This window comes from Streptomyces sp. RK62 (assembly GCF_018070255.1).
Lineage (GTDB): Bacteria > Actinomycetota > Actinomycetes > Streptomycetales > Streptomycetaceae > Streptomyces > Streptomyces nigra.
Map to the genome: position 1 here is coordinate 54,525 of NZ_JAGPYD010000003.1, position 57,671 is coordinate 112,195.

Genomic DNA, 57,671 nt, shown 5'->3' on the forward strand with positions numbered 1-57,671 from the left:
AGGGCCGCCGCATGGCTCGGGCCGAGGTGGAGATCCTCTCCCCCGCCCATCTCACGGCGGACGCGCGGTTCACGTACGACTGCGGCTGAACTCCCCCACGCCGGCGGGCGCAAAGCCGCTGATGGCGTGGGGTGCGGTGCGCCGGGTGCGCACCATGTCGGCGGCGGGCGTGCCGTGGTGACGGAGCGACAGAGTGCTGCGCGAGGTCTGGACAGCCATCCGAAAGGCGTGTTGTCATTCCGCTGTCGCAAGATTTTCCAACGTTGAAAGAGCCGCCCCGACCGCGTCCGTGCCGGTCCTGCGACCCACCCGTGCACGTGCCGACCGGCACCGGTCCGCGGCCTCTGTGCGAGGAAAGGTTCGATGACAAGACAACACAACCGCCCACGAGCCGCAGTGTGGGCGCTGCTGGCCGCGGCCGCCCTCGTCGTCCCCCCGAGCGGCCTGGCCGCCACCGCTTCGGCGGCGGAGCCGGCCGGCAGCGCGCAGGCCCCCTCCGCGCCGGCGTCCGACGTCGTGGTGCACGGTCTGAAGGGCGAGTACTTCGCCATGTCGGCGCCGGGCGCCCGGGACTTCGCACAGCTCGGCGGCACGCTGCTCGAGCCGCAGATCAACTTCTCCGGTCTGACCAGCACGTTCCAGGAGCTGAACGGCAGGACGGAGCACACCACCGCCCGCTGGACCGGCCAGATCGAGGCGCCGGCCACCGGCGACTACACCTTCTACGCCATCGGTGACAACGGCTTCCGGCTCTTCATCGACGGCGAGCCGGTCATCGACCACTGGGAGCCCGACTGGGACAAGGAGCAGACCAGCGCCAAGATCCATCTCGAAGCCGGGGAGAAGCACGACTTCCGGCTGGAGATGTTCCAGGACTTCGGCGGCGCCAACATGTTCCTGCGCTGGTCCGGCCCCGGCATCGCGAAGCAGCTCGTGCCCATGTCGGCGTTCACCCCGCCGGAGGGCTTCGAGGTCTACCCGGTGGAGCTGACGGTTGGGGCGGACGGCCGGAAGCTGCGCGCCCGCTTCGAGGGCAGGGTCGGTGATCTGAACGCGGTCAAGGAGCATCTGAAGGTCGAGGCCGACACCACGGCCATGCCCCTGAAGTCGGTGGCCGTGGCCCCCGGCGACCGCAACTCCCTGATCGTGACGCTCGCCGAGCCCATCCAGAAGGCCCAGCAGGTGCGGGTGAGTTACGACGGCGAGGGTGGTCTCACGTCCGGCGGCGAAACCGTGCCGAAGGTGATCCGGTACGCCGAGAACGCCTCCACCCACCGTCTCACCACCAAGTGGGGCGACAAGGTCGACAAGAAGAACCCGCTGCCGGAGTACCCGCGCCCACAGCAGGTGCGCTCCCAGTGGAAGAACCTCAACGGCACCTGGCAGTTCAGCGGCGCCAAGGCCGGCGAGCAGCCCGTGTTCGGCAAGGACCTCCGCGAGAAGATCGTCGTGCCGTACCCGGTGGAGTCCCAGCTCTCCGGGCTGGAGCGGCACGAGGACCACATGTTCTACCGCCGCACGATCACCGTCCCCAAGGACTGGAAGGTCGGCAAGAGCGGCCGGGACAACCGGCTGAAGCTGAACTTCGGCGCGGTCGACTACCAGGCGCGGGTCTACGTCAACGGCACGAAGGTCGCCGAACACACCGGCGGCTACGACGCGTTCAGCGCCGACATCACCGACGCGCTGAAGGGCTCGGGACCGCAGGAGGTCGTGGTCGCGGTCACCGACACCGGTGGCGCCGACCAGCCGATGGGCAAGCAGTCCACGAACCCGGGCGGCATCTTCTACACCCAGTCGTCGGGCATCTGGCAGACGGTGTGGATGGAGCCGGTTGCGAAGGCGTCGATCGATAACGTTGTCTCCACCCCGGACATCGACTCCGGCACCCTCGCGGTGACGGTGGAGTCGGCCAAGGCGTCGGCGGGCGCCCGGGTCGAGGCCGTGGCGCGGGACAAGCGCGGCAAGGTCGTCGGCAAGGTCAGCGGCCCGGCCAACAAGCAGCTCCGGCTGCCGGTGGCGAACCAGCACCTGTGGAGCCCGGACGACCCGTACCTCTACGACCTCGACGTCAAGCTCACCGACGGCCGGTCGACGGACAAGGTCGGCAGCTATTTCGGTATGCGCGAGATCGGCGTCGCGAAGGTCGGCGGCTTCCAGAAGCTGGTGCTCAACGGCAAGCCGGTCTTCTCCCTCGCCACCCTCGACCAGGGCTTCTGGCCCGACGGCCTCTACACGGCCCCCAGCGACGAGGCGCTCGCCTTCGACCTGAAGGCGCACAAGGAGCTCGGCTTCAACGCGGTGCGCAAGCACATCAAGGTGGAGCCGGCGCGCTGGTTCTACCACGCGGACCGGCTGGGTCTGCTGGTCTGGCAGGACTTCGTCTCCGGCAACCTCACCAACGAGACCGGGCGCACCGCCTTCGTCGACCAGGGCCGCGAGATCATGCGCGAGCACCACAACGCGCCGTCCGTGATCGGCTGGATCGTCTTCAACGAGGGCTGGGGCGAGTGGGACCGCACCGAGACCGGCAAGATCACCGAGGCGGTCAAGGAGGCCGACCCGTCCCGTGTCGTCAACGCCCACAGCGGTGTGAACTGCTGCAACTCCAAGGGTGACTCGGGCAAGGGCGACATCATCGACCACCACGACTACAACAACGAGGACCCGCCCTTCCCGGACGCCAAGCGGGCGGCGATGGACGGTGAGCACGGCGGCTTCACCCTGCGCGCCCCCGGACACATGTGGCCTGGTGCCCCGACCGTGATCTACAGCGGCGTCGACAGCAAGGAGGCGCTGACCCGCAAGTACGTGGAGAACACGGAGAAGTTCTACCTGGACCAGGCCGCGGCCGAGCTGTCCGGCTCGGTGTACACGCAGATCACGGACCTGGAGAACGAGCTCAACGGCCTCTACACGTACGACCGTCGGGAGATCAAGGTCGATCCGGCGCCGGTCCGGGAGATCAACCGGAAGGTCATCGCCGCCGGCGCCTCGGCGGGCGACCGGCTTCCGCTGAAGGGCGGCGGCTCCTGGTCCCTGGACGAGGGCTCCGGGACCACGGCGAAGGACGACGGCCCGAACAAGAAGCCCCTCACGCTCAGCGAGGGCACCAGCTGGACTCCGGGCGTCAGCGGCAGCGCGCTGAAGTTCGACGGCAAGGGGCAGTACGCCGAGACGGCCGGGCCGGTGCTCGACACCACGGGCAGCTACACCGTGTCCGCGTGGGTACGGCTGGACGAGCTGCCGGGCAACTACGCCACCGCGGTCAGCCAGGACACCCGGCGCCAGGCCAGCCCGTTCTACCTGCAGTACGGGCAGGGGGCGTTCGCCTTCAGCACCCCGGGTGAGGCCCGCGCCCGCCTGGTGACGACCCCGGAGACGGGCCGCTGGTACCACCTGGTCGGCGTCCGCGACGGCGCCGACAACACGATCACGCTGTACGTGGACGGCAAGCGGGCGGGGTTCGCCACCGGCGGCGCGGCCTACCCCAGCACCGGTTCCCTCGCGGTCGGCCGGGCCCAGTGGGGCGGCAACGACACCGACTTCTGGAACGGTGCCGTCGACGAGGTCCACGCGTTCGACAAGGCGCTCACGGCCGAGGAGGTGAGCGCGCTCTACACGGACGAGAAGCCGTGACGGTCCGGTAGGCGGACGGCCCCGGTGGGAGGTGGCTCCCGCCGGGGCCGTCCGCCGTCTGCCGTCCGCCGTCTCAGGGCAGCGGGGTGCGGTGCAGGGAGATGAGCAGCCGCCAGACGCGGTGGGCGATGTCGTCCGGGCCGCCCGGGACCAGGCCGTGCACCCAGTCGGCGAGCACCCCGGTGAAGGCCGAGGCGACCGCGGAGGCGACGAGGTCCGGTTCGGGTGCGCCGACGAGGGCGCGTTCGGCGCGGCTGCGGGCGCGCAGGTCCTGGTGGAGCCGGCGGCCCAGCGGACCGCCGCCGCCGGGGCTGAGCAGCGCCCGGTAGAGCCCGGCGTGCCCGCCGATGCCGGTGAAGAAGTCCAGGAGCGCGGGCGGCGGCTTCGCGGGGTCGGGGGTGCCGCGCCAGGCGTGCAGAGCGTCCACCGCGTCACGCACCACGTCCGCGCAGGCGTCGACCGCCAGTGCCTCGAGGTCGGTGTAGTGGACGTAGAAGGTGGCCCGGCCGACTCCGGCCCGGCGCACCAGCGCGGCCACGCTCACCTCGGCCAGCGACTGTTCGGCACAGGCGTCGAGCAGGGCGCGGCGGAGCTTGGCGCGGGTACGGACGGCGCGGGCGTCCCCTTCGGGGCCGGTCATCGGGCGAGGAGCACCGCGGCCAGGGCGAGGGCGCCGGGCAGTGCCTGGGCGAGCAGGATGCGGCGGTTGGCGGTGACGCCTCCGTACACACCGGCGACGACGACGCAGACGAGGAAGAAGACCCGGGCCTGGAAGCCGGCCGGGTCGTCGGCGATCAGGCCCCAGACGAGGCCGGCGGCGAGGAACCCGTTGTAGAGGCCCTGGTTCGCGGCCAACGGGGCGGTGGCGCGGGCGAGTTCGGCGTCGAAGCCGGACAGGCTGCGGCCGGGCGGCTTCTGCCAGAGGAACATCTCCAGCACGAGGATGTACGCGTGCAGCGCCGCCACCAGCGCGGTCAGGACGCTCGCCGTCGTCTCCATCGGTGATCCCACCTCTTCACAGCATTCCTGGACAGGTGTCCAGCATACATGGACACCTGTCCAGGAGTGGGGAGAGGAGGTCACCCGGTGGTCATGGCGCCCAGGGCGCCTCCACGGCCCAGGTCGTGTCCTGGGTGAAGAGGGCCGGGTTGTCCCAGGTGTGGGTGCCTCCCGGAGTGGCCAGCCACAGTTCGGCGTTGTAGTGGCGCAGATACTGCTCGGGGAAGTTGTAGGCGGACAGCCGTACGCCGCCGTCGGCGCCCCGGACCGGGCAGAAGGTCGCGTCGGCCCGGTACAGGTCGCCGCTGCCGGCCTCCTTGTAGACGCGGTACTCCCGGTGGCGCAGGTACTGGCCGGGGTAGTTGCGCGACTCGAAGCTGTAGCAGGTGCCGTTCGCCAGTCCGGGGACGATCCGCCAGGTGGCGTCGTTCTTCAGCAGGGAGTCGCTGCCGGCGTTCACGACCTCGGTGAAGGCCGCCCCGTCCTTGTGGCGCATGAAGCGGTCGGTGTAGCCGGGGGTGGTCACCCGCAGGGACCGGTACTGGTCCACGGGCAGGGTGAGCGGGGCAGTCGTCCCGCGTGAGGCGTCGATCAGGGCGCGGTTGGCGGCGCGCACCCGGGCCTCGTCGACCTTGACCACCTGACGGTCGTAGGTCAGCAGGCCGTTGACCTCGTTCTCGACGTCCGTGATCTCGGTGTAGACCGAGGCGGACAGGCCGCGGGGCATACGGACCTCGCGGATCGCGTCGATCAGCCCCACGAACCGGTTGTTCAGATGGGCGAGGTCGGGCTGGTCCTCGTAGCTGAAGCCGCCGCCCGGGTACCACTCGTGCCCGGAAACCTTGAAGCCCAGGCCGCCGAACTCGCCGAGGACGGCGGCGCGGGTGGCGCTGGGCACGGTGGTGCCGGGGCCGACGTAGACATGGTGGTCCACGACGTCCCCGTTGCCGCCGTCGACGGCACCGCAGCAGTTGACGCCGCTCATGTTGTCGACGAGCCGGGTGGGGTCGTACGCCTTGACCTTGTCGGCGAGGCGGGCCTGGTCGTACTGGCCCCAGCCCTCGTTCTGGTTGACCCACAGGACGAGCGACGGGGAGCTGCGGTGCTGGTCGATGATCCGGTCGTACTCGGCCTCCCACTGGGTGCGGGCGGCGGCGTCGGGGGTGCGCTCCATGTTCGGCATGTCCTGCCAGACCAGCAGTCCCAGCCGGTCGGCCCAGTAGAACCAGCGCTGCGGTTCGACCTTGATGTGCTTGCGGACCATGTTGAAGCCGAGGTCCTTGTGCTTCTGCAGGTCGTGGCGCAGGGCCGCGTCGGTCGGCGCGGTGTAGATGCCGTCGGGCCAGTAGCCCTGGTCGAGCGTGCCGGTCTGGAAGACGAACTTCCCGTTGAGCACCGGGCGTTGGTGGCCACCGACGCTGGCGAGGGCGATGGTGCGCATGCCGGTGTAGCTGCCGACGGAGTCGACGGTGGTACCACCCGAAAGCAGGTCGGCCTTCACGTCGTAGAGGAAGGGGTCCTCAGGGGTCCACAGGTGCGGGTTCGGGACCGGCACGGTGAACTCGGTGCCGACCGGGCCGGTGGCCGTGCCGACGGTCGTGCCGCCGGTGGACACGGTGACGCGGGCCTGGTGGCCGCTGATGCCGGCGCCGCGCACGGTGACCTTCAGGCGGCTGTTCGCCGGGTCCGGCACCAGGTCGAGGCGGGTGACATGGGCGGCGGCGGTCGGTTCGAGCCACACCGTCTGCCAGATGCCGGACGCCGCGGTGTAGAGGATGCCGCCGCCGGGGTGCGGGGCGACGTCACGGATGCGCTGCTTGCCCACGGCCTGGGTGCCGGTCTCGGTGGGGTCCCAGACGGAGACGACCAGGGTGTTGGTGCCGGCGGTGAGCAGGTCGGTGACGTCGTAGGAGAAGGCGTCGTAGCCGCCGCTGTGGACGGCGCCGGCCTGCCGGCCGTTGACCCAGACGGTCGTACGCCAGTCGCTGGCGCCGAAGTTGAGCTGGACGCGACGGCCGTTCCAGTTCGACGGGACGGTGAACGTGCGCTTGTACCAGAGCTTGTCGTTCTGGGTGATCTTGCGCTGGATGCCGGACAGCGCGGACTCTGCGACGAACGGCACCCGGATCTGCTCGGGGAACGTGGCGGGCTGGCCGGCGTTCGCCGAGGTGACGGCGAAGTCCCAGACGCCGTTGAGGTTGGCCCAGTCGGGACGGGTCAGCTGCGGGCGGGGGTACTCCGGCAGCGGGTTGTCGACGGGGACCTGGTCGGTCCACGGGGTGGTCATGGGGGACGGTTTGGGGGTCCACGCCCGGGGTGCGGCGGTCGCGGATCCGGTGGCCGTCAGGGCCGTGCCGGCGGCCAGCGCGAACACGGCGAGCGCGGTGGTCGCCCACCGCGCCCGTCGTCTCAGCCAGGCGAACCTCTGCCGGCCTGCGGGTACTCGACGCATCGTGCCTCCTTGCTTCGTGGGGTTGCGGAGACGTGCGCGTGCCAGGGGGTGTTCGGCCCCCGGAACCCGAGCCCTGCGGAGGCCCGGATCCGTCACATGAGTTGTCGTCGGCGGCCCAGCCAGGTCTGGGCGATGACGACGACGGCCAGGAAGGCGCCGCTGACCACCTGCTGGTAGGAGGAGTCCAGGGAGCCGATCTGGTTGATGACGTTCTGGATGACCTTCAGCAGCAGGACGCCGACCAGGGAGCCGCTGACATAGCCGAGGCCGCCGGTCAGGAGCGTGCCGCCGATGACCACGGCGGAGATGGCCTCCAGTTCCATGCCGTTGCCGAGGATGGTGACGCCGGACGCGAGCCAGGCGGCGTTGAGCGCGCCCGCCAGACCGGCGAGCAGCCCGGACAGCGTGTAGACGAGGATCTTCGTACGGGCCACGGGGGCGCCCATGAGGGCGGCCGCGTCCTCGTTGCCGCCGACCGCGTACACGTGCTGTCCGAACCGGGTGCGGCGCAGCACGACGGCACCGGCGGCGAACAGGGCCAGGGTGATCCAGACCGGGTTGCCGAGGCCGAGGGTGGTGCCCTGCCCGAGTTCGGCGAGGACGGAGCCCTTGCCGATGAGGAAGGTGTCCGCGCCCTCGTCGGTGATGGCCAGCAGCAGTCCGCGCGCGCCGAGCATGGCGGCGAGGGTGACGATGAACGGGGCGAGCCGGGACTTCGCGACCAGCAGGCCGTTGACGACCCCGATCAGCCCGCACACCAGCAGGGGCAGCAGGAGTGCCACCAGGGTGCCGTGCCGCGACCCCCAGGCGGCGAGGACGCCGCCGAGAGCGAACAGCGAGCCCACGGACAGGTCGATGCCGCCGGTGATGATGACGAAGGTCATGCCGAGCGCGACGATCGCCAGGAAGGCCGAACTGGTCGCCATGTTGCTGACGTTGTCGCCGGTGGCGAAGGAGTCGAAGGAGAACGACGCCACCAGGGACACGATCACCAGGACGGCCAGAGCGCCGTGCTGCTGGACGAGGGCGCTCAGCCGTTCGGAGCGGGCGGAGCCGACCGGCTCGGTCTGTCCCGCCGGTTCGTTGCTCGCGGTGGTCACGGGTACGTCCGCTTTCGTGACGGTCATCGCTTCCCCCGTCCCCGTGCCGCGTACACCGCGGCGACGATCACTATGGCCTGGGCGATCTGGGTCCAGGAGGGCGGCAGATCGTGCTTGATGAGGGTGGCGGTGAGCAGCTGGATGAGGACGGCTCCCGCCACGGTGCCGCCGATGTTGACGCGGCCGCCGGTGAGCGGGGTGCCGCCGACGACGACCGCCGTGATCGCCGACAGCTCCATGAGGTTGCCGAGCGAGGTCGGGTCGCTGGCCTGGAGGCGGGCGGTGGCCAGCACTCCGGCCACGGCGGCCAGCAGCGCCGAGGCGATGTAGACGAGGATCAGTACCCGGCGCACCGGAAGACCGGCGAGCTGGGCGGCCGGCCGGCTGTCGCCGATGGCGAGGAGCTGACGGCCGAAGGTGGTGCGCCGCACCACGAAGGCGACCAGCAGCGCCAGGACGGCGGCGATCAGGATGAGGTACGGGATGCCGGCGATGTCACCCGAACCCAGGGAGGCCAGCGACGGGTTGCGCAGGTCCTTCAGCTGGGGCAGCAGGACGAGGGCGAGGCCGCGGCCGCCGACCATGAGGGCCAGGGTGGCGACGATCGGCTGGACGCCGACGAGGGCGACGAGCGCGCCGTTGGCCAGTCCGACCGCGGCGGCGAACAGCGCGACCACGAGCAGTGCGGGCAGCAGCCCGTAGCCGAGGTAGAGCGCGGTGACCGACGCGGCCAGCGCCATCACGGCGCCGACGGACAGGTCGACGCCCTCCGTGCCGATGACCAGGGCCATGCCGAGGGCGACGATGATGACGGGAGCGACCTGGACGGCCTGGGTGCGGAAGTTCTCCGCGGACAGGAAGTGCGGGGTGATGACGATGTTCACCACGAGCAGGGCGGCGACGCCGGCGTAGACGCCGTAGGTCTGCAGCCACTGGAGCACCCGGGCGCGGTCCAGGGGGGCGGTGCCCAGGGTGGCCTCAGCCATCGCTCGCCACCTCCTTCGCCACCGGTTCCGGCCGGGTGTCCCCGGCGATGGTGCGCATGAGCTTGTCCTCGGTGACGTCGTCGCCGGTGAGTTCGCCGACGACGGCGCCGTCCTTCAGTACGACCACGCGGTCGGACCCTTCGATCAGTTCCTCCAGGTCGGAGGAGATGAGCAGGACGCCCAGGCCGTCGGCGGCGAGTTCGTCCACCAGTTTCTGCACCTCGGCCTTGGCGCCGACGTCGATGCCGCGGGTGGGCTCGTCCAGCAGCAGCACCTTGGGGTTCATGGCGAGCCAGCGGGCGAGCAGCACCTTCTGCTGGTTGCCGCCGGACAGTTCGCCGACCTTCTGGTGCGGGGAGGACGCCTTGATCCGCAGCCGCTTCATGAAGGTGTCGACGACGCTGTCGACCTTGGCCTCGGAGACGAGGCCGAAGCGGGACAGCCGGGGCAGGACGGCGAGCGCGATGTTCTCCCGGACCGACAGGCCGGGGACGATGCCCTCGCTCTTGCGGTCCTCGGGCAGCAGGCTGATGCCCGCGCGGATCGCGGCCGGCGCGGAGCCGCCGCGCAGCGGTGTCCCGGCGACCGTGACCCGGCCCGAACGGACCGGCAGCGCGCCGGAGATGGCCTTGGCGGTCTCGGTGCGGCCGGAGCCGAGCAGTCCGCCGAGTCCGACGACCTCACCGGGCCGGATGCTCAGGGACACGTCGTGCAGCTTGTGCGGCACGGTCAGTCCGGTGGCTTCCAGCACCGGTTCACTGTCGGCGGCGTGGTGCTCGCCGGTGAACTTGGTGAGGCCCTCCTCGCGGACCTCGCCGAGGTCGCGGCCCAGCATGGTGGAGACGAGGGAGAGCCGGTCGAGGTCGGCCAGTTCGCCGTGGTGGACGCGTTTGCCGTCGCGGAGCACGGTGACGGTGCTGCACACGGCGTACAGCTCGTCGAGGCGGTGGCTGACGTAGACGACGGCGATGCCCGCGTCGCGCAGCCGGCGGATCACCGTGAACAGGGTCTCCACCTCGCGGGGTTCGAGCGAGGAGGTCGGCTCGTCCATGATGACGATACGGGCGTCGGTGGCCACGGCACGCGCCAGGGCCACCATCTGCTGGGCGCCGACGCCGAGGGTGCGCAGCGGCCGGCGGACGTCGACGTGGACGCCGTGGCCGAGCAGGATCTCCTCGGCCTCCCGGTTCATCCGGGCGACGTCCAGGACGCCGAAGCGGTTGCGGGGTTCGCGGCCCAGGAAGAGGTTGCGGGCGACGCTGAGCAGCGGGATGAGGTTGACCTCTTGGTAGATGGTCGAGATGCCCGCCTTCTGCGCCTCCAGAGGCGTCGCGAAGGACACCTTCTCGCCCTGGAAGGTGATCTCGCCGGCGTCCGGGCGGTACACGCCGGTGAGGAGCTTGATGAGGGTCGATTTGCCGGCGCCGTTCTCGCCGATCAGGGCGTGGACCTCGCCTGCGTGCAGGGTGAGGTCCACGTCGTCCAGGGCCCGGACGCCGGGGAAGGTCTTGCTCAGACCGCGGACGGCGAGGACTTCGGCGGGGGGTGCCACCTGTGCCTCCAGGAAGTGAAGGGTGCGGAACGTGGTGAAGGGGAGGCGGGGGGCACGGTCGCCCGTGCCCCCGGGGTGGATCAGTACGCCTTGGCGATGTCCGTCTTGGCGTTGTCCGCGGTGTAGGCGCTGTCCTGGATGATGATGTCCTGCGGGACGTCCTTGCCCTGGGTGAAGGTGTCCAGGGTCTGGAAGGCCAGGGGGCCGAAGCGCGGGTTGGACTCGATGACGCCGCTGATCCAGCCGTCGACGATGCCCTGGACGGCGTTGCGGGTGCCGTCGACGGTCACGATCTTGACGTCGCCGGCCTTCTTGCCGGCGCCCTTGAGCGCGGCGACCGCGCCGAGGCCCATCTCGTCGTTCTCGGCGTAGATGCCCTTGATGCCGGGCTTGGACTGGATGAGCTGCTCGGTGACCTGCTGGCCCTTCTCGCGGGCGAAGTCACCGGTCTGCTCGAACACGACCTTCAGACCGGGGGCCTTGGCGGCGATCTGGTCCTTGAAGCCCTTGGTGCGCTCGGTGGTGACGTTGTTCCCGGCGGAGCCGAGGAGGATGGCGACCTCGCCCTTGCCGCCGGTCGCCTCGATCATCTGGTCGGCGGCGCGCTTGCCCTGCTCGACGAAGTCGGAGGCGATGAAGGAGACGTAGTCCTTGCAGGCGGTGGCGTTGATCTTGCGGTCGATCGTGACGATCGGGACCTTCTTGGCGGCGGCGGCCTGGAGCACCGGGTCCCAGCCGTCGGAGTTCAGCGGGGCGATGACGAGCAGGTCGGCGCCCTTGGCGAGGAGGTCCTGGACGTCGCTGATCTGCTTGGAGAACTGGGACTGGGCGTTGGCCGTCAGCAGCTTGACGCCCCGCTTCTTCGCCTCGTCCTTGATGGACTGGGTCTCGGCGATGCGGAACGGGTTGGCCTCCTTCTCCGACTGGGAGAAGCCGACGGTCGCGTTCTTCAGGTCGATCTTCTTCGCGCCGTAGGCGTCGATGGTGCAGGACTTGCTGCCCGGCTTCGGCGTGACGACCTTCTGTTCGGCGCCCGCGGCGGCCGGGGACTTCGTGTCCTTCGACGCGTCGTCCTCCGACTTCGCGCAGGCGCCGGCGGTCAAGACCACCGCGGCGGCCAGGGCCACGACCCCGGGGCGGGCGAAGAGGCGAGGACGGTGAGTGGTGCGCTGCATGGTGACCCCGATCCGGGCGACGCTGAAAGGGAACTGGGGAGTCGCCGCAGGTGAAGAAACGGTGCCTCTCCCCCGGCGGGCAACGTTGTCCAGCCCGCCGCAAGAGGTTTTTACATCGTTGGAAGGACGCTGTAAACCCCCTGTGCACAGAGCCGTTCACCCGACGTGGGGAAAGCGCGGGGCGTGTCACGGCACGCCGAAGGGCCGACGCGCGCGTGGAGCGGCGGGCACCGCCACGACGCGTCGGCCGGGAAGGGGGACACGGGCACACCCGCCCGTCAGCCCTCGGTACCGTCCTCCCGGGCCGCGCGGCCGAGCGTGCTCTCCCGGGCGGCCAGGCGGTAGTCCGCCCAGACCCGCCGGGGTTCGGGGGCCTCGCCGCCCAGCCGGGCGAGGACGGACTCGACGGCCAGCCGGCCGATGGCCTCCTTGTCCGGGGACACGGAGGTGAGCGTCACCGCACCGAACCGCCCCTCGACGACGTCGTCGAAGCCGACGACCGCGATGTCCTCGGGGACGCGCAGCCCGCGTTCGTGCAGGACGCGCATCGCGCCGATCGCCATCGGGTCGTTGTAGGCGAAGATCGCGTCGGGACGCCGCCCGGCGTCCAGGATCCGGGTCATCGCTGCCGCGCCGTCCGCGTGCCCCCAGCCCTCGGTGGCGGCCACCAGCCCGTCGTCAGCCGGCAGCCCGGCGGCGCTGAGCTCCTCCCGCCACCCCCGGACCCGGAGCTGGGCCGGTTCGCTGCGGCCCTGCCGGGCGCCGATGAAGGCGATCTCCCGGCGCCCGAGGTCGAGCAGATGCCGGACGGCGGCACGGGCGGCGGCCACGTTGTCGATGGCGATGTGGTCGTACGGCAGGTCGTAGTCGCGCTCCCCGAGGAGCACCAGCGGGACGTTCTCGTCGCGGTCGCGCAGGTCCTCGCTCTCCAGCTCGATGGGGCTGAGGATGAGGCCGTCGATGACCCGGGCCCGGAAGCCCTGACTGACCAGCAGTTCCTGCTCGCGGTGCCCGCCGGTGTGGTCGAGCAGCACGATGTAGTCGTGGGTGGCGGCCGCGTCGATGACGGCGGCGGCCAGCTCAGCGAAGTACGGGTTGCCGAGTTCGGGCAGTGCGAGCGCGATGATGCCCGTGCGCCCCTTGCGCAGATGACGGGCGGCCAGATTGGGCCGGTAGCCCAGCGCGTCGATGGACCGCTGTACGCGCTCGCGCATCGCGGGGGTGACGTGCTGGTAGTTGTTCACCACGTTGGAGACGGTCTTGATGGACACTCCGGCGTGGGCGGCGACGTCCTTGAGGCTGACCCGCACGGCATTCCTTTCAGAGCGGCCCGACTCGGGTGTGTCGGTGCGGGTACGGTGTCGTCACCGTGAGCCTGGCGCCGAGTCCCTGCTTGACATTTACAACGTTATACAGGCGACGTCCGCGCGCTGACAAGGAGTTGTACCGGCGTACCGGCGCGATGAGGCCGGCCCCGGCGCACAGGGGGGCGAGGGGTGGGACCGGGGCGTGCAAGCGCTTGCCGCCGGCGTCCGCGTTCACCCCCCGTCGGGTTCACCGGGTGGGGCGACGCCCGCTCCGCCGGATGCGCACACCGACGTAGAGGAAGGCGACGAGCGCCACGAGCACGCCGATCAGCAGCAGATAGAACAGGCCCTTGGCGAGCACCCCGATGAAGCCGAGCACGACGGCCACGAGGAGCAGGAAGAGGAACAGTGCCATGGCGGCCTCCGCAGGGTGGTGCCGTCAGCGGCGGGCCAGCCGCCGTTCCCCGGCGACCCCCGGCTGGTAGTTCAGGTCGTAGTGGGCGAAGACCGCCTTCTCGTCCTCGGCGGGCAGCACGCCGTCCATGTCGATCGACGGCGCGTCCTTCACCAGGCTCTTCGGATACGCGACCTTCAGATAGCCCGGCCCGACCGTCGCCCCCACCAGGGGGACGAACACCAGGCGGTGCCGGGTCGGCATGCCGACCGTGACGGTGGCGAAATGGGGGGCGTCGGTCGCCGTGTCCACATAGACCGACTCCAGCTTGCCGATCCTGCGTGCCTCACTGTCGACCACGTCGTGGCCGCGCCACTCCCGGATGTCACCGGCCTCGAACATCGGGACCCTCCGCTCGTCGTTCCTTCGGTTCGCGTACCCCGTCCGGGGCTCTCTTCACGGTGACACCGGGACGACGACGGGGCACCTCCACCGCCGGGCGGCGGAGGTGCCCCGTCCGTCGCTCACCCGCCGCTCAGCCGCGGGCCCAAAAGCCCCAGGTGCCGTGCGTGACCCGGTAGACCGCGAACCCCCGGTCCATCCGCAGATGCCGGGCCCCGGACGGAGCCGTCACCTCGCCCGGTCCGGCCGCCGGGACGTGCACCTCGGCGACCGCGCCGACCGGCACCTCCACCTCCATCCGGAAACCGGACCCCGCCCGCTCCCAGGAGACGCCCGCGGTGCCCCGGACGGTACGGATCGACGTACGCGCCCAGTCCACACCCGTACGGGCGTCCGGCCGGACGGAGAAGGTGGCGTACCCGGCGTCACCCGGCCGCAGACCGGCCACGTTCTCGTACAGCCACTGCGCCACCGTGCCCTGGAAGTAGTGGTCCCGGGAGCGGGAGTCCTGCGGCCACATCTCCCACATGGTGTCCGCGCCGCTCTCCTGCCAGTACCCCCAGCTGGGGTACGTCCGCTGGGTGGCGACGGCGTGGGCGACGTCCGGCCGCCCGCCCTCGCACAGCACCCGCAGCAGCACGCTGGTGCCGAGCGCGCCCGTGTCGAGGTGGTTGCCGCGTGCCTCGACGTCCCGCACCAGGCTGTCGAACACCGAGGCACGAGCGTCCTCCGGGACGAGTCCGAAGGCGAGCGGGATGGCGTTGGAGGTCTGCCGGTAGCCGGGGTCCTTGGCCGTCCGGTAGTGGCCGTCCGGCCCCAGGAACGCCGCGTTCAGCGCGTCCTTGAGGCGTCCCGCCGCCTCCCGGTAGCGCGTGGCCACGCCGTCGTCGTCGAGCACCTCGGCCATCTCGGCGGTGGCGAGCAGCGCCCGGTGGAGGTACGCCGTCGCGGTGAGGCGGGTGTCCTCCGGCGGGTTGCCGCCGTAACCCGGGGCCAGGTAGTCGCCCAGTGCGGTGACGGCGAGTCCGTCCTGGAGCCGGGCCAGCTCCCACTCCAGATAGCGGGTCAGGGCCGTCCAGTGCTCGCGCGCGGCCCGCTCGTCGCCGTACACCCGGTAGAGCTCGCGGACGACGAAGGGGTACACGGTCGTCCACTCGGGGGACGGGCCGAGGTCGCCGTACCCCCAGCCGCCGCTGGGCACGATCACGGGGAGTTGCCCCGCGGAGGTCTGGCTGTCGGCGAGGTCGCCGAGCCACTTCGCGAGCATGCGGTGCATGGCGAAGGCGTACGTCATCACCGGGGTGCCGAGCTGGGCGTCGCCGGTCCAGCCGTTCTTCTCGTACACGGGGGTGTCGGTCGGGATGCCGTGCATGTTGTTGAGGATCGTCCGGCGCATGGCCCGGTCCAGCCACTCGTAGAAGGGCTCGGAGCAGGCGAAGGAGCTGACCTCGTCCAGCGGGGTGTGCACGAGCCGCCCCAGGATCTGGTCCGTGCGGGGAGTGTCGGGCAGGCCGCCGATCTGCACGTACCGGAAGCCCTTGTACGAGAACCTGGGCTCCCAGGTCTCCTCGCCCCGGCCGGCGCAGACGTACTCGTCCTGTTGGAACCGCCCGGGGACCAGCGGGTTCTCGGCGAACACCGTGCCGTCGGCCTTCAGTTTCTCGCCGTAGGTCAGGGTGACGCGGGTGGCGGCCGGGAGGTCGCGCACGGTGATCCGGGCCCAGCCGGCCATCGTGCGGCCCATGTCCACGAGGTGGTCGCCGGAGCCGAGCCGGGTGATCCGCTCCGGCCGGAACGACTCGATGACCTCGATGCCGTCGTGCGGCTGGGCCTTCAGCCGTCCCTTCGGCGCCTCCCGCACCTCGGCGGGGCGCCAGGCGGAGTCGTCGAAACCGGGGCGCGTCCAGGCGCCGGGCTCACGCCGGGCGTCGTACGTCTCCCCCGCGTACAGGGAGTTGGAGAGCGTGGGCCCCTCCGTGATGCGCCAGCGGTCGTCGGTGACGACGGTCGTGGTCGTGCCGTCGGTGTGGTCGATCTCCAGCCGGGCGATGAGGCGGGGCTCCGCGTGCCAGGGCGTGCGGTGCCAGTTCCAGACGTTGGGTGTGGTCATGCCGTAGAACCCGCGGCCCAGGGTCACACCGATCGCGTTGGCGCCCCGGCGGACGAGGTCGGTGACGTCGTGGACGGCGTACAGGACGGTCTCGTCGTAGTCGGTGAAGCCGGGGTCGAGCACCTGGCGTCCCACACGACGGCCGTTGATCTCGGCCTCGTGGTACGCCAGACCGCTGATCCGCAGCCGGGCCCGGCGTACGGCGCCGCGCACCTGGAACTCCCGGCGCAGCAGGGGCGCGGGCAGCTCGGGCGTGGTGACGCCGACGTCGTCGCCCCAGGGGCCCTGGCCGTACGGGGCGAGCACGACGGCGGCCGGCCAGCCGGAGTCGTCGAACTCCGGGCTCTGCCAGCCCTCTTGCTCGCTGTCCACGGCACGCCAGTCGGCGTCGGTGCGCAGTTCGTGCGTCTGTCCCGTGGCCGTCTCCACGATCAGCCGGACGACGAGTCCGGCCGGATTGACGGACGGACCCGGGCGGTTGGTGGCCACGGCGGCGAGCACGAGGTCCCGGCCCGCGCGGACCGCGTCCCACGCTTCCCGGGTGACGTCGGCGGTCCGGCCGGTCCGCCAGGCGTCCTGCTGCTGGGGGACGTGCAGCACGCGGTGGCCGTCGAGGTGGAGGGAGAAGTCGTCGTCGGCGGTGGCGACGACGGTGGCGCTCACCACCTCGGTGCCGCCGGGCAGTTCGAGGCGCGCCCGGAACCACCGGGAGCCGACGGGGGCGTTCTGGGAGGTGGCGCCGGTGGCCCAGATCCACGAGGCACCGGTGAGGTCGGGCGGCCGGGGCGTCTGCACGCCGATCCAATGGGCGCCCCACTCATCGGGTGACATCGTTGTCTCCCACCAGCGCGGGGCGCTCCACGCGGACGCCCTGCCCTCACCGTCCCAGACCTTGACCCGCCACTCGTACCGGGTGCGGGGCGCGAGGGCCGGGCCGCCGTAGGGCACGCCGACGCTGTTCGCGGAGGTCACCTTGCCGGAGTCCCAGACGAGCGAGCGTCGCCCCCAGTCCTGGCCGCCCGCCCGCACCTGGACGCGGTAGGCGGTCTGGCGTGCGCCGCGCCCGGCGGCCTCGGACTCCCAGGCGAGCAGGGGGCGCGGGACGTCGGTCCCGAGGACGTTCTCCTTGCGCTCCACGGTCGTACGGACGACCCGCAGACCGGTGCCGACCGCCTGACCGGCGGGACCGGCCGGGGCTGGGGCTGCGGACGCGGTGCCCGCGGCGGACAGGAGGGGCACGCCCGCCCCTACGGTGCCCGCGGTGGCGCGGAGGAAGGTTCTGCGGTCCCAACTTCCCGGCATGCTCGCTCCTTTGGTCGCGTGGTCCGGTGCGGGTCGGCGGCTCTCGTCAACTCCGGTTTGCTGGAAGGGAGTTGACCAGTCGGCGTTTCACTGAAACGATTCAATCCGTTGCCTACGGATCCTATGGGCGGCCTGTGCGCCGCGACAAGAGGTGTGCATGGGGCAAGCCGTGCGCGGGGGTAGCGGGGATCAGCCGAGGCCGCGATGGGCGGTCCACAACTCCCCCGCGCGGCCGGCCGCCTGGGAGACGAGGGCCGCCAACTCCGGCTTGTCGGGCACGGAGAACGAGACGTAGGCGCCGCGGCCGCCCGCGACCGGTCTGCCGTAGGCCTTCACGGCGAGGTGCCCGTCGGGGAGGAGCCTCACATTGAGTGTCGTCAGCCTGAACGTCTCACCGCGCCGGGTGTCCGTCCAGCGGAGGTCCTCGGGGATCACGACGTTGATCGCCAGAGCGCTCACTTCCAGATCGCTGCTCATGGACGGATGATGTCACGCGGCCCGATCATGACTCGATCGGCGATGAAGAACCGGCCACGGTCTGGTGTCGCCTGCGCCAGGCAGCCGCCAGCACGACGGCCGCGAGCAGCGCGCCCGGTACGGCGAGCGACTTCCACGGCGGTGCGGAAGGGCTGATCCCGAGGGCGTCGCGGGTGCGGTCGTAGACGCTGAGCGGGACGCCGGCGACGGCGTTGCCGGGCGGGCGGCGCGGGATGACGGGGTGCGGATGCGTGGGTGCCGTCCTGCGTACGGCCTCCCAGGCGGCTCCGAGCCGCCGCTGTGCCGCGGTGTCGACCGCTTCCTGGAGGCGTGGCAGGAGGAGGTCCTCCTCGTCCCTGATGTCCTCCTCGATCAGCGCGAACGCCCGCGCGATCCTGTCCTCGCGCTCCGGGCTGCCGGGGGCGAGGCGCTCGATGTCGGCGACCAGGTCGTTGATCTGCTGGTGTTCCTCCTCGACCCGGGACGTCAGCTCCTCGCCGTCCGGGACCGAGCGCCGTACGGCCGGCCAGAGCACGGACTCCTCGGCGAACGCGTGGCTGAAGACGAGCTGGACGACGTCCTTCAGCGCGCGTTCCGCGTCCTCGCCGGGCGCGGTCCGACGGTAGAGGTCCATCAGCCGGGTCATCTCCCGGTGGTCGCGGCGCTGCCGCGCCAATACGCTGTCGGCGCCGCCGAGTTGCTCCTCGGACTGCTGCGCGATGGTCCTGGCCATCACCACTCCCCTTCGTTCCGGCGGTGCCCCGCGCCTGGCGGATGCGGATGCGCCGCGAGTACCCGTCGCCTCCACGGCACACACGGGAACGCGGCCGCCGGGCGCTCACGCCTTCGGGGCGCTGCTCCCCCGTACCTCCAGGCGGTGCGGTACGACGATGTCGAGCGGGGGGACGCCGTTGTCGGGGCTGTAGATGCGGTCGGCGAGGCACTGCAGGGCGCGTTCGGCGAGCTGCTGTTTGTCGGGGGCGACGGTGGTGAGGGTGGGCTGGGCGTAGCGGCCGTCCTCGATGTCGTCGAAGCCGACGACGGCGAGGTCCTCGGGGACGCGCAGGCCGCGTTCGTGGGCCACGTGGAGGGCGCCCAGCGCGAGTTCGTCGGTGAACGCGAAGACGGCGTCGGGGGCCGCCGAGGGGGCGTCGAGGAGGGCGGCCATGGCCTGCGCGCCGTCCTTGCGGTGCAGCTCGCGGACCGGGCGCTCCAGGGCGTCGTCGACGGCCGCGCCGGCCCGGCGCAGGGCGGTGCGGTAGCCCGTCAGGCGCTGGTCGGCGGTGCCGTTGCGCAGATGGGGCTGGAGGCCGATGGCGGCGATTCGGCGGCGCCCGGACTCCAGGAGGTGGGTGGTGGCCTCGTCGGCGGCGAGGACGTTGTCGACGGCGACCCGGTCGGCGAGTCCGCGGGGCGGGCGCTCGCCGAGGAGGACGACGGGCGCGTTGCGGGCGTGGGTGGTGACCTCTTCGGGGCCGAGCGCCCAGGGGCTGATGATCAGGCCGTCCACCAGCCGGCCCTGGGTCCCGTCCAGGAGGCGCCGTTCGGCCTCGGCGTCGCCGAAGGTCTGGTCGATGATCACGGTCCAGGAGCGCTGCTGCGCGGCCTCGACGATGAGGCTGGCGAGTTCGCCGAAGTAGGGCGAGTACAGCTCCGGGACGACGAGGCCTATGAGTCCGGTGCGGCCCGCGCGGAGGTTGCGGGCGGCGAGATTGGGCCGGTAGCCGAGTTCGTCGAGGGCTTGCTGGACGCGCTGCCGGGTGGCCTCGGCGACGTGGCCCGATCCGCTGACGACGTTCGACACGGTCCGGACCGAGACGCCCGCGAGGGCGGCGACATCTTTCAGGCGGCTACTCACGGTGGCCATCCTCCCACGCGTCCGAGGCGATCCGACAAGGTTCCCCGCAGGGTATTGCAACGTTGCATGCAACGTTGCACGATGAGGGGATTCCATCGCAGTGCAAGGAGGCACCGAATGACCGCGCACCTGTACCCCGGCGTCGACCCGGCCGCCCTCGACGTCGACGTCCGTCCCGACGTCGAGGCGCTCTACGGAGACGGGATCACCGCCCGCAAGGGCGCCTTCTCCGTCGCCTGGGCCGACCGGCTGCGCGAGGACGTCGACGCGGCCTTCGAGGAGGCGCGGTCCCGGCCCGGCGGCGCCGTGGGGCGCGGCCCCCACCGCTACTACGTCGAGATCCACCCCGAGCAGATCCGGGGCTTCGTCGAGCTGGTCGACCACCCGTGGGTCCGCTCGGTGTGCGCCGCCGTGCTCGGCCCCGACTACCGCATCGTCGAGCTCGGCTTCGACGTCCCGCTGGAGGGCGCCGTGAACCAGCCCTGGCACCGGGACTTCCCGATGCCGGAGGAGACGCGGCGCGAGCGCCGGCTGACCTCGCTGGCCTTCAACGTGACCACCGTGGACACCGCCGAGGACATGGGGCCCTTCGAGATAGCCCCGGGCACGCAGTGGGACGACAGCCCCGAGTTCGGGCACGGCATGTTCCCGCCCCGCTCGCACTACCCGCGTTACACCGAACGCGCCGTGCGCAAGTACCCGCAGCGCGGCGACATCTCGGCTCGCAGCGCCCTGACCATCCACCGCGGCACGGCCAACCAGTCGAGCAAGTCGCGTCCGGTCCTGGTGCTGGGCGTCGACGGACCGGAGGCCACCAACGGCGAGCGGCACGACGCCGCGGTCACGCGCGGCTACTGGGAGGCGCTGCCCGAGCGGGTGCGCCGGCACCTGGACGTCGCGGTCGTGGACGAGCTGACACCGGTCACGCAGAAGCACACCATCGAGGGTCTGGTCATGGGCGATGCCTGAGGCGGCCACCGCCACGCTCACCGAGCCGACGGTACCGGCCCGTCCGCCGCGTCAGGTGTACGCGGTGGCGGCGGTCGCCGCGCTCGGCGGCCTGCTGTTCGGCTACGACACCGGCATCATCTCCGGCGCGCTGCTGCATCTGCGGGACGACCTCGGCCTCTCCTCCCGGGGTCAGGAGATCGTCGTCAGCGTCATCCTGGTCGGCGCCATGGTCGGCGCCCTGTGCTCCGGGCGGCTCGCCGCGCGGCACGGGCGGCGCCGGGTCGTGCTGTGGGTGGCGGTCGTGTTCGCGGCCGGGGCCGCGGCGGCCGCCGTCGCGCCGGGCACCGGCACGCTGATCGCGGCGCGGTTCGTCCTCGGTCTCGCCGTCGGCGGGGCGTCGAACATGGTGCCGGTCTACATCGCGGAGGTGGCGCCGCCCGCCATCCGCGGCCGGCTGATGGTGCTGTTCCAGCTCATGGTGGCGATCGGCCAGCTGATCTCCTTCTTCTGCGGCTGGCTGCTGGCCGACACCGGAGGCTGGCGGCTGATGTTCGGGCTGGCGACCGTGCCCGCGGCCGTCCTCGCGCTCGGCATCGTGCGGCTGCCCGAGAGCCCGCGCTGGCTGGTCGAGCAGGGGCGCCGCGACGAGGCACGCCGGGTGCTGCGCGGGCTGCGGTCCCCCGGCACGGACGTCGACGCGGAGATCACCGCGATCGGCGAGGTGTCGTCGGCGCCGTCCCGCGACGGCTGGCGGGCGGTACGCCGCCCGTGGGTGCGCCCCGCCCTGCTGATCGCGGTGGGCGTCGCCGCCTTCTCCCAGCTCACCGGTATCAACGCCGTCGTCTACTACGCACCGGCGATCCTCTCCGACGCGGGCTTCGGCACCTCGGTCGCGCTGCTCACCGGCATCGGGATCGGCGCCCTGCTGGTGGTGGCTGGCATCGTCGGCGCGGTCGCGCTGGACGCGGTGGGCCGACGGCGGACCATGCTGTGGTTCCTGCCGCTGTCCGGGCTGTCCATGGCCGTGCTGGGTCTGGCGTTCCTCGCGGGCGACTCGCCCGTGCAGCGGTGGGTGGTGATCCTCTCGCTGTTCGCCTACATCCTGTTCAACGGGATCGGTATGCAGTCGGTGGTGTGGGTGATCGCCCCGGAGATCCTGCCGTTGGGGGTGCGGGGCCCGGCGACGAGCCTGGCCACGGTGTCCGTATGGGGCTTCGACCTGCTGATCGCCGTCACCGCGCTCACCGCGATCAACACGATCGGCCGCTCGGGCACGTTCTTCGTGTACGCCGCCATGAACGTGCTCTGCGTGGTCTTCGTGGCCCTCAAGGTGCCCGAGACGCGTAACCGGTCGCTGGAGGAGATCGAACGGGCCCTGCGCGCCCCGGGCTCCTTCCGGCGCAACCTCGGCGCCCGCAACTGAATCAGGAGACACGACGGCCCCGGACGCGGTGATCGCGTCCGGGGCCGTCGTGTGTCAGGCCTGCGGGGCGCCCACCCGCGCCGGCTCGAGCCGGACCACGATCGACTTGAACGTGGGCTGGTTGCTGTGGTCGGCGACGCTGTCCAGCGGCACCAGCAGGTTGGTCTCCGGGTAGTACGCGGCGGCGCAGCCCCGGGCCGTGGGGTAGGGCACGACGCGGAAGTCCTCGGCGCGCCGCTCGACGTCGTCGGTCCAGACGCTCACCAGGTCGACCCGCTGGCCGTCGGTGAGCCCCAGGGCCTGCACGTCGTCCGGGTTGACGAGGACGACGCGGCGGCTGCCGTGGATGCCCCGGTACCGGTCGTTGTTCGTGTACGGCACGGTGTTCCACTGGTCGTGCGAGCGCAGGGTCTGCAGCAGCAGATGCCCTGCGGGCACACGCGGTGCCTCGGCGCTGTTGCGGGTGAACAGGGCCCGGCCGGTGCCGGTGGAGTAGACGCCCTCGTTGACGGGGTTCATCAGCTGGATGCCGCCGGGGCGGACCACCCGCCGGTTGTAGTCGTCGAAGCCGGGGACGATCCGGGCGATGTGGTCGCGGATCACGCCGTAGTCCGCCTCGAACCGCTCCCAGGCGATGTCGGGCTTGTCGCCGAGGGTGCGGCGGGCCAGCCGGCACAGGATGGCGATGTCGCTGAGCAGCAGCGAGGACGCGGGCCGCAGCCGCCCCCGTGAGGTGTGAACCTCGCTCATCGAGTTCTCGACGGTCACGAACTGCTCGCCGGTCGACTGGACGTCCTTCTCGGTGCGGCCGAGGGCGGGCAGGATGAGCGCGGTGTCGCCGCACACCGTGTGCGACCGGTTGAGCTTGGTGGAGATGTGTGCGGTCAGCCGGCAGCGGCGTACGGCCTCCTCGGTGACCGTGCTGTCGGGCGTGGCCCGTACGAAGTTGCCGGCCAGGCCGAGGAAGAACCTCACCTTGCCCTCGCGCATCGCCCTGATCGCGTTGACGGAGTCGTAGCCGTGGGCGCGCGGCGGGTCGAAGCCGAACTCCTCCTTGAGCGCGTCGAGGAACGAGTCCGGCATCTGCTCCCAGATGCCCATGGTGCGGTCGCCCTGCACATTGCTGTGCCCGCGCACCGGGCAGGCCCCGGTGCCGGCCCGGCCGACGTTGCCGCGCAGCAGCAGGAAGTTGACGATCTCGCGGATTGTGGGCACGGCGTGCTTGTGCTGCGTGAGGCCCATCGCCCAGCAGACGACGACGCGTTCGCTGCGCAGCACCTCGTCGCGGACCTGCTCGATCTCGTCGCGGGTCAGTCCGGTGGCGGCGAGGACGTCGTCCCACTCGACGGTGCGGACGTGCCGGGCGAACTCCTCGAAGCCGGTGGTGTCGGCCTCGATGAAGTCGCGGTCGAGCACCTCGCCGGGCCGGGCGTCCTCGGCCTCCAGGAGCAGCCGGTTGAGGGCCTGGAAGAGGGCGAGGTCACCGCCGTTGCGGATCCGCAGGAAGCGGTCCGCGATCTGGGTGCCCGGTCCGATCACACCGCGCGGCTTCTGCGGGTTCTTGAACCGCAGCAGCCCCGCCTCGGGCAGCGGGTTCACGGCGACGATGCGGGCGCCGTTGCGCTTGGCCTCTTCCAGCGCGGACAGCTGGCGCGGATGGTTGGACCCGGGGTTCTGGCCCACCAGGAAGATCAGGTCGGCGTGGTGCAGGTCGTGCAGGCTGACCGTGCCCTTGCCGGTGCCCAGGGTCTCGTGCAGGGCGTAACCGCTGGACTCGTGGCAGAGATTGCTGCAGTCAGGCAGATTGTTGGTGCCGAGAGCGCGGGCGAACAGCTGCAGGACGAACGCCGCCTCGTTGCTCGCCCGGCCCGAGGTGTAGAAGACGGCCTCGTCGGGGGTGTCGAGCGAGGTCAGCTCCTCGGCCATCAGGCCGATGGCGTCGTTCCAGCTGATCGGTTCGTAGTGGTCGGAGCCCGGGCGCTTGACCAGCGGCTCGGTCAGCCGGCCCTGCTGGTTCAGCCAGACGTCGGAGCGGCCGGCGAGGTCCGTGACGGAGTGCTCGCGGAAGAAGTCCGCGCCGATCCGCCGGGTGGTCGCCTCGTCGTTGATGTGCTTGGCGCCGTTCTCGCAGTACTCGTTGCGATGCCGGTGGCCCGGGGCCGGATCCGCCCAGGCGCAGCCCGGGCAGTCGATGCCGTCGACCTGGTTCATGGTGAGCAGGGTCGTGCCGGTGCGCCGGGCCGACGTCTCCTCCAGGGAGTACTCCAGGGCGTGCGCCACCGCCGGGACTCCCGCGGCCCACTTCTTGGGCTCGGTGACGGTCAGGGCCTCGTCCGGCTCGTCGCCGGGCGCCTTCTTCATCGCGAGTCGCCTCTCAGTCGTACGGGTTGTCGGGGGATCAGCCGTGGGGCCAGCTGGGCACTCCGCTGACGTTCCGTTCGGCCTCGGCGCGTCGCAGCCGGCCGTCGCGGATGGTGCCCCGCCAGGCCCCGCTCTCCTCCCCCAGCCCCTCGATGTACTCCTTGAACCGCCGCAGCTCGGCGGCCACGACGCGGCCGGCGACTTGGGAGACGCCGGGGACCAGCCCGGCGGGGCCGTTCAGCCCGATCTCCATCCGCACGGTGAGGGCCGTACCGCCGTCCGGGGTGGGCGCGAACGACACCCTGCCCCGGTGGCCGGGGCGTTCGTCGAGGCTGCGCCAGACGAGGTGGGAGTCGGGTTCCTGCTGCACGATCTCGGCCTGGAAGGTCCCGCGCAGGGGACCGGCGGCGAGCGTCCAGGAGGTGAGCGAGGGCTTGATCTGGTCGACCTCGCGGACCGTCCTCATGAAGCGCGGGAAGTGCTGGAACTGCGTCCACTGGTTGTACGCGGTGCGCACGGGCACCGCGATCTCGATCGTCTGCTCGATACTGTGCATGGCCCACCCATCGTCAGGCGCCTCGCCGTGTCCTGCCACACGGGAGCGGCCCATCGGCCGAGGGGGCGCGGATGAGCCGTTCCGTGCGGGCCACCCGACTACCCCGCGACGCACGGCTCTAACCAGAAGACGCACGGCTCTGGTTAGAAGGCGTAGCGCACCCGCAGCCAGGGAGTGTGCCGGTCGATGAGGGCGCGCAGCGCGGCCACGGACTCCCCCTTGACGCCGTTGCGGTAGCGGACGTTGCGGGCGCCGTTCTGCGACCGTTTGGCCTGCTGGATCTCCGGCCGCCACAGGACGTCCTCGGCGCGGGGGTGCCAGCCGAGGTTGACCTCGTGCAGCTCCTCGTTGTGGGTCAGCATGATCACCTCCGCGGCGGCCTGCTCCTTCACCCGGGCGGGCAGTACGTCGTCCAGATGGCGCAGCAGCTCGGCCCAGCCGTCCTCCCAGCCGGGCCGTACGACCACGGGTGAGAGGTTGAAGTGCACCTCGTACCCGGCGTCGAGGAAGTCCGCGGCGGCGGCGATCCGGTCGGCGACCGGCGAGGTGCGCACGTCGAGGAGCCGGGAGTCGTCCGGCGGCATCACCGAGAAGCGGATCCGGGTACGGCCGCGGGGGTCGAGGTGCAGCAGGTCGGGGTTGACGAACTTGGTGGCGAACGACGCCTTGGCGGTGGGCCACTGCCGGAAGGCGTGCACCAGGTCGGCGGTGTTGTCGCAGATCAGGGCGTCCACGGAGCAGTCGCCGTTCTCGCCGATGTCGTACACCCAGGCCGTCGGGTCGCACTGGTTCGGCTCCGGCTTGGGTCCGAGGCGGGCCACGTGCCGGCCGAGGTGGCCGATGATCCGGTCGATGTTGGTGAAGACGGTGACGGGGTTGGCGTACCCCTTGCGGCGGGGCACGTAGCAGTAGGCGCAGGCCATGGCGCAGCCGTTGGAGGGGCCGGGGGCGATCCAGTCGGCCGACCGGCCGTTGGGCCGGGTGGTGAGACTCTTCTTCTCGCCGAGGACGAGCGTCTCGCCCTTGACGCGCACCCAGCGGTCGATGTTGCCCTCGTTGCCGTGCAGCCCGGGGATGCGCCAGTGGGAGTCCACCGGGATGACCTCGGCGTCCGGGTAGCGGGCGATGATCTGCTGCCCGCGCGGGGAGGCCGCGGCGGCCGGCTCGGCGTAGATCCGCCGGACGGGGAGCAGCCGGCGGGCCCCGGCGGAGGTCCGGAACGCGGAGTGGCGCTCGGCGGGTGCGGGGGCGGGACCGAGCGCGTCCAGCCCGAACAGGGTGCCGGAGTCGTCGTCCGGGACACCGGACGCGTGATGCATGGGGCTTCCGTTCGGTCGGTGCGAAGGGGCGTCAGTGGGGGCGCCCGGGTGCGCGACCCTCGTCCCGGGCCCGTGCGCGCACCGATTCAACTGTACGGGGCATCCATCGGCCACGTCGTGTGGCGCACGGTCGCCGTGCGTGAGGGCGCCGGGCGGGGGCATACGCGTGAAGCCACCCCCACTGGCTCATCGACTTCTTCCCCTAGGAGGCACCTCGTGCTGGGCATCATCGCGGCGGTCCTGTTCTTCATCGCGTTCCTGATCAACGCGGCGGACATCGCCACCAACGACGTGTTCACGTCGGTCAACTTCATGCTGATCGGCCTCATGCTGCTCGCCCTGCACGTGGCGGGGATAGGCAGCGGCTGGGCGGCGCGCGGCCGCAGGCGCTGACCGCTCCGGAGGGCGCGGCGGGCGCGGTCACAGGGTCTGCTCGGCCCAGATCGTCTTGCCCGGTCCGGTCAGCCTGGTCCCCCAGGCCTGGGCGAGCTGGGCGACGATGAAGAGTCCGCGCCCGCCCTCGTCGACCGTCCCGGCGTGCCGCAGATGCGGGGCGGCCATGTCGGCGTCCCGCACCTCGCAGGTGAGGGTGCGGCCGTGGATGAGACGCAGCTCGATGGGCGGGCGCCCGTAGCGCAGGGCGTTGGTCACCAGCTCGCTGGCGATGAGCTGTGTGTTGTACGCGGTCTCCTCGTCCACCTCCCATACGGCGAGCTGTTCGCGGGTGCGGCGCCGGACGGCGGACACGGCCGTCGGGTCGGGGGCGAGCGGCCAGACGGCGCACTGGTCGGGCGGGAACACCCGGGTCCGCGCGACGATCACGGCGGCGTCGCGGACGCCCATGCCCGCCGGGAGCGCGTAGACGAGGGCGTCGCACAAATCCTGCAGCGGGCGGTCGCCGTAGCGGGACACCGAGGCCAGCGGTCCGGGGTTCTCGGCGAGGTAGGCGGTGAGCAGCGGGTCGCTGGTGAACACCAGGACGCTGCCGGGCGGCACATCGGCCTCGACGGCGGCGAAGGGGGCGCCTTCCGCGCTGCCGAGCCGTGGCCCGGCCGGTGTACCGAGCACGTCGACCGTGCCCTCGGGCCGGGCGAGCAGCGGTGCCAGATGGCCGGCGGACGCCGCCGTGCAGCGGCCGGTCAAGGGATCGTGGACCGCGTACACGCAGTCGGCGGTCAGCTCCTCCTGGCGCAGCGGGTCGCCGAGGGGCAGACGCGCCCGTTCGGTGGCGAGCCGGTCCGCGGTGTCGTGAAGCCGGGCGAGCAGTTCGTCGGGGGCCAGCTCGAACGCCGACAGCGAGCGGATGGCGGTGCGCAACTGCCCCATGGTCGCGGCGGCCTCCAGACCGCCCCCCGAGACCTTGCCCACGACCAGGGCGGTCCGGGCGCTCGACAGAGCGGTGGTGTCGTACCAGGCGCCCGGGTCGGCCCCGGTGAGGGAGAGATAGGCGGTCTCCAGCCACGCCTGCGCCTCGGGACGGCGGGGCAGCAGCTGCCGTTGCACGGTGGCGGCGATCGTGTGCTCGCGGGTGTAGCGCCGGGCGTTCTCGAGACACAGGGCGGTGTGCGTGCCCACCTCCATGGCCAGGGCGCGGTCCTCCTCGTCGAAGGCGGGCGAGCGCTCGGCGCGGTAGAGGCTCACCAGGCCGAGGGCGGCGTCCCGCAGGGCCAGGGGCACCACGAGCAGCGAGTGGCCGTGCGCGGCCCGGACCGCCTTCGCGAGCGCGGGGTCCGCCGAGAGCCAGGGTGTGCCGGGGTGCAGCCGGACCATGCGGGGGCTGAGATCGGCCAGGGCCTGCGTGAACGGCGTCGGCCCGGCGAGACGGCGGACGTCACCCACCGCGTGGACCTGCTGCGCCGTCCCGTCGGCCGCGCTGCGGAAGGCCGTGCGCATCACGAGGGTGCCGATAGGGGCGTGGGCCAGAGGCGGGTCGTCGCCGCGGATGACGGCGTCCACGACCTCGACGGTCACCACGTCCGCGAAGTCGGGGACCAGGATGGCGGCCAGCTCCTCGCCGATGACGGCCGGGTCCAGGGTGCGTCCGACGCGCTCGCGCACCCGGTCGAGCATCCGGGTCCTGGCCTGGGCCCGCTCCCGTTCGGTGACGTCCACGGCGATGGCCCCGACCCCGAGGACCTTCCCTCCGGGCCCCTCCAGCCGCAGCGCGCTGACCTCGAACATCCGCTCCGTGGGCGGATCGTCCACCAGGATCCGCACGACATGCCGCAGCAGCGGAGTGCCGGTGTCGAGGACGTCCTTCAGCAGCGCCTCCACGTCGGCGTCGACGAGACGGTAGACGTCCCTGACCCGCCGGCCCCGGATCTCCTCCAGGCCGGCGGCGCGCATCCACGGGGTGGCGGTGTTGACGCGGACCACGCGCAGGTCCGGGTCGACGAGGTGGAGCCCGATCGGGGACTGCGTGAACAGTGCCTCCAGCATCGCGGCCGCCGCCTGGTCGACATGACCGTCCGGATCGTTGTCCGCCAAGGGTCCCATCCACCTCCGAGGTCCAGGTCGCGCCGCGCGCGCTCGGGGGTACGCCCCGTACAACAGGGTGCGCCCGGGACGGCGGGGGCGCACGCCGACGCCCGTTCCTGATCCGCCGCACACCTTGGTACGACGCACCCGCGCCGGACTTTGAACTCACTGATGACAAAGTATGGACGTGCGCGGCGAAAGTCCCCTACGGTATCGGCGCAACCGCACGAGTACCGCCTCTGCGTCTCTCCCGCGCAGGGGGCAACTCGACCGGAGAGCGATCCGGCGGCCTCCGGTCCCGTTCTGGAGGACCGATGCATCCACGGTTGTTCCGCCGTGCCCGAAGAGCACTCACTCCCCTTCTTCTCGGCGCCTTCCTCTTCGGAGGCGTCCTGGCGGCACCCCCGGCCGCCGCAGCCCCTACCGCCGCCGACATCCCGCCCCAGGAGCCGGGCGTGACCCTGCGGGTCTTCGACACCCAGGTCCCGCTCAGCAAGCTGTGCACCCTGAAGCCCGGTCAGACCCCCAACCACGACAAGCTGATGCCGACCGTGGACTGGTCCACGACCGGCGACTTCGGCGGCTTCGCGGACAACTTCTCGGCCGTGGTGTCGGGTTATCTCGTCATCCCCGCCGACGGCTCGTACACCTTCCGGCTCACCAGCGACGACGGTTCACGGCTGACCATCGGCGACCGGACGGTCGTCGACCACGACGGTCTGCACGGCGCCGAGCCGAAGGACGGATCGGTCCAACTCACCGCCGGTTCCCACCCGTTCCGCATCGACTACTTCGAGCGCGGCGGCGACCAGCGCCTCACGCTGGCGTGGAAGCCGCCGTCCGCAAGCGACTTCAGCGTCGTACCGACGGAGGCGCTGAGCACGGACGCCGATGTGGTCCGGGTGACCGCCCCCGGCCGCAAGGAGTGCGAGTCGGGAGCGGACACCCCCGGCGACGGGCTCCCCCTGACCGACGTACGGCCCGACCTCACTCTTACGGATCTGCGCCCCGACGGCTTCGAACCGCAGGTCACCGGCATGGACTGGCTGCCCGACGGCCGGCTGGCCCTCACCACCTGGGGCGGCTCCCAGACCACCACGGGCGAGGTCTACCTGCTGGACCACGTCACCGGGAAGACCAGCCGCGACAAGGTCACCGTGAAGAAGATCGCGAGCGGCCTGCGCGAGCCGATGGGCATCAAGTACGTCGACGGCTCGCTGTACGTGTCGCAGAAGCACGAGCTGACCCGACTCGTCGACACGGACCGGGACTTCGTCACGGACGAGTACCGCACGGTGGCGACCTGGCCGTACGGCGGGAACTTCCACGAGTTCGCCTTCGGACTGCTCTACCGCGACGGCTACTTCTACGTGAACCTGTCCGTCGCCATCGACTACGGCGGCGCGACGACCACTCCGCAGCCGGCGCCCGGCCGGGGGACGACGTACCGGATCAGCAAGAAGACCGGGAAGGTCCAGCCGATCGCGGGCGGTCTGCGCACCCCCAACGGCATCGGCTGGGGACCCGGCGGCGACCTCTTCACCACCGACAACCAGGGCGGCTGGCTGCCCGCGTCCAAGCTGGTCCACATCAAGCGGGACCGCTTCTTCAACCACTACACCGAGCCGTCCGGCCCCTTCGACGACCGGCCGGTCACCGAGCCGGTGCTGTGGCTGCCGCAGAACGAGATCGCCAACTCCCCCAGTACTCCGCTGTATCTGCGCAAGGGCCGGTTCGCCGGGCAGCTGCTCATCGGCGACGTCACCTACGGCGGACTGCAGCGCGCCTACCTGGAGAAGGTGAAGGGCCAGTACCAGGGCGCGGTGTTCCGCTACACCCAGGGACTCGAAGCCGGCGTCAACCGGATCGCCATGGGCCCGGACGGCGCCGTCTACGCGGGCGGGCTCGGCGCCGACGGCAACTGGGGCCAGGAGGGCAAGCTGAAGTTCGGCCTGCAGAAGCTCACCCCCAACGGCGGCAACACCTTCGACATCAAGGAGATGCGGGCCGTCCCCGGCGGCTTCGACCTGGAGTACACACAGCCCCTGTCCCAGGACACCGTCGACAAGCTGGCCTCCCGCTACCAGGCCGAGCAGTGGCGGTACACACCGACGTCGGACTACGGCGGCCCGAAGATCGCCGAGGAGCGGCTGGGCGTCCGCTCGGCGACCCTCGCCAAGGACGGACGGACCGTCCTGCTGCGCCTCGACGGCCTGAAGCCCGGACGCGTGGTGCACGTGCGCTCCCCGCGGCCCTTCGCCTCCGCTTCCGGCGAGAAACTGTGGAGCACCGAGGCCTGGTACACGCTCAACGCCCTGCCGGGCAAGCAGCCCCCGCCCGCCACCCTGTACGAGGCGGAGGAGGCGCGCCTGACCGGGACGGCCGGCGTCAACCGGGACCACGGTGGCTACTCCGGCAGCGGCTTCGTCGACCGGTACGGCACCGAGGGCAAGGCGGCGACCACGTTCGACGTGACGGTCCCGAAGGCCGGCGACTACGACGTCAACCTCCGCTATTCCAACGGCCCCAACCCCTTCCAGGGCACCAAGTCCCTCTCCCTGTACGCCAACGGCAAGAAGCTGCGGCAGACGGAGCTGCCGTCGACGGGCGACTGGGAGACCTGGTCGACCCGGACGGAGCGGATCACTCTACGGAAGGGGCACAATACGGTCGCGTACCGCTTCGACGCCGGGGACGACGGGCACGTCAACCTGGACCTGATCACCGTCCGGCCGCACGGCTCCCGCGTCACCCTCTTCGACGGCACCGCCGCGTCGCAGAGTCAGTGGCAGCACACCGACGGACGGGTCACCGAATGGCCCCTGTCCGACGGGAAGTCGATGGAGGTGTGCTGCGGCGACCTGCGCACCAAGGACGCCTACCAGGACTTCAAGCTGCACGTGGAGTTCCGGGTGCCGCTCCTGCCCGGCGACGTGACGGGCCAGGACCGCGGCAACAGCGGCGTCTATCTGCAGGACCGCTACGAGGTCCAGATCCTCGACTCGTACGGCGACACGACACTCGACACGAACGAGGCGGGGGCGATCTATCTGAAGAAGGCGCCGGACGTCAACGCGTCCACCGCCCCGGAGACCTGGCAGTCGTACGACATCACCTTCCGCGCGGCCCGCTACGACGCCGACGGCACCAAGACCGCCGACGCCCGCGTCACCGTCGTCTGGAACGGCAAGAAGGTCCACGACGACGTGGCGATCGACGGCCCCACCGGAGGCGGCAGACCGGAGGCCGCCTCGGCGGGAGCCATCCGCCTCCAGGACCACGGCAACAAGGTGCGCTACCGCAACATCTGGATCGAACCGCTGAGCTGAACGGTGCGGCGAACAGGGGCGCGCCCACTGTGCGGTGGGCGCGCCCTTCCGCCTCCGTGGGGACGGCACCCCGAGGTCGGCCCTCCGGGGGCTCGTCGGCGGGCTCACTCGGGGCTGACGGCCCCTCCCGCCCTGGCGGTTGCCGGGAAGCCGTGGGTGCGGGCGGCCGCGACGACGGCCAGGGTGGGGAGCAGCAGTACGAGCACGCTCCAGGGCAGGGACGCCGTGCCCAGCGTGCCGAGCAGGACGCCGCCGACCACTCCGCCCGCCGCCATGGCGACGTTCCACAGGGTGACGAGCATGGCCTGGGCGGCGTCCGCGGCGGTGCCCCCGGCGTCGGCGGCTGCGGTCTGCAGCAGGGTGGGGACGCCGCCCCAGCCGAGGCCCCACAGCAGTGCCGCCAGGTGCACGAGGGCCTCGGTGTCGGCCAGGACGCCGAGGATTGCGGCGCCCACGCCGACCAGGAGCACGCTGGCGAGGGTCAGGGCGCGCAGTCGCCGGTCGATGTGGGCGCCGGTGAACCAGATGCTGACCAGCGACGCGATCCCGAATGTCAGCAGGACCAGGTCGGTCGAACCGCCCACGCCGACGTGGTCGAGGAACGTGGCGATGTAGGCGTAGAGCACGGTGTGGGCGAGGACGAAGACGAGGGTGACGACGAGGACCGGTGCCACGCCGGGGAGCGCGAACGTCCGCAGCATGCGAGGCCGTTCGTGCGCGGGCTGTCCCGGCTGGTCCGGGACGAGCGCCGTGATCCAGGCGAGCAGGACGACGGTCAGCCCCGTCATGATCAGGAAGGGCGCCCGCCAGCCGAGCGCCTGGCCGGCGAACGTGCCCGCGGGGACGCCCACGGAGAGCGCGACGGGGATCCCGGCCATGGCCACGGCGACCGCCTTGCCCTGGAGCCGGGCGGGTACCATCCGGCGGGCGTAGCCGGCCAGCAGGGCCCAGGCGAGTCCCGCGGCCACACCGGCGGCGAACCGGGCGACCAGGGTCAGCGGGTAGTGGGACGAGACGGCGGTGACGGTGTTGGCGACGGCGAACCCGGCCATCGCCGTCAGCAGCAGGCGCTTGCGCCGCCAGGTCGAGGTGGCGGCTGTCAGCGGGATGGCGGTGAGCGCCGTGCCGAGGGCGTAGACGGTCACGGTCTGCCCGGCGGCGGACTCTCCGACATGGAGGCCGGCGCTCATCCCGGGGAGGACACCTGCGGGCAGCGTCTCGGTCAGGCTGGTGATGAACACGGCGGTGGTCAGGGCCGACAGGGCCGCCAACGGCAGCTTCTCGTCGCCGGCCGGCACGCGCGGGCCTACGGAACTGTGGATGCTCTCGGTGGACATGGCACGTATGCTCAAACCTTCACATCGATGTGAGGGTCAAGCCGAACCGGCTGCAGTCAAAGGGGAGTTCATGCGCATCGGGGAGCTGTCCGAGCGGACCGGCGTCTCCCGTCGGCTGCTGCGCTACTACGAGGAGCAGTCCCTCATCGTCTCGGAGCGCTGCGCCAACGGCTACCGCCGCTACGACGAACGGTTCGTCGACCGGGTCCTGCAGATCCGCGGGCTCCTCGACGCGGGGCTGCCGACCCGCATCATCAAGCAGATCCTGCCCTGTCTCGACAAGCCGCGCCACATCGTCTTCTCGGACGCCACACCGGAGATGCTCGCGCCCCTGGAGGGCGAACTCGACCGGATGAACGGGCGTATCGCCTGCCTGACCCAGAACCGGGACGCCATCGCCTCCTATCTGGAGGAGGTCCGGGCCCGGGCCCGGGAGGACGCGGCCTGAGATCGCCCCCCGCCTCAGAAGGAGCGCGCCGCCCTAGGAAGTCGTACGCGAATTGACCACGCTCAGCTTTCCGTCGGCACCGAACGTCCACGTGGAAACGTCCGTTCCCGTTGGGCAGCAGGTGGAGTCACTCGGGCGGTACCACGATTCGGTCACCGTCACCTGGTCTCGTTCAAGTTTGGTGGCGCTCAGAAGCGGAGTGTGCACTCCGGGAGAGTCATGCTGCGCGCCCAGCGAGCCCAGACTCCGCAGCATGCCGTTCTTCGCCGTGATGACGACGACCGCGAACGCGAGCTGCCCGGCGGCCGTGCCGCCGCCGTTGTCACAGCCCACGTTCAAGGCGGCTTCCGCCCGTCCGTCGCCCGTCACATCCCCGTAAAGACGCTTGGGCAGCAGACCGATGTGAACACGCCCCCAAGTACGGGATGTGGCTGTTGCCTCCGCGTCCGCCAAACGTATGGTGCCGGGGATCTGACAGAAGTCGCCGGGCAATACAGCATTGTCCCAGTCCGCGTCATGCAGGTCCTCAGGGGCCGGCCCAAGATCGGCTTCAGCACCTTCCGCGGACACAGAGGGCGCGGGTGCCGTGGCACGCTCCGTCGCCGTGGCCGGTGAGATACGAGGCCCTTGATCCGGTGCCGAGCAGGCAACCACGACCGTTGCCAGAGCGAACGCCAGGAACGCGGCCCGAAGAGTGTGCCTGTTCACGGCTTCCCCCAAGAGGCCGGTCCCTGTGTCGCGCACGGTGGGTCGTAAGGTCGGTCCGGCAGATACTGCGCCCACTGCTCGCGGGTGATCGGCTCCGACTGGGCGCACAGGCGCTGCTGAATGGTCATCGGCTGTACCTCCCACAACTGGGTGGTCGTCGTGCTCGCGATCGCCAGTGTGTGACCGTCTGGACTGAAGGCCACTCCGTCCGTCCAATCGTTTCCGTTGCCGGCGGTCAGGATCGCGATCTCGCGGAGGTTTTCAGGCTGCGCGACGTCCCATAGACGGACCACGCCGTCCCTGCCCCCACTGGCAGCCATGGCACCGTCCGGATGAAAAGCCAGATCTTCGACTGCCGTGTTGTGCCGGGCACTGGAGCTCAACCGCTCAGGCCTCGCCTGACCGTCCACGCGCCAAGCCGTCACCGTCCCGTAGGAGTCCCCGACGAGGAGTGTCCGCCCCGAAGCGGCCAGAGCGGTGGGCCGCGCGGCACCTAGATCGAGCGTCGCCGTGCGACGAGGTTCGGAGGGTGTGGTCACTGTCACCAGTTGCACCTTGTTGTCGTCCTCGGCCAGCGTCGCGAGCATCCGGCCTCCGTCCAAGAAGACCACCGGCATCTTCGTCCGGCCAGTCACAGGCACGACCGCCAGTCGGCGTGGCGCGCCCTTGGCCGGCATGCTCCACAGGCCGATCCCCTTCTCCTCGCCGACCGCGACAAGGGTGCCATCGGGGCTGAAGATCACTGTCTCCGAGCCGTCGGTGATGGTGGTCCTGGTGAGTTCATCGGGCTCTACCGGATTGGAGACGTCCCATACCTTCAGGGGTACGGCGGCGGCCACCCGCTTCTCACGGGGGTGGTAGGAGACCTGCTGCCCTCCGACGTTGAAGGTGGTCAGCGTCGTCAGCTTCGAGGGTTGCGCTTCACCATCAACCCACCACAAGGCTGACGGCACCCCGGCGACAAGAACATGCCCGTCCTTGCTGAACGGCTGTTCTGATATGTGCCCCGACGGGAGGAACACACGAGAAGAGGACCGCTCCGCCCCGTCGACGCGCCAGAGCCGGACCGTGCCGTTGAGCTGGTCGGTTCCGTCAGCGGCACGAGCCGCACCGTCGGATCCCGCCGACGCCAGGGTCCGGCCGTCGGGGGCGAACGCCAAGCTGTTGACCGATCCGGAGTGGCCTCTCAGCCGGGCGCCTTGAGCAGGTCGGAGTGGATCTGACAGGTCCCACAACTGAATGGTTCCGTCACCCGCCCCGGTGGCCAGCACGTCACCACTTCTGCTGAAGGCGACAGCATCGATGCCCAGGGACGACTTGGCACTGAGCATGGCCACTTGACGAGGACGCGCGGGGTCGCTCACGTCCCACAGGCGCGAGGCGCTTTCCTGCCCACCGGATACCACGAACTGCCCGTCAGGGCTGAACGAAAGAGCACGAGACGGACTCGCCTCGGTCGCCGTCACCGTCAGCCGCCCAGAGTCGGACACGCGCATGATGCGTATCTTCCCGGCCTCGTACGACGCGGCCATGCGCGTACCGTCCGGGCTGATCGTGATGCTCTCGTTGATGTCCGTGAGCGGCGTGCCTTTCACCGAATCCATGACCTTCGGGTTCCGTCGGTCCCTGATGTCGATGACGTAAGGGACCGCCCCGTCCGTGATCGCAGCCAGGCGGGATGAGCTCCTGTCGATCGCGACGCTGTTGACGTTTCCGTTGTTCGTCCGCACCGACCCGAGCATCTTGGGTGCATGAGGCGCCTCGATGTCCCAGAGGCGGACGTGGCCGTCGACGTGACCCACCGCAAGCAGGTCCACGTCGTCGCCGAAGGCCACTGCAGATGCCTGTGCCCCACCTACGCCGTCGATGCGACTGATGCGCTCGCTGCTCCTGCCGTCGAACAATGTGACACCGTCATCCGAGACGGAGGCGAAAAGCTCACCGTCGGACCGGTACGCAACCTCATTGGAATAGCCGGCTGTGCGCACCACATCGGGAATCGCGGAACTGGCGATGAGCGCCCCGGCCGCCTGTGCGGTCGGCGACATTCGATAGGCCTGGACGAGCAACTGGCGCGCGAGATCGGGCTGACTGTCCTGGATCGAGGTTGCCTCGGCCACGAGTTGACGCGAGGTGGCGATCAGTTGACGCTCGGCCGCCTTGTGGCTTTCGCTGACGGCTCGAACCCCGACGGTGACGGAGATGACCAGGAGAATGGCCAGGACCATGCTCACCGAGGTCACCACTTGCCGGAACCGTCTCTGACGTCGCAGGTGTGCCCCGATGAGATCGGCTTTGGAACAGGCACGCACCGGGGCGACGAATTCGGCCACTGCCTGAACCAATCGGCCGTCCCGCGGCGAGATCCGACTGTACTCACGCAGCCATCTGAGGTCGACCCAGCGGGGCTCGTTCCGGAAGACGCCACGGAGGACCTCTTCGGGCAGGGCGTCGGTGGCCGCCCAGTCGAAGTCACCCGACGTCACGTCCCATTGGATATTGCCCGCCGTCAGAGCGAAGAGGAGTGTCCCGCTGCCTCGATGCTCCAGCCACCACCGGATCTCCTTCTGCACCCACTCCGATTTCCTCGCCTCGGGTGAGGCCATGACGATGAGCCAGGCCGACGAATTCAGAGCCTTGACGATGTCCGCCCACAGATGGGGGCTCGCGGCAAGATCCGTCTGATCTCGAAAGGTGCGTAAGTCACGGGACCGATAGAACGGCCGCCCGAAATGTTCGACGGCATTCTGAAAGGCCGCCGCCACTACTTTGTCCAGCCGATGGCTGTAGGAAATGAAGATGTCGTGCGCATACTCGCGCCGGCCGGATTCGCCCACGCGGGCCCCCCTGTACAGCATGCTCCGCAGGCGCAAGACCCCCCTACGCCGCGAGAAACGATCGTAGCGCCGACAACCGGCTGTCTCAGGGCGATTCCATATATCCACGGGCTCCGACCGCACGCCGGCTCAGCCGGTGGAACCCCCTTCATGCTCTGCCATCCCCGCACCCGTCTCGGCTAGAGTCCGGCAAGGCAAGGGCCAAGCGCGGAGGGTGGGGTATGCGCAACACATCGGCAGCCAGGGTGACCGGCACGCTCGTATTCAGGGCTCTGGCCTCCATGCTGCTCGGTGGCGCCTTGGGGCTGGGGATCTACGCAGTCAGCAATGCCGACGCGACCTACCTGTTCGCCATTACAGGAGGGCTGACTGGCGTCGTCGTGGCCCTAGGGCTCGACGTCTACCGGCGGGCCGGCCGACTGACCGAAGTGCGTGTGACGGTTCCGCAGTTGAGCGAACTCACCTTCGTCGTGAACAACGACGCACGACAGGTTTCGTGGCAACTGTTCATCGAGTCCGTGACCCGCGTTTCCGTCCAGCCGCTGGACGACGAGGAAGGGCTCCTTCGCGAGGCTCTCAGCTCCCTCTACAGCCTGTTCGCGACGACGAGGGAGACGCTGAAGGTCAGTCGGCCCTCCGTGCACGCCAACAACGGTCTGACAGTGGAGCATCTGGCCGTCAACTTCCTCAACGCGGAGCTCAGACCCTTCCTGACGAAATGGCACCCGCGCCTACGCGCCTTCGAAGAGGAGTCGCCGCAGCGCCCGGAACACGAATGGGGCGAAGCCGCGCAGTGCCGCGCGGAACTGCGTCAGGTGCAGGCGAACGCCCGTCAGTATGTGCTCGCCTATGCCCGTCTGGCCGGTGTCAAGGACGCACAGGCCATCATCGACGGTTCGCGCATCCACGTGTGAACCCGGCGACCGGGGAGCCCGTGGGCAGGATGCCGCGGTGCGCGAACGCTCACCGCTCCGCCAGCGCCGGTGTCAGCTCCGCCCAAGGGTTGGGCAGATCGCCCGTCACCGGGCCGCAGACCCCGGCACCCCGCTCCGCCGCCGTGCGCCGGGCGAGCGGGACCAGGGGTTCGGGGACGCCGTAGACGAGGTGGCACAGACGGTCGGCGGAGAATCGTTCCGTCCACGACGGGCGGGTGAAGTCGGCGACGTAGCGGGACCAGGGCCCCTCGAAGGTGACCGTCAGATCGGCGAGGCGGGCGTAGCCGGGTGCCGGGTGGACGCCCGGGTTGAGGACGACCGTCGAGGCGCCGAGGCGGCGCAGCGCGCGGACCAGCCGGCGGCACTCGGGCAGGGCCTCGGGTGCCGCCGGCGACTGGTCGAGGAAGCAGCCGTCGACGGCGTACCACTCCTGGTGGCGGCGCAGGTCGGCGGTGATCTCGGCGGGTTCGCGGGCGCCGTAGTCCGTGTCCAGGTAGCCGAGGAGCCGGGCGCCCGCCGCGCGCAGCGCCTCGGCGGCCTTGGCGAACGCCGGGTCGGGGGCCCGGCCGGGGCCGTTGGCCGGGTTGAGCACGACGGCGTAGGTGCGGGAGGCACCGGTGATGAGCCGGTGCCAGGCGCCGGGGTCCTCGGCCGGGTGGACGTACAGCGGGATCAGCAGGTTCACCGTGCCCGTGCCTCCTCGGTGCGGTGGGTGGCCTCCCACAGTGCCGTGACGGACGCGGTGAGGGGATGGGCCGGGGTCCAGCCGAGGGTGTCGCGGGCGGCGGTGATGTCCGAGCACTGCCAGGACACCTGCGCCGAGCGGGCGGAGCCGCCGGTCCCGGCCTCGGCGATACGGCCCCGGAAGCCGGCCGCGTCGGCGAGGGCCCGCACGAGGTCGCGGACGGGGCGGGCGTCGCCGCCGCCGATGTTCAGCACGGGCGGCAGCGGTCCCTGGGCGGTGGCCGCGAGCACGGCGGCCCGGGCCACGTCGCGGACGTCCACGAAGTCGCGGTGGGCGGACAGGTCGCCGAGCCGCAGGGCCGCCTCCGGGTCGTCGCCCGCGTCGGCGAGGAGGGCGGCGACCCGGCCGGGCAGCCCGGTGGGCGGGGCTCCCGCGCCCACCGGGTTGCCGACGCGCAGGACGACCGCGTCCAGGCCTGACGCGGTGACCGCCACCGTGCCGGCGAGCTTGGTCGCGCCGTACGGGCCGGCGGGCCGGGTGGCCGCCGACTCCGTGACGCGCACCCCCGGTTCGGTGGGGCCGTACTCGGCGGCCGAGCCCAGATGGACCAGGCGTGCCCCCGGTGCCGCCTCCCGCAGCGCCGCGCAGAGCACGGCGGGGCCGCGGGCGTTCACCTCGGCCAGGGTGACGGCGTCGCCGCCGGTCGCGCCCGCGCAGTTGACGACGGCGTCGGGCGCGATCTCGGCGAGCGCCGCCGCGAGGTCCCGCGGGCGGGCTGCGGCGAGGTCGACGGTGACGTCGGCGGCGAGGGTGCGTCCGGCCACGAGGACCCGTGCGCCGGGCAGCGTGCGCAACTGCTCGGCGACATGGGCGCCCAGGTAGCCGGTGGCGCCGAGTACGAGGAGGTGCATGGTGGTTCAGGCCCCCTTGAGCAGGAGCGACTTGCGGCTGGTGAACTCCGCGTTGGCGCGGTCGTAGTCGTCGGGGCGGCCGATGTCGAGCCAGTAGCCGTCGAACTCGTAGGCGTGGGGCGGGCGTCCGGCGGTGAGCAGGTCCGTGACGAGTTCGTCGAAGCCGAGCGGGAGTCCGGGGGTGTAGCCGTCGAGGGTGGTCCGGGAGACACCGTAGACGCCCATGGACACCCGGTAGTCGATGCTGGGCTTCTCGGTGAAGGCGACCACCCGGCTGGCGTCGGTCGTCAGGACCCCGAAGTCGATGTGCACCTTGCGGGCGTACGTGGCGATCGTCAGGGGGGTGCCGGACGCCTCGTGGGAGCGCAGGACGTCGGCGTAGTCGAGGTCGGTGAGGACGTCGCCGTTCATGACGAGGAAGTGCTCGGGGAGGCGGTCGCGCAGGGCGAGCAGCGGGCCCATGGTGCCGAGCGGGCTCTCCTCGGTGGCGTAGTCGACGTTCATGCCCCACTGCGAGCCGTCGCCGACGTAGGCGCGGATGATCTCGCCGAGGTGGCCGATGGCGAGGGTGCAGCGGGTGAAGCCGGCCGTGGACAGCTGGCGCAGCACGATCTCCAGGATGGCGTGCTGGTCGCCGATGGGGACGAGCGGCTTGGGCAGCGCCGTGGTGTACGGCCGCAACCGGACGCCCTTCCCACCGGCGAGGATCACTGCGTGCATGGCATACCTCCTGCGGTACGAGCGGGCGGGTCAGATGTTGTAGATGCCGGTCTTGTAGCGGGCCAGGTGGGCGGGGTCGGTGAACCACCGGGCGGTGCGCGCCAGTCCCTCCTCGAGCGTGTTCTCCGGCTGCCATCCGGTGGCCGCGGTGAGCCGGCTCGCGTCGGCGACGAGCCGCATGACCTCGGAGTTGGCGGGCCGCAGCCGCGCGGGGTCCTCGCGGACGTCGAGGGGGGCGTCCATGACCTTGCCGATCAGGGCGACCAGGTCGCCGACGGAGATCTCGCCTCCGGTCCCGGCGTTGAAGGTGCGGCCGACGACCTGTTCGGCGGGGGCGGTGCCGACGGCGAGGAAGGCCCGGGCGGTGTCCCCGACGAAGGTGAAGTCGCGGGTGGGGCGCAGATCGCCGAGGGTGATGGTGCGTTCCCCGGCGGCCACCTGCCCGATGACGGTGGGGATCACGGCCCGCATGGACTGGCGGGGCCCGAACGTGTTGAACGGGCGCAGTGTCACCACCGGGGTGCCGAAGCTGGCGTGGTAGCTGTCGGCGAGCCGGTCGCCGCCCGCCTTGGAAGCGGCGTACGGGGACTGGGTGTTGATGGGGTGGTCCTCGGTGATCGGCACGGTCTGCGCGGTGCCGTACGTCTCGCTGGTGGAGGTGTGGACCAGGCGCGGGGTGCCGAGGGCACGGGCGGCCTCCAGCACGTTGAGGGTGCCGGTGACGTTGGTGTCCACGTAGCTGTGCGGGGCCTGGTAGGAGTACGGGATCGCGATGAGCGCGGCGAGGTGGTAGGCGCAGTCGGCGCCGTCGAGCAGGCCGCGCACCGAGCCCGGGTCGCGTACGTCGCCGAGGACGATCTCGACCTGGTCCAGCACGTCGGCGGGCAGGGTCTCCAGCCAGCCGTAGGAGGAGAACGAGTTGTACTGGGCCATGGCGCGCACGCGGTGGCCGGAGGCGACGAGCGCCTCGGTGAGGTGCGAGCCGATGAAGCCTTCGGCTCCGGTGACGGCGGCGAGCGGTGCGGAGGTCAACTCTCGGTCCCTTCGTAGTGGTGGTCGGACGGGGGCCCGGTGCGGTCGGGACGCGGGCTCCGGTGGTCCGATGGGGTGGTGCGGAGGGTCAGGCGTGCGGGGCGGGCCGGCCGAGCAGGCGCAGCGCGCAGACCGCGAGACAGAGCGCGGCCGCGGCGCACACGGCGGGCAGGACGACCGGCGTGGGCGGCAGGTCCAGGGCGGTGACCGCGCCGACGGTGCCGGCGGCGGCGAGGCAGATCAGGGCGGGCGGCCAGGCCACGCCGAACGCCTGCAGCAGCAGGGCGGTCCACAGGGTGGCCGCGAGCAGCAGGGGGGTGGCCGGGTCCGCGCCGGTGAGGAGCGTGGCGGGCAGCAACAGCAGCAGGTAGGCGCCGATGCAGCCGGTGAGGACTCCGGCGGAGCGGAGCAGGAAGGCGCCGGGCGTGGCGCTGGTGCGCAGCGCGGCCACGGACCAGCCGCGGTAGCGGTACAGCAGCCACTCGGCCGGCCCCATGCTGAGGGTCAACGCGATGACGGCGTACGGCTGTTGGCGGCCGGTGAGGACGACGAGCACAGCGGCGGCGAGCCCGAACAGGCCGTACGGCAGGGAGGCGCGGACGGGGGTGCGGGGTGCGTGCGGGGCGAGCGGTCCGGTGCGGCCCTGCCGCAGGACGTGTCCGGCGGCGGCCAGGGTGGCGAGCAGCGCGAGCAGGGGCAGTCCGGTCCGGACCAGGGGTCCCGGTTCCCACCACGGCAGGGCGGCGGCACCGGCGACGAGCGGGCTGAGCGCGGCCAGCAGCAGTCGCTCGCGGGCGAGCACCAGCAGGACGCCGGCGGCGGCGAGGTACAGCGACTGGCCGGCGGCGACCGCCAGGGCCACGCCGTCCGGTCCGGGGACGAGCGCGAGGGCGGTCGCCACCGCGGCACCGAGGAGGGACCCGGTCAGCAGGGTGCCGGACGCCTCGCGGCGGCCTGTGACGAGCCGCAGGTGGGCGCGGTGGCCGAGGGCCTGTCCCCACGCCCAGGAGGCGATGCCCGCGACGATCAGGACGGGGGCGTACCGGGTGAGCGGCCACAGCGGGGCGGTCAGCAGATGGGCGAGGGCGGGCAGCGCGAACAGCACGCCGCGCAGCAGGCAGCGGACGGTGTCGGGGCGCCACGGGTCGGGCGCGGGCGGCGGCTCGGGGAACGTCCGGGGCACCCGCTCGTACAGGGCGGTCGCCAGGGAGAACAGGTTGGGGTGTCCGTACCGCTCCTTGATGACGGACGCGGACAGGCCCTCCGACTCCAGCAGCGCGGCGACCTCGTAGGGGTGGACGGCGGGCCCTATGGCGTCGGCGAGTTCGGCGGCCAGGGTGCTGACGGCCTCCTCGTCGGGGCCCTGGCCGGGCAGCCGGATGGCGAGTGTGGCGTCGTCGAGGGCCCAGCGGGGGCGGCGGCGCGGCGGGCGGGGGGTGGCGAGCCGGAGGGTGAGCGTGTCGTGCTCGGCGCCGCCGGGTTCGAGGGACATCGGGCCGCTCATCCGGTGAGGCTTCCGGTGCCGGTGACCGCCGGGGTGGGCAGGACGATCCTGGTGGGCACGGGTGCCGTCCCGGCGGCCAGTTCGTGGTAGATGCCGCGGAAGGTGTCGATGGTCTGCCGCAGGGTGAACTGCTCGATGACCCGCAGCCGTGCCGCCTCCCCCATCGCGCGGCGGCGGACGGGGTCGCCGAGGAGTTCGAGCGCGGCGGCGGCCATGGCGGCCGGGTCGCGGGGCGGTACGACGAGTCCGGTGTCGCCGACGGCCTCGCGGACGCCGCCGACGTCGGTGGAGACGGTGGCCCGGCCGCACGACATGGCCTCGATGAGGGTGAAGGGGAAGCCTTCGCTGATGCTGGACAGCATGACCACGCTGCCGGCGGCGTAGGCGTCCTTGATGTCGTCGACGCGCCCCTCGAAGGTGACGGCGTCGCCGTGGCCGAGGTCGGCGGCGAGTGCCTCGCAGCGCTCCCGGTAGGCCTCGCCGCCGCGCGGGGTGCCGCCGAACAACCTGAGCCGGACGTCCGGGCGTTGCTCCCGCACGAGGGCGAAGGCTCGGATCAACGTCTCCAGGTCCTTGATCGGGTCGACGCGTCCGGCCCAGCTCAGGGTGGGCGTCTCGGGTTCCGGGCCGGCGGGCGGGAAGGCGGCGGGGTCGACGCCGTTGTAGACGGTGCGGATCGCGGCGGGGTCGGCGCCGCCCTGTTCCTCCCAGAGCCGGTTGTAGCGGTTGCCGGGGGTGATGAGGGCCGCCTGCCGGTAGCTCTCCTGGGCGAGCAGCCGGAAGAAGCCGAGGACGACGGCCTTCACCGGCCAGCGGTAGGCGGCGCTGCGATAGCCCAGATAGCGTTCGCGCAGGTAGACGCCGTGCTCGGTGAGCAGCAGCGGGACGCCGTACCGTTCGCGGGCGGCGAGTCCGGGCAGGACGGCGACGCCGCCGCTGACGGCGTGGGCGACACCGTCGCGCGGGGGCGGCGCGGCCAGCGGGCGCAGCGCGTGTTCCAGCAGCGCGGTCGCGGTGAGCGCGTCGTGCAGGGTAGGCCGCGCCTCCCGTACGGCCAGCCCGGGGCGTGTCCATACGGCGGTGAGGACGCGGATGGCGCTGTCGCCCCGCAGGAACGGGCCGAGTTCACCGGCGGCGGCCGCCCGGGCGAGGGCGTGCAGGGCGGGTGCGAAGCCGTCCTCGGCGCCGGGGTCGACGAGTGCGGTGAGGAACTTCTCATAGGCGGTGGCGAGTTGGCGGCGGGAGCGGCCGCGCGGGGGCCGGCCGTCGGGGGTGGGGCCCCACATGGGCACGGACAGGACGTCGCGGACATGGCCGGGCAGGTCCCAGACGAGGGGTTCCCGGCCGGTGCCGGTGACGGCGATGACGTCGAACTCGATGTCGGGCATACCGGTGACGAGCTGGTCGCACCAGACGCTGACGCCGCCGTGACTGTGCGGGTAGGTGCCTTCGGTGAGCAGGGTGACGCGCGCGGCGGCGGCCCGCCGCGCGGCGTGGTGAACGTGCATGGATGTGCTCCACGGCCGAGGTGTGGTGAGGGGTGCCGGTCCCGGCGCGGGCGGCCGGGACCTCGCTGCGGGTGTCGGTCAGCTCCCCGTGGGCGGGATGTGCTCGGCCACGCCCTCGGGCACGCGGGCGTCCGGGGCCGGGTCGGTGGCGGGTGTGGAGCCGTCCGTGCCGCCGGCCGTGGAGGGTGCCGCGGACGTGGGCAGGGTGAGGGTGAGCGGCCCGGTGGCCGGGTCCGTCCAGCCGGAGCGGTGGCCCGCGTACGCCAGCCCGAAGGCGGTGCCCGAGCGGGTGGTGCCGTCGGGCATGGTGGCGGGGACGTCGACGCCGGCGGGGGCGTCGACGGTGACGGTGTCGCCGATCCGGTAGGCGGTCACCTGTCCGTCGTCCACGGCGGTGCGCCAGGCGGCGCGGCGGGCCAGTTCGGCGCCGATGGCCTTCATCCGCAGGTTGACCAGCGGGGTGTCGGCCGCGAACAGCTCTTCGTAGCCGTCGAGAACGCCGTCGAGGACCGGGTAGGCGATCCGTTCCTCGGCCAGGTTGGACTGGTGGATGAAGTGCGGCTTGGGGTCGTTGGCGAGGACGTGGCCGAGGGCGATCTGCCGTTCCAGGGGCACGATGTGCTCGGTGTAGCCGGTGGCCGGGTCGAGCGGGGCCGGCAGGCAGGTGGTGGTGGCCGGGTTGTCCTCGCAGATGCCGCTGCCGCCCTGGGCGCGGCTGGTGTAGATCCAGTTGTACTCGTCGACCTGCTCGGCGGCGCGGCCCGCGTTGTAGAAGACGTTCATCGGGTAGCGCGGGACCGTGGTGGCGGGGCCGACCTGACGCTGGCCGGGTTCGCGGGAGTTGTCGGAGGCGAGCCAGGTGACGCCGGTGTCGGCGAGGGCGAGCGCCAGGTTGGGGTTGTCGGCGGGCTGCTGGGGCAGCACCTGGAGCCCGGAGTGCTCGCCGGTCACCAACTCGTCGTCGTCCAGCGGGAGTCCGGCGCTCTGCCCCCAGACGCGGTTGTGGGCGATCTCGTCGGCGATGTCGTTCCGGCTGACCCACTTGGTGCTGCCGTCGGCGTTGGTGGCACAGCGCCAGGGCACGACCGAGGTGTTCTGTTCGCAGCCGAGGAAGGCGTGCGTGTAGGTGTGGTTGATCCAGCGGAACGCGTCGCGCCGGTCCACCAGCCGGTCGGCGAGCGGATCGGCGCCGGCGTGGTCCTCGCGGTGGTCGACGCTGCCGGCGGCGTTGTAGGCGAGGTCGAGGGTGAAGCCCTGCTCCTGCTGCCAGGTGACGGCGTGGTCGACGTCGCCGGGGGTCATTCTGATCGGGTCGGGGGTGGCGTTCGGGTCGGTGCAGTCGACGTCGCCCGGGGTGCAGTTGAGGGTGGAGTTCCAACGGTCGTCGCCCGCGAGGACGTCGTCGACGTGGACGGCGAAGTAGTTGCGGGAGGCGCCGAGGTGCACGCCTCCGGTCATCCAGGCGACGATGCCGCGGGCGAGCAGCCGGAACTGCTGCTGGTGGCGGTTGTAGACGAAGGTGACGACGAGTTCGCGCCGCCCGTCGTGCCGGTACTCCCCCACCAGGGAGCCCTTCCGGGTGGTGCCGGGGATGTCGGCCTGTACGTAGGGCGTGAAGTCGGCGCCCTCGGCCGGGCCGGACAGGAAGGCGTAGCTCTCGCCGACGTCCGGCGCGTTGTCCTCGAAGGGGACCGGTCCGTCGAGGTAGCCGAAGGGCCCGGACCGCCCGGCGTCCGTCACCTCGGCCCGGGCGCCGTCGAGGCTGCCGGAGTAGCCGCCGTTCACGGGGTACTGGAGCCCGGCCTCGGGGCGGGCGTAGGTGTAGGCGTCGACCTGCGGGACGGCGTACTCCTGCTCGTACGCCACGAGGGCGGCCATCTCCGCCGAGCCGGCCGGGAACGGGTTGTCGTTGGGCAGGACGACCGCCTGGAACTTGGCGCGGTCCCGGCCGTCCACGGTGTCCGCGAGATAGCCGGCGTCGATCACGGGGCGGTCGGACCGGGTCAGGTCGATCTCCGTGTACGGCGTTCCGGCGGTCCGCAGTTCGGCGGCGATGGCGTCGGTGGCCGGTCCGCCGTCGCTGACGACGAGGACCCGCAGGTCGATGCGGGGCGCCGGCTCCGCCGCCTGGGCGGCGGGTATGCCGAGAGCCGCCAGCAGGGCGCCCGTCGTCAGCACAGTGGTGCTCAAGGTCCGCTTCATGCGGTCGCTGTCCCCTCCCCGTGCAGGGGTGAGCATGGCTCCGCAGAGCGGACGCACCCCCGCGCGCGACGCCGGCTTCCCCCTCAGAGACCGGTCGTCGACGCATCCGTCGCGTCAAATAGTGATGTATCTGTGGAGCTTTCGTGCTCTTGCTGCGGAAGCTGACGGAAAAACGCAGGTTGGCCGGGGGCCGTCGGTCCGTCCGGTCCGTGTGCTCGGCCGTTCGCCGTGGATGTCGGGCGGAGGCCCGGCGATCACTTCGCCGCAGGTCGGGGAGGCGGAGACGGGATCATGGGCAGGGTGGGGCGAGCCGGTGCGAATGCCACTGGTATGGACCGGTCCGGCACGGGGACACGCGCCGGTTTCCGGTCATCTTTGATGACCAGTCACACCGCCCGTCATGAGCCGGGACGGGGACGTCCTGAGTTAGGAGCGCTCCCACGAGGCCGGCTTCCACAGCCCCGACCGGTTCAGCGACTGCGGGCAGTGAAGGTAGATCTCGTCGATGTCGAGCACGAACGCCAGCCGGGGCCGCCGCCCCTCACGTGCCAGGGCGTCGAAGAAGGGCGCGTCGGTGAGGACGCGGGCGCGCCCGTTGACGCGCAGCACCCGCCCGCTGCCCGGGACGAGGTAGAGCAGCCCGGCGTGCGGGTTGGCGAGGATGTTGTGGAAGCTGTCGGCGCGCCGGTTGCCGGGGCGGTCGGGCAGGGCGATCGTCCCCGGGCCGAGGACATGGGTGAAGCCGGGTTCCTCGCCGCGGGGCGACACGTCGCAGTTGCCGTCGGCGTCGGCGGTCGCGAGGAGGCAGAAGGGCGACCGGGCGATGATGTCCCGGTCCTCCTCGGTGAGCCGGTCGTGGACCTTGTCGATCACCACCGGCCAGGGTTCCCCGAGCAGCTCGCGCAGTTCCTCACCCGAGCCGAGCTCCACCCATCCCTCGCCGCCGAGAGGGTCCGGACGGCTGTCGGCGCTTTCGGACGTGTACGGCAAGCCCGGCTCCCGGTGTGCGGCTGCGTGGATGACGGCGGGCGCCACGCTATCCGACGTCAGGACGACCTTACTTACGCGGGTGGCCGGTTCGCGGAGGCGGGCTGTACGCGGGTGGCGGCCTCGCTGTCGGGGTGGATGGTGAGGATCTGGTCCAGCCCGACGATGCTCAGCACACGCAGGGTGTTGGCCGGTACGGCGGCCAGCACGAGCTGCCCTCCGGCGGACTGGGCGTGGTGGTGCGCGGCGATCAGGGCGGTGATGCCGCTCGAGTCGCAGAACTCCAGGGCGCCCAGGTCGACGACGAGGCGCTGGCCCGGCCCGAGCGTGATCGTGGGCAGCAGCTCGCGGAGCTCGCCGGCGTTGACGTAGTCCAGGTCGCCCGAGACCTCGAGGACCGGCCCGGTCACGGCGTCTCGGGTGCTGATCGTGAGTGCGTTCATCGTGTGCGGCTCGTCAGGTTCTGCTCGTCGGGGTCGTCGGAAGAGGGGACGCCGATCGCGAGGAGTGCGGTGTCGTCGTCGAGACCGTCCCCGAACCCGGCCAGCAGGTCACCGAGGGCTTCGATGACGGCGTGCGGGGGGCGGCCGGCCTGGGTGGCGGCGAAGGCCAGCAGGGCCTCGTCGCCGTAGAGACTGGTGCGGTCCTCACCGGTACGGGCCTCGGTGATCCCGTCGGTGTAGAGCAGCAGGGTGTCGCCGGGGCCGAGGGTGGTGGCGGCCGCGGCGAAGGGTGCGGTGGGCAGGACGCCGACCAGCAGCCCGCCGGGGGTGGGCAGATAGGTGGCGGTGCCGTCGGCGCGCAGCACCAGGGCGGGCGGGTGGCCGCCCGAGGCGAGGTGGACGGTGAGATGCCGGGAGGCGGGGTCGGGCTCGATCGTGCCGAAGACGGCCGTGCAGTAGCGCGGGTCGCCGCTCCCGGCGTAGCGCTCGTGCAGCACCTTGTTGAGGGTGGTCAGCGCGGAGACCGGGTCCGGGTCGTGCAGGGCGGCGGCCCGCAGGGTGTAGCGGGTCAGCGAGGTGAGCGCCGCCGCCTGGGGGCCCTTGCCGCACACGTCGCCGAGGAAGAACCCGAAGCGCTCGCCGCGCTTGCTGTCCAGCGGGAAGACGTCGTAGAAGTCGCCGCCCAGCCTGTCCGGGGAGGCGGTGTGGTAGTGCGCGGCCGTCTGCGCGCCGGGTACGTCCGGCAGGATGTCGGGGAGCAGGGACTGCTGCAGCACGGTCATGGCGTCCTGCAGCCGGGCCCGGTCGGCCTCGGCCTGGCGGCGTGCCTCGTCGGCGGCCCGCTGCCGGCGCAGCAGCTCCTCCTCGTAGGCCCGCCGGTCGCGGGCGTCGAAGACGGTGGTGCGGATCAGCAGGGGCTCACCGGTGGTGCCGTGCTTGACGACGGAGGACACCAGGACCGGCATCCGGCCGCCGTCGGCCTGCTTGAGCTCCAGCGCGATACCGCTGATGTCGCCCTGCATACGCAGCAGCGGTGCGAAGTGCGTCTCGTGGTAGAGCTTGCCGCCGACGGTCAGCAGATCGGTGAAGCGCAGCCGTCCCACCACGTCCTGCCGGGACCGGCCCAGCCAGTTCAGCAGCGTGGAGTTGATCTTGGCGATCGTCCCGTCCATGAGCGTGGACAGAAAGCCGCACGGTGCGCTGTCGTACAAGTCCTCGGCGCTGTCCTCCAGCAGGGCGGCGAAGGCGGCGTGGGCCGTCTTGTCGTCGTCGGCGTCGTGCGGGTCGGAGTGCTGCCCGGCCCAGGACATCATCGTAGTCCGGCGAGGAACGCGGTGATGGCCTCGTTGGTGGCGTCCGGGGCGGACAGATGGGGGCAGTGCCCGGTGGCGTCGAGGGTCACCAGCGTGGAGTCCGGTATCGAGCGGTGCACGTACGCGCCGACCTCGCGGGGGGCGATCACGTCCTGGGTGCAGTCCAGCACCAGGGTGGGCACCCGCACCCGCTTCAGGTCCTCGCGCGAGTCCGACAGGAAGGTGGTGCGGGCGAAGACCCGGGCCATGTCGGGGTCGGTGGCGCAGAAGCTGTTGCGCAGCTCGTCGCCGAGCTCGGGACGGTCGCCGTTGCCCATGATGACCGGGGCCATCGCGGCCGACCAGCCGAGATAGTTCGACTCCAGGGAGCCGAGCAGCTCGTCGATGTCGTCCTCGCTGAAACCGCCGCGGTAGCCGTCCTCGTCGATGTAGCGCGGCGAGGGCGCGACCATGACCAGGGCGCCGATGCGCTCCGGGGCGAGGTCCGCGGCGAGGACGCCGATCATCGCGCTCACGGAGTGCCCGACGAAGACCGCGTCCCGCAGGTCGAGCGCCTCGCAGACCTCGACGACGTCCTGGGCGTAGCCGTCCAGGGACGAGTAGCGGTCCTCCGAGAACGCGGACGCGTCCGAGCGTCCGGCGCCCACGTAGTCGAAGAGGACCACCTGGTAGTCGTCGGCGAGCGCGGGCACGGTCAGCCGCCACATGTTCTGGTCGCAGCCGAAGCCGTGGGCCAGCACCACCGTGCGCCCCCGCGGGTTGCCGGTGACGGTGACGTTGTTCCTGCGCGCTACGTCCATACCGGCCAGTGTCGCAGCTCGACCCAGCGGCATATGACACGGGTCCGTGCCAGGGGGCGCGTTCCAGGTCCGGGGCCGGACGCGTGGACGGCGGCGGCGCGGGGAGAGATGAGACGGTGACGCCCGAAGAGAAGACGAACACCGAGGCGTGGACGGCGTACGGCCGCCACCACCTGCGGCGAGCCACTCCCCTGCCGGAGGCCGACCGGATCGACTGGGGGCCCGGCGGGTCCGGACCCGGCGACGAGCCCCTCGGCGATCTGCGGGGCCTGCGCGTGCTGGACCTCGGCTGCGGACCGGCCCGCCACGCCGCCCACCTCGTACGCGACCGGGGCGCACGCGTGGACGCCGTGGACTCCTCCTCCTCACAGATCGAACGCGCCCGGTCCCGCTACGACGGACTGCCCGGGCTCGCCCTGGTGTGCGCGGACGCCGTGGAGCATCTGCGCACGGCCGCCCCCTACGACGTCGTGTACGCCGTCCACGCCGTCCCGTACATCGATCCGCACCGGCTGCTGCCCGAGCTGGCCCGGTCGGTCAGGCCGGGTGGCCGGCTCTGCTTCACCGTCCTGCACACGAACTCCGCCGGGCACGGACCGGGCACCGAGGTGGCCGCGCGGCCGGAGGTCCTGCGCCTTGCCGGGGGCGGGGAGAGCACCGTACGGATGTGGGTGCTGACCACCGAGGTGTGGACGGAGCTGCTGGAGACGTACGGGCTGCGGGTGGAGTCCGTCATGGCCCTCGACGCGCCCGAGGCGGGCAATCACGCCTCCTACCGCCTCTTCGAGGTCCGTCGTCCGGCGCGGATCACCTCGCGGCCCCGCACGCGGCGCCCGCCCGTGCCGCACGCGGCGATCGGCGTCGGGGCGGTGCTGCTGGGGCCGGACGGGCTGCTCCTGGGCCGGCACCGGCGGGGCACCCTGGAGCTGCCCGGCGGCACCGTGGAACCCGGCGAGTCGCTGCGGGAGACGGTCGTACGGGAACTCGCCGAGGAGACCGGTCTGCTCGCCGACCCGGCCGACGTACGGCTGCTCGGCACGCTCGTCGACGAGGTCGGGGGCGTCGTCCGGATGACCGTGGGCGCCGTCGTGACCGCGTGGCGGGGGACGCCCGCCGACCAGCCCGACGAGTCCGTCGGCGACTGGCGCTGGTGGCCGCTGGACGCGCTGCCGCCCGGCCTGTTCGAGTGCAGCGCCCAGATCCTCACCGCCTGGCGGCCCGGACTGCCCATCGATCATCGCCCGGCCCACTTCACGCCGTTCGCGTCCTGAGCGGGCGACACAGGGTGGACCCGCCGAGGCGCCCGGTGTGGTGGGCGGGCGGCTCGGCGGGGTCAGGGGTGGCGGCCGGTCGTCAGCTCGCCAGGGTGGCGACCTGGGCGCGGATCACGTCCCAGGCGGCGGCCGGGAGGTCGTCCAGGGCCGTGGCCCGCAGTTCGTCCAGGGTCTCCCCGGGGTCGTCCGCCGCGGTGGCCGCCGCGTGGACCACCTCGTAGCCGTCGCGGACGGCCACCCGTATCGCGACCCGCCCGTCGTCCTCGGCGTGCGCGGCCGAGGCGACGACCAGCGGCGGCTCACCGCCCGGCGCGGCGTCCAGCTTGCGGAACGTGCTGGCGAGCGGGGGGCGCCAGCTGAGGCTGAGCAGCAGCGGACGCTTGGCCACCAGCTCGGACAGGTCCGTCTCGCGGACGCCGTCGCTCTCCAGCACCGTCGCCCTGGCGTCCAGGACGAGTGCCGCGGGGAGCAGACAGCGCAGGGTGCTGCCGACGACGTTGCCGCCGACGGTCGCGCTGCGCCGGACCGCCCCGGTGCCCACGCCGGCGGCGGCCAGCCGCAGGACGTCCGGGACACGGTCGCCCATCCGCGCGAGGACCACGGCGGCGCCGACGGCGTCCCGCTCGAGGAGGTTGGCCTCGGGCACCTCCCGCAGCGACATGGCCGTCTCGGGGAAGCCGTCCCGTTGCCAGGTGGCCCACAGCAGTGTGGCCCCGCCGATCGGCACCGCCCCCTCCGCCAGACACTCCCGTGCTTCGGCCACAGATGTGGGCAGACGCAACAGCACCGTGACCACCCTGCCTCTCTCGAGATCCGGATCGGGACCGCGGGCTGGTTCCGGCCACCCGCCCCGCCGGTAAGACAATCCGTGGACCGGGGGGCGCGTACAGGGCTCACACGCGCACGGCGTCCCCGTTCAGCTCGTCGCCGGGGAGGCCAGGAAGGCGGTGAGGCTGTCGAGGAGCATCGTGCTGCCCTGTTCGGACATGTCGCGCTCCTCGGCGGTGGGGCTGGTCTGGCGGACGACGATGTCCGTGCGGTCGCCGTCCCGCGCGTCGAGCTCGACCGTCATGACGGCGGGGTCGGGCCGGCCGGGCACGTCCATGCCGACGACGAGCCGGCGGTCGGTGACGACGTCGAAGTAGGAGCCGGTGAGGGGGAACGAGGTGCCGTCCGGGGTGACCATCGTGGCCTTCCAGGCCCCGCCCGGCCGCACGTCCATCTCGACGGAGCCGGGTTCGGCGCCGGCCCATCGGGCGTACTGCCCGGCGTCGGTCCACGCCCGCCACACCGCTCCGACGGGCGCGTCCAGGGTGCGGGTGAGGGTGTAGGTGAAACCGTCGGCCGGGATGTTCTGCTGGGTGCTCATGGCTGCCTCCTCGGTAGATGTCGCCTTGGTAGACGGCCGCCACCCCGAGAAGTCATCGGCGCCCGTACGTCCGGGGTGTGGCCTCAGCGTTCGTCGTGGACGTCGCCCCGGGCGGTGACGACGACCGCCTCGCGCGGCGGGAAGACCCCGGGCGGGATACCGGGGATGGGGCCCGTCGAGGCCGCGGGTTCGTCGCGTGCCGGGACGCCCAACGTGAGCCGGGTGACGATGCGGTAGCGGTCGCCCCGGTAGAGGGAGTGGACATACTCGACGGCCCGGCCGTCCGTGTCGTAGGTGAGGCGTTCGAAGAGGAGCGCGGGCGACAGATGGGGGACGCCGAGGATCTTCGCCTCGGCCTGGCTGACCACGGTCGGCTCCATGGTCTGCGTGGCCTCGCTCACCCGGACCCCGTGCCGGTCGTGCAGGTGCTCGTACAGGTCGCCCGCCTCCAGTTCGCGCTCGGTGAGGGCGGGGACGAGGTGGGCGGGGATGTGCAGGTGCTCTATGGCCATGGGGGCGCCGTCGACCAGGCGGAGCCGGGCCACGTAGACGACCTCGGCGGCGGGTGACAGGCGCAGCTTGCGGCCGACGCGGGCGCCGGCGGCGAGGGTGGTGAACTCCAGCAGGCGGCTGGTCCAGACGCCGGAGGCGGGGGGCACCGCCATGGTGCGGTGGTCGGGGACCAGTTCCTGGGTGATCTTCTCCGGTGCCACGAACATGCCGCGCCCGTGTTCCCGTACCAGCAGGCCCGCGGCGACGAGTTCGTCGACGGCGGCACGCAGCGTCGGCCTGGAGACGTGGAGCGCGGCGCACAGCGTCCGCTCGGAAGGGATGGCGTCCCCGGGGCGCAGCGACTCCATGAGCCCGAGGATGTGGTCGCGTACGCGCTCCCGTTTGAGCACCGCCCCCGGATCGCCCGCGTTCATGACGCCGCCCCCGCCCCGCACTCGCTCCGTGCACCTGACCAGTCCACCCACTGGTCAGACGCAGTGTAGCCATCAAGTGGCGCCCGCAGTACGGCCATACGGGATTCAGCCTGCCAACAATGGGCTGTGCGCGCGGGGTTGACGCTTCAATTGGTCTATGCCACCTTCTCGACCAGTGAGAGGTCACCTGACCAGTGACCGAACTGGTCAGGTCGCTCGGCCCCGGTCCACCGAGACGGGAGACATCCGTGCCCGCATCCATGCCTCCGGCCCTGCCGCTGGTGCCCCGCCCCACCCGGGCCCATGTCCGCGGCGGCCGCTTCACCCTGGACGCCGGCACGGGCGTACGCGTCGGCGACGGGGCCGAACCGGCCGCCCGCCTGCTGCGCGACCAGCTCGCCCCCGCCACCGGACTGCCCCTCCCCCTCGCCGGGGACGGGACCGTCGTCCTGACGCTCGACCCCGCGCTCACCGGGCTCGGCGACGAGGGGTACGGGCTGACGGTGGGCCCCCGCTCGGTGCTGCTGCGCGCGGCACGGGCCACCGGGCTGCTCCGCGGTGTGCAGACGATCCGTCAACTGCTCCCCGCGGAGGCGCTGTCGGCGTCGCCGCGAGCCGGGGTGCGGTGGTCGCTGCCCTGCGTGGAGATCACCGACGTCCCGCGCCATCGCTGGCGGGGCGCGATGCTCGACGTGGCCCGGCACTTCCAGCCGGTGGCGTACCTCCACCGTTATGTCGATCTGCTGGCCCTGCACAAGGTCAACGTCTTCCATCTGCATCTGACGGACGACCAGGGCTGGCGGATGCCGGTGCCCGCGTACCCCAAGCTCACCGAGATCGGCGGCCACCGGGCCCGTTCCCCGGTCGGCATGGACGGCGAGATCCACGACGACGTGCCGCACGGCGGCGCCTACACCCGCGCCGAACTCGAAGGCCTCGTGGCGTACGCGGCGGCGCGCGGGGTCACGGTGGTGCCGGAGATCGAGATGCCGGGCCATGTCCGGGCCGCCCTGGCCGCCTACCCGCACCTGGGCAACCGGCCCGGCCGGACGCTGGACGTCTGGACCAGGTGGGGGGTCTGCGACACCGTCCTCGGCGTCCACGACGAGGTGTTCGACTTCTGCCGCACCGTGCTGGACGAGGTCATGGACGTCTTCCCCTCGCCGTACCTCCACATCGGCGGCGACGAGGTGCCCGTCATGGAGTGGGCGGAGAGCCCCGAGGCGGCGGCGCGGGTGCGCGAGGAGGGCCTGGACGGACCCGCCGCGCTGCACGGCTGGTTCCTCGCCCGCGTCGGCGCGTACCTGCTCCGCTGCGGACGGCGGCCGGTCGCCTGGGCCGAGACCGGCGGCGAACTCCCGGACGGCTTCACGGCGATGGCCTGGCGGGACTCGGCGCACGCCCTCGCCGCCGCGAACCGCGGCCTCGACGTCATCAACGCCCACCACCGCCGCACCTATCTGGACCACCCTCAGCGCGGCGGGGCGCAGGAGCTGCCGGCCCAGCCCGGCGCCGTCGTCACGCTCCGGGACGTGCACGCCCACGACCCCGTCCCCGAGGGGGCGTCCGCGGCGGCCGCCGCCCATGTCCTCGGGGCGCAGGCCCAGGTGTGGACGGAGTACGCGGCGACACCCGCGCGCCTGGAGTACCTCACGTACCCCCGGCTGTGCGCCCTGGCGGACCGTGCCTGGGGCGGCTCCACGCCCTGGCGGGACTTCCGCTCCCGTCTCGACGGTCACCTCCCGCGCCTCGACGCGCTGGGGGTGCCGCGCCACCCCTAGGCCGTGTCCGCAAAGTCCCGCCGGCCGTTCGGGCGGACGACGCGACTTTACGGACACGACCTAGACCGCACCCCCACAGCACGGCCCTGATTTCCCGAGCACGACGAACCCCACATCCCGTCCGGAAGGAATCAGCATGACGTCCCGAACCACCCCCAGCAGACTGCGGATCGCCCTGGCGGCGACCGTCGCCACCGCACTCGGCACCGTGGGGCTCACCGCCCTGTCGGGCTCCGCGAGCGCCGCCGCCGCGGACGTGACCGTGCAGTACCGGACCAGTGCGACGGGCGCGACCGCGGACCAGGCCGAGCCCTGGCTGAAGGTCAGGAACACCGGCAGCGGCGGCCTGCCGCTCAGCTCCGTCAAGGTGCGCTACTACTTCAAGGCCGACGCGGCCGGGACCACGTACCGCTTCGCCTGTTCCTGGGCGGTGAAGGGCTGCGCCAACATCACCGGGACGTTCGGCACACCCGCCAACCCGACGCCCACCGCCGACCGCTATCTGGAGATCGGCTTCACCGCCGGTGCGGGCACGCTCGCGCCCGGCGCCGACACGGGGGACATGCAGCTGCGCTTCCACCGCGCCGACTGGCAGACCCTGCGGCAGAGCGACGACTACTCCTTCGGCGCCGCGCAGACGTCGTACGCGGACTGGGCGAAGGTCACCGCCTCGGTGGCGGGCAGCACCGTATGGGGCACCTCTCCCGGGGGCGACGACCCCACGGACCCGCCTACCGACCCGCCGGAGGGTGGGCAGAGCCTGTTCGACGACTTCGACTACAGCACGTCGAGCGACCCGAGGATCTCGGCGAACGGCTGGAACGTCCGCTCCAACGCGGGCGGTCCGGGCGTGCCCGGCGCGACCTGGTCCCCGGAGAACGTCACCTTCGCGTCGTCGGGCGGCAACTCGGTGATGAACCTGCGGACCTCGACCGCGGGCACCGCCGAGAGCACCCGACAGACCGAAGTCCTCACCAAGGCCATGAAGTTCCGCAACGGCACCTACGCCGCGCGCGTCAGGTTCTCCGACGCCCCCGCGTCCGGCCCGGACGGGGACCGACTGGTGCAGACGTTCTTCACCATCAACGACCTCAAGGCGCCGATGGCCGACGACTACGCCGAGTACGACTTCGAGTACCTGCCCAACGGCGGCTGGGGCGAGCCCGCCAACATCCTGTACACGACGTCCTGGGAGACGTACAACCCCGACCCGTGGCAGGCCGTGAACCAGCACAGCGAGTCCCGGCAGAGCTTCGCCGGCTGGCACGACCTGGTGCTGACCATCGACGACAGCTCCATCAAGTACTACGTGGACGGGCAGCTGTTCGGCACCCATGACGCCGCGTATCTGCCCGAGCGGCCCATGTCGATCAACTTCAACCAGTGGCTCATCGACCTCGCGGGGCAGACCAGCACCACGCCCCGGTCGTACGACGAGCAGGTCGACTACGTCCTGCACGTCAAGGACCAGGTCCTGAGCCCGGCGCAGGTCGGGGCCAAGGTCGCCGCCTACCGGGCGGCGGGCACGACCTTCGAGGACACGGTCCCCGGCTAGCCGCATCTCTCCCGGCAGGTCCCGTTCCGGCGGGGCCTGCCGTCGCGCGATCAGCCTGCCGGGACCGGGCGCAGGGTCCTGCGGTGGGCCATCACCATCCGGTTGGGCAGGGCGAGGTTGCCGAGCCGGTGGCCGGAGAAGAGCCCGGTGCTGCCGCTCGGGCCCCGGCGGGCCGAACGTGCCGAAGCCGACCGCCGGCTCGCCTCGGCGCCGACCTCATCAGCTC

46 protein-coding genes (1 of these 46 only partly in view) are annotated in these 57,671 nt (G+C 71.8%); 11 read left to right on the top strand and 35 right to left on the bottom strand.

The features are described from left to right. Positions 1–89, top strand: partial view of a hypothetical protein gene (locus tag KBY32_RS06645; RefSeq protein ID WP_247689125.1) — the 3' portion only. It extends 577 nt beyond the left edge of the window; the window shows 89 of its 666 coding nt (coding positions 578–666); its start codon lies beyond the left edge, outside the window; its stop codon occupies positions 87–89. Between the two features lie 274 nt (positions 90–363). Further along, positions 364–3,639, top strand: a complete 3,276-nt coding sequence (locus KBY32_RS06650) for a LamG-like jellyroll fold domain-containing protein (RefSeq protein ID WP_210979207.1) — start codon at positions 364–366, stop codon at positions 3,637–3,639. Positions 3,640–3,712: 73 nt separating this feature from the next. Here the strand turns inward: KBY32_RS06650 and KBY32_RS06655 are convergent, their stop codons facing one another. The 14 genes from KBY32_RS06655 to KBY32_RS06720 all read right to left on the bottom strand — a co-directional run bounded on the left by KBY32_RS06655 (position 3,713) and on the right by KBY32_RS06720 (position 19,753). Further along, the gene (locus KBY32_RS06655) at positions 3,713–4,279 is read right to left on the bottom strand and encodes a TetR/AcrR family transcriptional regulator (RefSeq protein WP_210979208.1); all 567 of its coding nucleotides are present in this window, start codon (positions 4,277–4,279) and stop codon (positions 3,713–3,715) included. Further along, on the bottom strand, positions 4,276–4,638 hold the full coding sequence (locus KBY32_RS06660) for a DUF1304 domain-containing protein (protein ID WP_055619849.1): 363 nt from the start codon (positions 4,636–4,638) through the stop codon (positions 4,276–4,278). The genes KBY32_RS06655 and KBY32_RS06660 overlap by 4 nt, the downstream gene beginning before the upstream one ends. Positions 4,639–4,729: 91 nt before the next feature. After that, complete coding sequence (locus tag KBY32_RS06665; protein ID WP_210979209.1) at positions 4,730–7,090, bottom strand: AbfB domain-containing protein; 2,361 nt, start codon at positions 7,088–7,090, stop codon at positions 4,730–4,732. A 92-nt stretch (positions 7,091–7,182) separates the two neighbouring features. After that, entirely contained in the window at positions 7,183–8,217 is a 1,035-nt protein-coding gene (locus tag KBY32_RS06670) for an ABC transporter permease (protein WP_181890324.1), read from the bottom strand. Further along, a complete protein-coding gene (locus KBY32_RS06675; RefSeq protein WP_210979210.1) occupies positions 8,214–9,176 on the bottom strand; it encodes an ABC transporter permease in 963 nt (320 codons plus the stop codon). The genes KBY32_RS06670 and KBY32_RS06675 overlap by 4 nt, the downstream gene beginning before the upstream one ends. Next, entirely contained in the window at positions 9,169–10,728 is a 1,560-nt protein-coding gene (locus tag KBY32_RS06680; RefSeq protein WP_210979211.1) for a sugar ABC transporter ATP-binding protein, read from the bottom strand. Before KBY32_RS06680 ends, KBY32_RS06675 begins: the two co-directional genes overlap by 8 nt. Positions 10,729–10,808: 80 nt before the next feature. Further along, complete coding sequence (locus tag KBY32_RS06685; RefSeq protein WP_210979212.1) at positions 10,809–11,903, bottom strand: ABC transporter substrate-binding protein; 1,095 nt, start codon at positions 11,901–11,903, stop codon at positions 10,809–10,811. 278 nt (positions 11,904–12,181) lie between these two features. Further along, complete coding sequence (locus KBY32_RS06690) at positions 12,182–13,213, bottom strand: LacI family DNA-binding transcriptional regulator (protein ID WP_210979213.1); 1,032 nt, start codon at positions 13,211–13,213, stop codon at positions 12,182–12,184. Between the two features lie 244 nt (positions 13,214–13,457). Continuing rightward, positions 13,458–13,625, bottom strand: coding sequence for a hypothetical protein (locus tag KBY32_RS06695; RefSeq protein WP_181890323.1), 168 nt, complete (start codon positions 13,623–13,625; stop codon positions 13,458–13,460). A 24-nt stretch (positions 13,626–13,649) separates the two neighbouring features. After that, on the bottom strand, positions 13,650–14,006 hold the full coding sequence (locus tag KBY32_RS06700) for a PRC-barrel domain-containing protein (protein ID WP_210979214.1): 357 nt from the start codon (positions 14,004–14,006) through the stop codon (positions 13,650–13,652). A 133-nt stretch (positions 14,007–14,139) separates the two neighbouring features. Beyond that, positions 14,140–17,418, bottom strand: coding sequence for a family 78 glycoside hydrolase catalytic domain (locus tag KBY32_RS06705; RefSeq protein WP_210979215.1), 3,279 nt, complete (start codon positions 17,416–17,418; stop codon positions 14,140–14,142). A gap of 189 nt (positions 17,419–17,607) precedes the next feature. Then, entirely contained in the window at positions 17,608–17,895 is a 288-nt protein-coding gene (locus tag KBY32_RS06710; RefSeq protein ID WP_210979216.1) for a hypothetical protein, read from the bottom strand. Between the two features lie 25 nt (positions 17,896–17,920). Continuing rightward, positions 17,921–18,628, bottom strand: a complete 708-nt coding sequence (locus KBY32_RS06715; protein ID WP_210979217.1) for a hemerythrin domain-containing protein — start codon at positions 18,626–18,628, stop codon at positions 17,921–17,923. A gap of 105 nt (positions 18,629–18,733) precedes the next feature. Beyond that, on the bottom strand, positions 18,734–19,753 hold the full coding sequence (locus tag KBY32_RS06720; RefSeq protein WP_210979218.1) for a LacI family DNA-binding transcriptional regulator: 1,020 nt from the start codon (positions 19,751–19,753) through the stop codon (positions 18,734–18,736). Between the two features lie 117 nt (positions 19,754–19,870). Between KBY32_RS06720 and KBY32_RS06725 the strand changes: the two genes are divergently transcribed. Further along, the gene (locus tag KBY32_RS06725; protein ID WP_210979219.1) at positions 19,871–20,722 is read left to right on the top strand and encodes a phytanoyl-CoA dioxygenase family protein; all 852 of its coding nucleotides are present in this window, start codon (positions 19,871–19,873) and stop codon (positions 20,720–20,722) included. Continuing rightward, positions 20,715–22,127 (top strand): sugar porter family MFS transporter, encoded by a 1,413-nt coding sequence (locus KBY32_RS06730; RefSeq protein ID WP_210979220.1) that lies wholly within the window; start codon positions 20,715–20,717, stop codon positions 22,125–22,127. Before KBY32_RS06725 ends, KBY32_RS06730 begins: the two co-directional genes overlap by 8 nt. 54 nt (positions 22,128–22,181) lie before the next feature. Here KBY32_RS06730 and KBY32_RS06735 read toward each other — a convergent pair whose 3' ends face one another. From KBY32_RS06735 to KBY32_RS06745, 3 genes are all read right to left on the bottom strand, one after another. Then, the gene (locus KBY32_RS06735) at positions 22,182–24,488 is read right to left on the bottom strand and encodes an FdhF/YdeP family oxidoreductase (RefSeq protein WP_210979221.1); all 2,307 of its coding nucleotides are present in this window, start codon (positions 24,486–24,488) and stop codon (positions 22,182–22,184) included. Positions 24,489–24,525: 37 nt separating this feature from the next. Further along, positions 24,526–25,044, bottom strand: a complete 519-nt coding sequence (locus tag KBY32_RS06740; RefSeq protein ID WP_210979222.1) for an SRPBCC family protein — start codon at positions 25,042–25,044, stop codon at positions 24,526–24,528. Between the two features lie 143 nt (positions 25,045–25,187). Then, positions 25,188–26,363 carry a spore photoproduct lyase family protein gene (locus KBY32_RS06745; protein WP_210979223.1) on the bottom strand — a complete coding sequence of 392 codons (1,176 nt, stop codon included), beginning with the start codon at positions 26,361–26,363 and terminating at the stop codon, positions 25,188–25,190. 216 nt (positions 26,364–26,579) lie between these two features. Between KBY32_RS06745 and KBY32_RS06750 the strand changes: the two genes are divergently transcribed. Next, the gene (locus tag KBY32_RS06750; RefSeq protein WP_107096665.1) at positions 26,580–26,756 is read left to right on the top strand and encodes a hypothetical protein; all 177 of its coding nucleotides are present in this window, start codon (positions 26,580–26,582) and stop codon (positions 26,754–26,756) included. 27 nt (positions 26,757–26,783) lie between these two features. On the opposite strand, the gene KBY32_RS06755 is transcribed toward KBY32_RS06750, so the two are convergent. Next, on the bottom strand, positions 26,784–28,859 hold the full coding sequence (locus tag KBY32_RS06755; RefSeq protein ID WP_210979224.1) for a SpoIIE family protein phosphatase: 2,076 nt from the start codon (positions 28,857–28,859) through the stop codon (positions 26,784–26,786). Between the two features lie 296 nt (positions 28,860–29,155). Here KBY32_RS06755 and KBY32_RS06760 point away from each other — a divergent pair, with 296 nt between their 5' ends. Next, positions 29,156–32,170 (top strand): family 16 glycoside hydrolase, encoded by a 3,015-nt coding sequence (locus KBY32_RS06760; RefSeq protein ID WP_210979225.1) that lies wholly within the window; start codon positions 29,156–29,158, stop codon positions 32,168–32,170. Between the two features lie 104 nt (positions 32,171–32,274). Here KBY32_RS06760 and KBY32_RS06765 read toward each other — a convergent pair whose 3' ends face one another. Then, positions 32,275–33,507 (bottom strand): MFS transporter, encoded by a 1,233-nt coding sequence (locus KBY32_RS06765; protein WP_210979226.1) that lies wholly within the window; start codon positions 33,505–33,507, stop codon positions 32,275–32,277. Between the two features lie 70 nt (positions 33,508–33,577). Between KBY32_RS06765 and KBY32_RS06770 the strand changes: the two genes are divergently transcribed. Further along, positions 33,578–33,955: a MerR family transcriptional regulator gene (locus KBY32_RS06770; RefSeq protein ID WP_210979227.1), complete on the top strand. Its 378-nt coding sequence runs from the start codon at positions 33,578–33,580 to the stop codon at positions 33,953–33,955. A gap of 33 nt (positions 33,956–33,988) precedes the next feature. On the opposite strand, the gene KBY32_RS06775 is transcribed toward KBY32_RS06770, so the two are convergent. Next, complete coding sequence (locus KBY32_RS06775) at positions 33,989–34,447, bottom strand: hypothetical protein (RefSeq protein WP_210979228.1); 459 nt, start codon at positions 34,445–34,447, stop codon at positions 33,989–33,991. A 212-nt stretch (positions 34,448–34,659) separates the two neighbouring features. Further along, positions 34,660–37,500, bottom strand: a complete 2,841-nt coding sequence (locus KBY32_RS06780; protein WP_210979229.1) for a toll/interleukin-1 receptor domain-containing protein — start codon at positions 37,498–37,500, stop codon at positions 34,660–34,662. A 221-nt stretch (positions 37,501–37,721) separates the two neighbouring features. Here KBY32_RS06780 and KBY32_RS06785 point away from each other — a divergent pair, with 221 nt between their 5' ends. Further along, entirely contained in the window at positions 37,722–38,414 is a 693-nt protein-coding gene (locus KBY32_RS06785) for a hypothetical protein (RefSeq protein ID WP_210979230.1), read from the top strand. Positions 38,415–38,463: 49 nt separating this feature from the next. On the opposite strand, the gene KBY32_RS06790 is transcribed toward KBY32_RS06785, so the two are convergent. From KBY32_RS06790 to KBY32_RS06840, 11 genes are all read right to left on the bottom strand, one after another. Further along, positions 38,464–39,120 carry a spherulation-specific family 4 protein gene (locus tag KBY32_RS06790; RefSeq protein ID WP_210979231.1) on the bottom strand — a complete coding sequence of 219 codons (657 nt, stop codon included), beginning with the start codon at positions 39,118–39,120 and terminating at the stop codon, positions 38,464–38,466. Next, positions 39,117–40,031, bottom strand: coding sequence for an NAD(P)-dependent oxidoreductase (locus KBY32_RS06795; RefSeq protein ID WP_210979232.1), 915 nt, complete (start codon positions 40,029–40,031; stop codon positions 39,117–39,119). The genes KBY32_RS06790 and KBY32_RS06795 overlap by 4 nt, the downstream gene beginning before the upstream one ends. 6 nt (positions 40,032–40,037) lie before the next feature. Then, positions 40,038–40,751 (bottom strand): sugar phosphate nucleotidyltransferase, encoded by a 714-nt coding sequence (locus tag KBY32_RS06800; RefSeq protein WP_210979233.1) that lies wholly within the window; start codon positions 40,749–40,751, stop codon positions 40,038–40,040. A 30-nt stretch (positions 40,752–40,781) separates the two neighbouring features. Next, positions 40,782–41,783, bottom strand: a complete 1,002-nt coding sequence (locus KBY32_RS06805) for a GDP-mannose 4,6-dehydratase (RefSeq protein WP_210979234.1) — start codon at positions 41,781–41,783, stop codon at positions 40,782–40,784. A gap of 88 nt (positions 41,784–41,871) precedes the next feature. Further along, a complete protein-coding gene (locus KBY32_RS06810; protein WP_210979235.1) occupies positions 41,872–43,287 on the bottom strand; it encodes a hypothetical protein in 1,416 nt (471 codons plus the stop codon). Beyond that, on the bottom strand, positions 43,284–44,795 hold the full coding sequence (gene pelF, locus KBY32_RS06815) for a GT4 family glycosyltransferase PelF (protein WP_210979236.1): 1,512 nt from the start codon (positions 44,793–44,795) through the stop codon (positions 43,284–43,286). Before pelF ends, KBY32_RS06810 begins: the two co-directional genes overlap by 4 nt. A gap of 78 nt (positions 44,796–44,873) precedes the next feature. Then, positions 44,874–46,997, bottom strand: coding sequence for a hypothetical protein (locus KBY32_RS06820; protein WP_210979237.1), 2,124 nt, complete (start codon positions 46,995–46,997; stop codon positions 44,874–44,876). A gap of 426 nt (positions 46,998–47,423) precedes the next feature. Beyond that, positions 47,424–47,987: an MSMEG_1061 family FMN-dependent PPOX-type flavoprotein gene (locus KBY32_RS06825; RefSeq protein ID WP_210979238.1), complete on the bottom strand. Its 564-nt coding sequence runs from the start codon at positions 47,985–47,987 to the stop codon at positions 47,424–47,426. Positions 47,988–48,058: 71 nt separating this feature from the next. After that, entirely contained in the window at positions 48,059–48,427 is a 369-nt protein-coding gene (locus tag KBY32_RS06830) for an STAS domain-containing protein (RefSeq protein ID WP_210979239.1), read from the bottom strand. Beyond that, positions 48,424–49,740: a PP2C family protein-serine/threonine phosphatase gene (locus KBY32_RS06835; protein ID WP_374224909.1), complete on the bottom strand. Its 1,317-nt coding sequence runs from the start codon at positions 49,738–49,740 to the stop codon at positions 48,424–48,426. Before KBY32_RS06835 ends, KBY32_RS06830 begins: the two co-directional genes overlap by 4 nt. Then, on the bottom strand, positions 49,737–50,540 hold the full coding sequence (locus KBY32_RS06840) for an alpha/beta fold hydrolase (RefSeq protein ID WP_210979241.1): 804 nt from the start codon (positions 50,538–50,540) through the stop codon (positions 49,737–49,739). The genes KBY32_RS06835 and KBY32_RS06840 overlap by 4 nt, the downstream gene beginning before the upstream one ends. 116 nt (positions 50,541–50,656) lie before the next feature. Between KBY32_RS06840 and KBY32_RS06845 the strand changes: the two genes are divergently transcribed. Then, on the top strand, positions 50,657–51,811 hold the full coding sequence (locus KBY32_RS06845) for an NUDIX domain-containing protein (RefSeq protein WP_210979242.1): 1,155 nt from the start codon (positions 50,657–50,659) through the stop codon (positions 51,809–51,811). A gap of 82 nt (positions 51,812–51,893) precedes the next feature. Here the strand turns inward: KBY32_RS06845 and KBY32_RS06850 are convergent, their stop codons facing one another. The 3 genes from KBY32_RS06850 to KBY32_RS06860 all read right to left on the bottom strand — a co-directional run bounded on the left by KBY32_RS06850 (position 51,894) and on the right by KBY32_RS06860 (position 54,109). Further along, positions 51,894–52,601 (bottom strand): FAD binding domain-containing protein, encoded by a 708-nt coding sequence (locus KBY32_RS06850; RefSeq protein WP_210979243.1) that lies wholly within the window; start codon positions 52,599–52,601, stop codon positions 51,894–51,896. A 129-nt stretch (positions 52,602–52,730) separates the two neighbouring features. Beyond that, the gene (locus KBY32_RS06855; protein WP_210979244.1) at positions 52,731–53,183 is read right to left on the bottom strand and encodes an SRPBCC domain-containing protein; all 453 of its coding nucleotides are present in this window, start codon (positions 53,181–53,183) and stop codon (positions 52,731–52,733) included. 83 nt (positions 53,184–53,266) lie between these two features. Beyond that, positions 53,267–54,109 carry a GntR family transcriptional regulator gene (locus KBY32_RS06860; protein WP_210979245.1) on the bottom strand — a complete coding sequence of 281 codons (843 nt, stop codon included), beginning with the start codon at positions 54,107–54,109 and terminating at the stop codon, positions 53,267–53,269. A gap of 260 nt (positions 54,110–54,369) precedes the next feature. Here KBY32_RS06860 and KBY32_RS06865 point away from each other — a divergent pair, with 260 nt between their 5' ends. Next, positions 54,370–55,890 (top strand): beta-N-acetylhexosaminidase, encoded by a 1,521-nt coding sequence (locus KBY32_RS06865; RefSeq protein WP_210979509.1) that lies wholly within the window; start codon positions 54,370–54,372, stop codon positions 55,888–55,890. Between the two features lie 136 nt (positions 55,891–56,026). After that, positions 56,027–57,445 (top strand): cellulose binding domain-containing protein, encoded by a 1,419-nt coding sequence (locus tag KBY32_RS06870; protein ID WP_210979246.1) that lies wholly within the window; start codon positions 56,027–56,029, stop codon positions 57,443–57,445. The last annotated feature ends 226 nt before the right edge of the window (positions 57,446–57,671 follow it).

Bases quoted from the DNA above. Each gene is read 5' to 3' on its own strand.
- KBY32_RS06870 (WP_210979246.1), top strand. From the start codon at position 56,027: ATGACGTCCCGAACCACCCCCAGCAGACTGCGGATCGCCCTGGCGGCG.
- KBY32_RS06855 (WP_210979244.1), bottom strand. From the start codon at position 53,183: ATGAGCACCCAGCAGAACATCCCGGCCGACGGTTTCACCTACACCCTC.
- pelF (WP_210979236.1), bottom strand. From the start codon at position 44,795: ATGCACGTTCACCACGCCGCGCGGCGGGCCGCCGCCGCGCGCGTCACC.
- KBY32_RS06655 (WP_210979208.1), bottom strand. From the start codon at position 4,279: ATGACCGGCCCCGAAGGGGACGCCCGCGCCGTCCGTACCCGCGCCAAG.
- KBY32_RS06830 (WP_210979239.1), bottom strand. From the start codon at position 48,427: ATGAACGCACTCACGATCAGCACCCGAGACGCCGTGACCGGGCCGGTC.
- KBY32_RS06700 (WP_210979214.1), bottom strand. From the start codon at position 14,006: ATGTTCGAGGCCGGTGACATCCGGGAGTGGCGCGGCCACGACGTGGTC.
- KBY32_RS06685 (WP_210979212.1), bottom strand. From the start codon at position 11,903: ATGCAGCGCACCACTCACCGTCCTCGCCTCTTCGCCCGCCCCGGGGTC.
- KBY32_RS06795 (WP_210979232.1), bottom strand. From the start codon at position 40,031: ATGCACCTCCTCGTACTCGGCGCCACCGGCTACCTGGGCGCCCATGTC.
- KBY32_RS06670 (WP_181890324.1), bottom strand. From the start codon at position 8,217: ATGACCGTCACGAAAGCGGACGTACCCGTGACCACCGCGAGCAACGAA.
- KBY32_RS06835 (WP_374224909.1), bottom strand. From the start codon at position 49,740: ATGATGTCCTGGGCCGGGCAGCACTCCGACCCGCACGACGCCGACGAC.
- KBY32_RS06695 (WP_181890323.1), bottom strand. From the start codon at position 13,625: ATGGCACTGTTCCTCTTCCTGCTCCTCGTGGCCGTCGTGCTCGGCTTC.
- KBY32_RS06665 (WP_210979209.1), bottom strand. From the start codon at position 7,090: ATGCGTCGAGTACCCGCAGGCCGGCAGAGGTTCGCCTGGCTGAGACGA.
- KBY32_RS06865 (WP_210979509.1), top strand. From the start codon at position 54,370: ATGCCTCCGGCCCTGCCGCTGGTGCCCCGCCCCACCCGGGCCCATGTC.
- KBY32_RS06810 (WP_210979235.1), bottom strand. From the start codon at position 43,287: ATGAGCGGCCCGATGTCCCTCGAACCCGGCGGCGCCGAGCACGACACG.
- KBY32_RS06660 (WP_055619849.1), bottom strand. From the start codon at position 4,638: ATGGAGACGACGGCGAGCGTCCTGACCGCGCTGGTGGCGGCGCTGCAC.
- KBY32_RS06705 (WP_210979215.1), bottom strand. From the start codon at position 17,418: ATGCCGGGAAGTTGGGACCGCAGAACCTTCCTCCGCGCCACCGCGGGC.
- KBY32_RS06725 (WP_210979219.1), top strand. From the start codon at position 19,871: ATGACCGCGCACCTGTACCCCGGCGTCGACCCGGCCGCCCTCGACGTC.
- KBY32_RS06735 (WP_210979221.1), bottom strand. From the start codon at position 24,488: ATGAAGAAGGCGCCCGGCGACGAGCCGGACGAGGCCCTGACCGTCACC.
- KBY32_RS06840 (WP_210979241.1), bottom strand. From the start codon at position 50,540: ATGGACGTAGCGCGCAGGAACAACGTCACCGTCACCGGCAACCCGCGG.
- KBY32_RS06860 (WP_210979245.1), bottom strand. From the start codon at position 54,109: ATGAACGCGGGCGATCCGGGGGCGGTGCTCAAACGGGAGCGCGTACGC.
- KBY32_RS06770 (WP_210979227.1), top strand. From the start codon at position 33,578: ATGCGCATCGGGGAGCTGTCCGAGCGGACCGGCGTCTCCCGTCGGCTG.
- KBY32_RS06675 (WP_210979210.1), bottom strand. From the start codon at position 9,176: ATGGCTGAGGCCACCCTGGGCACCGCCCCCCTGGACCGCGCCCGGGTG.
- KBY32_RS06760 (WP_210979225.1), top strand. From the start codon at position 29,156: ATGCATCCACGGTTGTTCCGCCGTGCCCGAAGAGCACTCACTCCCCTT.
- KBY32_RS06715 (WP_210979217.1), bottom strand. From the start codon at position 18,628: ATGGCCAGGACCATCGCGCAGCAGTCCGAGGAGCAACTCGGCGGCGCC.
- KBY32_RS06800 (WP_210979233.1), bottom strand. From the start codon at position 40,751: ATGCACGCAGTGATCCTCGCCGGTGGGAAGGGCGTCCGGTTGCGGCCG.
- KBY32_RS06730 (WP_210979220.1), top strand. From the start codon at position 20,715: ATGCCTGAGGCGGCCACCGCCACGCTCACCGAGCCGACGGTACCGGCC.
- KBY32_RS06710 (WP_210979216.1), bottom strand. From the start codon at position 17,895: ATGAGCAGCGATCTGGAAGTGAGCGCTCTGGCGATCAACGTCGTGATC.
- KBY32_RS06820 (WP_210979237.1), bottom strand. From the start codon at position 46,997: ATGAAGCGGACCTTGAGCACCACTGTGCTGACGACGGGCGCCCTGCTG.
- KBY32_RS06765 (WP_210979226.1), bottom strand. From the start codon at position 33,507: ATGTCCACCGAGAGCATCCACAGTTCCGTAGGCCCGCGCGTGCCGGCC.
- KBY32_RS06650 (WP_210979207.1), top strand. From the start codon at position 364: ATGACAAGACAACACAACCGCCCACGAGCCGCAGTGTGGGCGCTGCTG.
- KBY32_RS06740 (WP_210979222.1), bottom strand. From the start codon at position 25,044: ATGCACAGTATCGAGCAGACGATCGAGATCGCGGTGCCCGTGCGCACC.
- KBY32_RS06755 (WP_210979224.1), bottom strand. From the start codon at position 28,859: ATGGGACCCTTGGCGGACAACGATCCGGACGGTCATGTCGACCAGGCG.
- KBY32_RS06745 (WP_210979223.1), bottom strand. From the start codon at position 26,363: ATGCATCACGCGTCCGGTGTCCCGGACGACGACTCCGGCACCCTGTTC.
- KBY32_RS06785 (WP_210979230.1), top strand. From the start codon at position 37,722: ATGCGCAACACATCGGCAGCCAGGGTGACCGGCACGCTCGTATTCAGG.